Annotated in this window: 46 protein-coding genes and 3 tRNA genes (1 of these 49 cut by a window edge); 23 read left to right on the top strand and 26 right to left on the bottom strand. The window is 65.6% G+C overall.

Annotation, left to right across the window (positions count from 1 at the left end; all coding sequences use genetic code 11):
• The 3 genes in view from ygfZ to HAV22_RS21080 are tightly spaced (at most 5 nt apart) and all read left to right on the top strand, a layout consistent with a single transcriptional unit that may run on beyond the window.
• Window positions 1-817: the 3' portion of a CAF17-like 4Fe-4S cluster assembly/insertion protein YgfZ gene (ygfZ, locus tag HAV22_RS21090; RefSeq protein WP_166861727.1), read on the top strand. It extends 242 nt beyond the left edge of the window; 817 of the gene's 1059 nt are visible here — the last part of the coding sequence; the start codon falls outside the window, past its left edge; it ends in the stop codon at window positions 815-817.
• A gap of 5 nt (window positions 818-822) precedes the next feature.
• A complete protein-coding gene (locus HAV22_RS21085; RefSeq protein WP_208296297.1) occupies window positions 823-1101 on the top strand; it encodes a DUF4936 family protein in 279 nt (92 codons plus the stop codon).
• Window positions 1092-1850, top strand: a complete 759-nt coding sequence (locus HAV22_RS21080; RefSeq protein WP_166861726.1) for an NRDE family protein — start codon at window positions 1092-1094, stop codon at window positions 1848-1850. Before HAV22_RS21085 ends, HAV22_RS21080 begins: the two co-directional genes overlap by 10 nt.
• Window positions 1851-1859: 9 nt before the next feature.
• On the opposite strand, the gene HAV22_RS21075 is transcribed toward HAV22_RS21080, so the two are convergent.
• From HAV22_RS21075 to HAV22_RS21065, 3 genes are all read right to left on the bottom strand, one after another.
• Window positions 1860-2762 carry an SDR family oxidoreductase gene (locus HAV22_RS21075; RefSeq protein WP_166861725.1) on the bottom strand — a complete coding sequence of 301 codons (903 nt, stop codon included), beginning with the start codon at window positions 2760-2762 and terminating at the stop codon, window positions 1860-1862.
• A gap of 43 nt (window positions 2763-2805) precedes the next feature.
• Window positions 2806-3108 (bottom strand): Dabb family protein, encoded by a 303-nt coding sequence (locus HAV22_RS21070; RefSeq protein ID WP_166861724.1) that lies wholly within the window; start codon window positions 3106-3108, stop codon window positions 2806-2808.
• Between the two features lie 197 nt (window positions 3109-3305).
• Window positions 3306-3506, bottom strand: coding sequence for a DUF1737 domain-containing protein (locus HAV22_RS21065; RefSeq protein ID WP_166861723.1), 201 nt, complete (start codon window positions 3504-3506; stop codon window positions 3306-3308).
• A 157-nt stretch (window positions 3507-3663) separates the two neighbouring features.
• On the opposite strand from HAV22_RS21065, the gene HAV22_RS21060 reads away from it, so the two are divergent.
• From HAV22_RS21060 to HAV22_RS21050, 3 genes are all read left to right on the top strand, one after another.
• A complete protein-coding gene (locus HAV22_RS21060) occupies window positions 3664-4743 on the top strand; it encodes a site-specific integrase (RefSeq protein WP_166861722.1) in 1080 nt (359 codons plus the stop codon).
• A gap of 145 nt (window positions 4744-4888) precedes the next feature.
• The gene (locus HAV22_RS21055) at window positions 4889-6589 is read left to right on the top strand and encodes an MFS transporter (RefSeq protein ID WP_229421343.1); all 1701 of its coding nucleotides are present in this window, start codon (window positions 4889-4891) and stop codon (window positions 6587-6589) included.
• Window positions 6590-6733: 144 nt separating this feature from the next.
• Window positions 6734-7774, top strand: a complete 1041-nt coding sequence (locus HAV22_RS21050; protein ID WP_208296296.1) for a glycoside hydrolase family 5 protein — start codon at window positions 6734-6736, stop codon at window positions 7772-7774.
• Between the two features lie 4 nt (window positions 7775-7778).
• Here HAV22_RS21050 and HAV22_RS21045 read toward each other — a convergent pair whose 3' ends face one another.
• Genes HAV22_RS21045 through HAV22_RS21035 form a run of 3 tightly spaced genes read right to left on the bottom strand, consistent with a single transcriptional unit; the run spans window position 7779 to window position 10331 of the window.
• Complete coding sequence (locus HAV22_RS21045) at window positions 7779-8516, bottom strand: class I SAM-dependent methyltransferase (RefSeq protein ID WP_166861721.1); 738 nt, start codon at window positions 8514-8516, stop codon at window positions 7779-7781.
• A 20-nt stretch (window positions 8517-8536) separates the two neighbouring features.
• Window positions 8537-9748 carry an MFS transporter gene (locus tag HAV22_RS21040; protein ID WP_166861720.1) on the bottom strand — a complete coding sequence of 404 codons (1212 nt, stop codon included), beginning with the start codon at window positions 9746-9748 and terminating at the stop codon, window positions 8537-8539.
• Window positions 9749-9803: 55 nt separating this feature from the next.
• Window positions 9804-10331, bottom strand: a complete 528-nt coding sequence (locus tag HAV22_RS21035) for a TetR/AcrR family transcriptional regulator (RefSeq protein WP_166861719.1) — start codon at window positions 10329-10331, stop codon at window positions 9804-9806.
• A gap of 125 nt (window positions 10332-10456) precedes the next feature.
• Between HAV22_RS21035 and HAV22_RS21030 the strand changes: the two genes are divergently transcribed.
• Entirely contained in the window at window positions 10457-11152 is a 696-nt protein-coding gene (locus HAV22_RS21030; RefSeq protein WP_166861718.1) for a hypothetical protein, read from the top strand.
• Here the strand turns inward: HAV22_RS21030 and HAV22_RS21025 are convergent.
• Window positions 11142-13229, bottom strand: coding sequence for a 3-hydroxyacyl-CoA dehydrogenase NAD-binding domain-containing protein (locus HAV22_RS21025; protein ID WP_166861717.1), 2088 nt, complete (start codon window positions 13227-13229; stop codon window positions 11142-11144). The two genes, HAV22_RS21030 and HAV22_RS21025, sit on opposite strands and share 11 nt — an antisense overlap.
• Before the next feature lie 63 nt (window positions 13230-13292).
• Complete coding sequence (locus tag HAV22_RS21020; RefSeq protein ID WP_229421342.1) at window positions 13293-14951, bottom strand: 3-(methylthio)propionyl-CoA ligase; 1659 nt, start codon at window positions 14949-14951, stop codon at window positions 13293-13295.
• A 215-nt stretch (window positions 14952-15166) separates the two neighbouring features.
• On the opposite strand from HAV22_RS21020, the gene HAV22_RS21015 reads away from it, so the two are divergent.
• The 8 genes from HAV22_RS21015 (at window position 15167) to HAV22_RS20980 (ending at window position 21611) form a co-directional block, all read left to right on the top strand.
• The gene (locus HAV22_RS21015; RefSeq protein WP_443098492.1) at window positions 15167-16654 is read left to right on the top strand and encodes a protein adenylyltransferase SelO; all 1488 of its coding nucleotides are present in this window, start codon (window positions 15167-15169) and stop codon (window positions 16652-16654) included.
• A 19-nt stretch (window positions 16655-16673) separates the two neighbouring features.
• Window positions 16674-17069: a peptide-methionine (R)-S-oxide reductase MsrB gene (msrB, locus tag HAV22_RS21010; RefSeq protein WP_166861716.1), complete on the top strand. Its 396-nt coding sequence runs from the start codon at window positions 16674-16676 to the stop codon at window positions 17067-17069.
• A gap of 17 nt (window positions 17070-17086) precedes the next feature.
• Window positions 17087-17752: a septation protein A gene (locus HAV22_RS21005; RefSeq protein WP_166861715.1), complete on the top strand. Its 666-nt coding sequence runs from the start codon at window positions 17087-17089 to the stop codon at window positions 17750-17752.
• Entirely contained in the window at window positions 17752-18024 is a 273-nt protein-coding gene (locus HAV22_RS21000) for a BolA family protein (protein ID WP_166861714.1), read from the top strand. Before HAV22_RS21005 ends, HAV22_RS21000 begins: the two co-directional genes overlap by 1 nt.
• A 103-nt stretch (window positions 18025-18127) precedes the next feature.
• Window positions 18128-18919 carry a peptidylprolyl isomerase gene (locus HAV22_RS20995; RefSeq protein ID WP_075791202.1) on the top strand — a complete coding sequence of 264 codons (792 nt, stop codon included), beginning with the start codon at window positions 18128-18130 and terminating at the stop codon, window positions 18917-18919.
• 103 nt (window positions 18920-19022) lie between these two features.
• Window positions 19023-19802, top strand: a complete 780-nt coding sequence (locus HAV22_RS20990; protein ID WP_166861713.1) for a peptidylprolyl isomerase — start codon at window positions 19023-19025, stop codon at window positions 19800-19802.
• Between the two features lie 83 nt (window positions 19803-19885).
• Window positions 19886-21187, top strand: a complete 1302-nt coding sequence (locus HAV22_RS20985) for a GDSL-type esterase/lipase family protein (RefSeq protein ID WP_166861712.1) — start codon at window positions 19886-19888, stop codon at window positions 21185-21187.
• Between the two features lie 64 nt (window positions 21188-21251).
• Window positions 21252-21611 carry a DUF1304 domain-containing protein gene (locus tag HAV22_RS20980; RefSeq protein WP_166861711.1) on the top strand — a complete coding sequence of 120 codons (360 nt, stop codon included), beginning with the start codon at window positions 21252-21254 and terminating at the stop codon, window positions 21609-21611.
• A 100-nt stretch (window positions 21612-21711) separates the two neighbouring features.
• On the opposite strand, the gene HAV22_RS20975 is transcribed toward HAV22_RS20980, so the two are convergent.
• From HAV22_RS20975 to purL, 3 genes are all read right to left on the bottom strand, one after another.
• Window positions 21712-22758 (bottom strand): GmrSD restriction endonuclease domain-containing protein, encoded by a 1047-nt coding sequence (locus HAV22_RS20975; protein WP_229421350.1) that lies wholly within the window; start codon window positions 22756-22758, stop codon window positions 21712-21714.
• A 7-nt stretch (window positions 22759-22765) separates the two neighbouring features.
• Complete coding sequence (locus HAV22_RS20970) at window positions 22766-23533, bottom strand: FRG domain-containing protein (RefSeq protein ID WP_166861709.1); 768 nt, start codon at window positions 23531-23533, stop codon at window positions 22766-22768.
• 248 nt (window positions 23534-23781) lie between these two features.
• The gene (purL, locus tag HAV22_RS20965; protein WP_166861708.1) at window positions 23782-27822 is read right to left on the bottom strand and encodes a phosphoribosylformylglycinamidine synthase; all 4041 of its coding nucleotides are present in this window, start codon (window positions 27820-27822) and stop codon (window positions 23782-23784) included.
• Between the two features lie 181 nt (window positions 27823-28003).
• Here purL and HAV22_RS20960 point away from each other — a divergent pair, with 181 nt between their 5' ends.
• A complete protein-coding gene (locus tag HAV22_RS20960; protein ID WP_166861707.1) occupies window positions 28004-29704 on the top strand; it encodes a tetratricopeptide repeat-containing response regulator in 1701 nt (566 codons plus the stop codon).
• A gap of 7 nt (window positions 29705-29711) precedes the next feature.
• On the opposite strand, the gene HAV22_RS20955 is transcribed toward HAV22_RS20960, so the two are convergent.
• Window positions 29712-31844 (bottom strand): glycoside hydrolase family 30 protein, encoded by a 2133-nt coding sequence (locus HAV22_RS20955; protein ID WP_166861706.1) that lies wholly within the window; start codon window positions 31842-31844, stop codon window positions 29712-29714.
• A 113-nt stretch (window positions 31845-31957) separates the two neighbouring features.
• Window positions 31958-35557 (bottom strand): hydantoinase B/oxoprolinase family protein, encoded by a 3600-nt coding sequence (locus tag HAV22_RS20950; protein WP_166861705.1) that lies wholly within the window; start codon window positions 35555-35557, stop codon window positions 31958-31960.
• Between the two features lie 103 nt (window positions 35558-35660).
• On the opposite strand from HAV22_RS20950, the gene HAV22_RS20945 reads away from it, so the two are divergent.
• On the top strand, window positions 35661-37157 hold the full coding sequence (locus HAV22_RS20945) for an NAD(P)H-hydrate dehydratase (protein WP_166861704.1): 1497 nt from the start codon (window positions 35661-35663) through the stop codon (window positions 37155-37157).
• 128 nt (window positions 37158-37285) lie between these two features.
• Here the strand turns inward: HAV22_RS20945 and HAV22_RS20940 are convergent, their stop codons facing one another.
• Complete coding sequence (locus tag HAV22_RS20940) at window positions 37286-38005, bottom strand: ABC transporter ATP-binding protein (RefSeq protein ID WP_166861703.1); 720 nt, start codon at window positions 38003-38005, stop codon at window positions 37286-37288.
• On the opposite strand from HAV22_RS20940, the gene HAV22_RS20935 reads away from it, so the two are divergent.
• From HAV22_RS20935 to cynS, 3 genes are all read left to right on the top strand, one after another.
• On the top strand, window positions 38004-38636 hold the full coding sequence (locus tag HAV22_RS20935; protein ID WP_166861702.1) for an arylesterase: 633 nt from the start codon (window positions 38004-38006) through the stop codon (window positions 38634-38636). The two genes, HAV22_RS20940 and HAV22_RS20935, sit on opposite strands and share 2 nt — an antisense overlap.
• Window positions 38636-39688, top strand: coding sequence for a tRNA 2-selenouridine(34) synthase MnmH (gene mnmH, locus HAV22_RS20930; RefSeq protein WP_166861701.1), 1053 nt, complete (start codon window positions 38636-38638; stop codon window positions 39686-39688). The genes HAV22_RS20935 and mnmH overlap by 1 nt, the downstream gene beginning before the upstream one ends.
• Window positions 39689-39858: 170 nt before the next feature.
• Entirely contained in the window at window positions 39859-40302 is a 444-nt protein-coding gene (gene cynS, locus HAV22_RS20925) for a cyanase (RefSeq protein WP_166861700.1), read from the top strand.
• An 18-nt stretch (window positions 40303-40320) separates the two neighbouring features.
• On the opposite strand, the gene HAV22_RS20920 is transcribed toward cynS, so the two are convergent.
• From HAV22_RS20920 to HAV22_RS20865, 12 genes are all read right to left on the bottom strand, one after another.
• The gene (locus HAV22_RS20920; RefSeq protein ID WP_166861699.1) at window positions 40321-40752 is read right to left on the bottom strand and encodes a GNAT family N-acetyltransferase; all 432 of its coding nucleotides are present in this window, start codon (window positions 40750-40752) and stop codon (window positions 40321-40323) included.
• A 99-nt stretch (window positions 40753-40851) separates the two neighbouring features.
• Window positions 40852-42771: a SurA N-terminal domain-containing protein gene (locus HAV22_RS20915; RefSeq protein ID WP_166861698.1), complete on the bottom strand. Its 1920-nt coding sequence runs from the start codon at window positions 42769-42771 to the stop codon at window positions 40852-40854.
• Window positions 42772-42853: 82 nt separating this feature from the next.
• Window positions 42854-42930: transfer RNA gene (locus HAV22_RS20910), tRNA-Asp, on the bottom strand.
• A gap of 53 nt (window positions 42931-42983) precedes the next feature.
• Window positions 42984-43060 (bottom strand) — tRNA-Asp (locus tag HAV22_RS20905).
• Window positions 43061-43149: 89 nt separating this feature from the next.
• Window positions 43150-43422 carry an HU family DNA-binding protein gene (locus tag HAV22_RS20900; protein ID WP_166861697.1) on the bottom strand — a complete coding sequence of 91 codons (273 nt, stop codon included), beginning with the start codon at window positions 43420-43422 and terminating at the stop codon, window positions 43150-43152.
• 178 nt (window positions 43423-43600) lie between these two features.
• Window positions 43601-46009: an endopeptidase La gene (gene lon / locus HAV22_RS20895; protein ID WP_166861696.1), complete on the bottom strand. Its 2409-nt coding sequence runs from the start codon at window positions 46007-46009 to the stop codon at window positions 43601-43603.
• Window positions 46010-46276: 267 nt separating this feature from the next.
• Complete coding sequence (clpX, locus tag HAV22_RS20890; protein WP_166861695.1) at window positions 46277-47545, bottom strand: ATP-dependent Clp protease ATP-binding subunit ClpX; 1269 nt, start codon at window positions 47543-47545, stop codon at window positions 46277-46279.
• 178 nt (window positions 47546-47723) lie between these two features.
• A complete protein-coding gene (gene clpP / locus HAV22_RS20885; RefSeq protein WP_166861694.1) occupies window positions 47724-48341 on the bottom strand; it encodes an ATP-dependent Clp endopeptidase proteolytic subunit ClpP in 618 nt (205 codons plus the stop codon).
• Between the two features lie 183 nt (window positions 48342-48524).
• Window positions 48525-49865, bottom strand: a complete 1341-nt coding sequence (gene tig, locus HAV22_RS20880) for a trigger factor (protein ID WP_166861693.1) — start codon at window positions 49863-49865, stop codon at window positions 48525-48527.
• Between the two features lie 31 nt (window positions 49866-49896).
• Window positions 49897-49983 (bottom strand) — tRNA-Leu (locus HAV22_RS20875).
• Window positions 49984-50248: 265 nt separating this feature from the next.
• On the bottom strand, window positions 50249-53353 hold the full coding sequence (locus tag HAV22_RS20870) for an efflux RND transporter permease subunit (protein ID WP_166861692.1): 3105 nt from the start codon (window positions 53351-53353) through the stop codon (window positions 50249-50251).
• Window positions 53350-54519, bottom strand: coding sequence for an efflux RND transporter periplasmic adaptor subunit (locus HAV22_RS20865; RefSeq protein ID WP_229421341.1), 1170 nt, complete (start codon window positions 54517-54519; stop codon window positions 53350-53352). The genes HAV22_RS20870 and HAV22_RS20865 overlap by 4 nt, the downstream gene beginning before the upstream one ends.
• Window positions 54520-54640: 121 nt before the next feature.
• On the opposite strand from HAV22_RS20865, the gene hpnC reads away from it, so the two are divergent.
• The 3 genes from hpnC to hpnE are packed head-to-tail and all read left to right on the top strand — an operon-like array spanning window position 54641 to window position 57668.
• Window positions 54641-55450: a squalene synthase HpnC gene (gene hpnC / locus HAV22_RS20860; protein ID WP_166861691.1), complete on the top strand. Its 810-nt coding sequence runs from the start codon at window positions 54641-54643 to the stop codon at window positions 55448-55450.
• Between the two features lie 51 nt (window positions 55451-55501).
• Entirely contained in the window at window positions 55502-56335 is an 834-nt protein-coding gene (gene hpnD / locus HAV22_RS20855; protein WP_166861690.1) for a presqualene diphosphate synthase HpnD, read from the top strand.
• On the top strand, window positions 56322-57668 hold the full coding sequence (hpnE, locus tag HAV22_RS20850; protein WP_166861689.1) for a hydroxysqualene dehydroxylase HpnE: 1347 nt from the start codon (window positions 56322-56324) through the stop codon (window positions 57666-57668). Before hpnD ends, hpnE begins: the two co-directional genes overlap by 14 nt.
• The last annotated feature ends 3 nt before the right edge of the window (window positions 57669-57671 follow it).

Raw genomic sequence — 57671 nt, 5'->3', positions numbered from 1 at the left:
TTGCACCCCGAAAGGCCGCCTGCAAGCCACGTTCCTGATGTGGCGCGACGCCGAATCCATCTACCTGCAAGTGCCGCGCGCCATCCAGGCGCCGCTGCAGAAACGTCTGTCGATGTTCGTGCTGCGCGCGAAGGCGAAGCTGCGCGACGCCACGGACGATCACCGCTATGCCGCAGTGCTGGGCCTCGGCGGCGCGGCGGCGGGCGACGCATTGCGCACCCACGTCGGTGCGCTGCCAGCTGCGCCCTACGCCAAGATCGACGGCGACTGCGGCACCGTGATCCGCGTCGCGGACGCATTCGGCCACCCGCGCTACCTGTGGCTCACGTCGGCCGACGCCGCCATCGCCGCGCTGCCCGCACTGCGCGCGACGCTCGCGCTGGGCGGCAGCGCCGCATGGCAGCTCGCATCGATCCACGCCGGCGTGCCGCAGATCGGGCCCGGTACGCAGGAACAGTTCGTCCCGCAGATGGTCAACTACGAGCTGCTCGGCGGCGTCAATTTCAAGAAGGGCTGCTACCCGGGCCAGGAAATCGTCGCCCGCAGCCAGTACCTCGGCAAGCTGAAACGCCGCACGGCACTGGCCACGCTCGCCGACGCCGCCGCGCGTCCCGGCGACGAAGTCTATTCCGTGTCCGACCCCGACCAGCCGTCCGGCATGATCGTGAACGTCGCGCCGAACGGTGCCGGCGGCGCCGACGCGCTCGTCGAAATCAAGCTGGCCGCGCTGGACGACGACGTCCGGCATGCGTCCGCCGGCGGCACGCCGCTGACGTTCCTTCCGCTGCCGTACGCGCTCGACGCGCTGGACGTCTGACCGGCATGATCGACCTGTACGTCTACTACAAGGTGCGCGAGGCCGACGCGCCTTCGCTGGCCCCGCGCGTGCGCGCGTTGCAGGCGCGCGTCGGCGTGCCGGCGCAGCTGAAACGCCGGCCCGACGTGCGCGACGGCCTGCAGACGTGGATGGAAATCTATCCTGCCGTGGGCGACGGCTTTCCCGCCCGGCTCGACGCGGCGGTCCGCGAGGCCGGCCTCGAAGGTCTCATCGAGGGCGAGCGCCGCGCCGAAATTTTTACGGACCTGCCGACATGTGCCTGATCGTTTTTGCCTGGCGCGTGATCCCCGGCCTGCCGCTGGTCGCGTGTGCGAACCGCGACGAATTCTATGACCGTCCCGCCACCCCGGCGGGCCCGTGGCCGGACGCGCCGCACATCATCGCCGGCCGCGACCTGCGCGGTGGCGGCAGCTGGATGGGCGTGACGAAGACGGGGCCGAACGGCCCGAAATTCGCCGCGCTCACGAACATCCGCGCGCCGGACGAGCGGCGCACGGACGCGCCGACGCGCGGCGCCCTCGTCGCCGACTTCCTCAAGGGCGACCTCGATGCACCCGCCTACCTCGACCGCATCGCGCCGGATGCGCAAGAGTACAACGGCTTCAACCTGATCCTGGGCGACGCCGCCGGGATCCACTGGTTCTCGAACCGCGCCGGTGCCGACCCGCGCAACGGGCGCGCGCTGGAACCGGGCATCTACGGCGTCTCCAACGGCCTGCTGGACGCGCCGTGGCCCAAGGTCGTGCGCACGAAGGCCACGTTCGCGAGCCTGCTGCTGCAGGGCGCGCCGGAAGAAGCGTATTTCGAGATGCTCGCCGATACGACGCGCGCACCGGACATGCGCCTGCCCGACACGGGCGTGCCGCTCGACCTGGAACGGGAACTGTCCGCCGTCTGCATCGAGATCCCCGGCTACGGCACCCGCACGTCCACGGTCGTCAAGGTGTACGCCGACGCGGAGCCGGAACTGCACGAACGCGTGCTGAAGCCCTGCGACCAGGTCGCCGGGTGACGCGTCCCGTCAGCGCTTGACGGCCGCCTTCAGCCGCGCCGTGTAGTGCGGCGTCGCCGCATAGGGATCGGCCGGCGGCTTGCCGTGCACGATCGCGTCCATGCGGTCGGCCACGGCGGGCATCACGTGCGGGTGCGTGCAGATGTAGAAATCGCCGCGCCTGACGCCGTCGAACGTCATGCGCGCGATGTCCGCGGCAGACGGCTTGCCGGCCGCGACGGCCTGTTCGAGCAGCGCCTGGCTTGCCTGCTGACTCGGCGTCGGCGGGCCGTCGTGGCGGAGATCGTCGGGACGGTGGCGTTCGGCGTGCGCGATGTCCGTCGGGACGAAATACGGGCACAGCACGGATGCCTTGACGGGCGCGTCGACGAGCCGCAGGTCGTGGTACAGCGACTCCGACAACGCGACGACGGCGTGTTTCGACACGTTATAGGGCCCCATCACGGGCGGCACGAGCAGGCCGGCCATCGATGCCGTGTTGACGATGTGGCCCTCGTACGCCGGATCGTTCCGTGCTGACTCGAGCATCAACGGCGTGAACACGCGTACGCCGTGGATCACGCCCCACAGGTTCACGCCGAGCACCCATTCCCAGTCCGCCTCGCTGTGTTCCCAGATCAGTCCGGCCGTGCCGACACCCGCATTGTTGAACAGCAGATGCACGGCGTGGAACCGGATCGTCGCCGCATCCGCCAATTCTTCCACGTGGGCCGCCTTGCGCACGTCGCAGACCATCGCCAGCACGTCGGCGCCGGCCGCCTGCAGCGTGCTGCTGGCCTGTTCGAGGGCGTGTGCATCGATGTCGGCCAGCACCAGCTTCATGCCGAGCGTGGCCGCCAGGTTGGCGAACTCGCGTCCGAGTCCGCTGCCGGCGCCCGTGATGACGGCCACCCGTCCCGCAAAATTCTCCATGGCGACCTCCCTGTCGCGTGATACCGGGCCGCGCCCTCCTCGGTCAGACGATGTAGTCCATGCACTGGCGCCCTTCGCGGATCGCGCCGATGAACGGGATGACCGCCTGGTGCACCGGATGCTTGACATAGGCTTCCAGCGCGGCCTGGTCTTCGAATTCGGAATACAGCACGACGTCATACGTGGCTTCCAGTCCGGGCTGGGCGATAACGACCTCGAACGTGATCTGGCCCGGGACGATGTTGGCGCACTCGTCGAGGCGGCGCTTCATTTCGATGGCGTTGGCGGCGCGGTCGGCGCCTTCGGCGTGGTCTTTCAGTTTCCACATGACGATGTGCTTGAGCATGATGTCCTTGTTACGTTCGAGATTGAATGGTCGCGGCGTCGTGCTGGAGCGAAGCCGTCTTCTCATTATAAGAGCGATAATGCGCCGCGCCCAGGGCTGCTGGTGGCGGGTTTGGGCGGTTGCCGGCCGCGTGTCGGTTAGTTGCATAATTCTGAAACAACCGTAGCCGTGCCGCGGCGCCTGGTGCGAAGTTATTCCTACGAGATGGACGACCGGATACTCGGCCAGATGATCGCCTGCGCCACGATGACGGATTCGCCGTTGAACGTCGTGCTCGGCGAACCGTACAGCAGATAACCTTGCTCGAGCGCGGCGCTGACACGGCGGCAGAACGTGGCATCGTCAGGACCGGTCAGGACGCGGTAGGTGGGCAAGCCCTGGGGCGGGTGGTCGGACATGTGTGCTCCGGTACAGTGCGAGGTCGAATGATGACGGAGGGCTAGTATATTGTCGAACCGTCCACGTTGCTTGGCCCGCCCTGTTTCCTGTTTCGGCGCACGCTTGACGCGCTTGTCGGTTAGTTGCAGTATTACGAAAACCAACCCGTCGCCCACCATGAGCCAGCCCCCTTCCCTCGCCGAATGGGACGCGCGTCCCTTCGACGCATTCGCCGCCTTCGTCGTGACCCCGGAATTCGTGCTCACGTCCAGCCGCCAGCGCGACGTCCCGCTGCCCGTCTCGCAGGAATCCGCGACGGTCTACAAATTCATGTTCGGCAAGTTCGCCACATGGATGCTCGAGCGCGGGCTCAGGATGTCGACCGTGGACGCGGCCGACCTGCGCCGCTTCATCGATCTGTCGAAGGACGGCCACCGCGACCTCAACAGCAAGATCGCCTACCGCTACCTGCGCCTGCTGGAACGTTGCTTCGAATACCTGGGCCGCACGCCGAACCCGGCCCGGCAGGCGATCGCCGCCACGGACCGCGCCCACCTGGCCGAAGACGCGCCGATGATCGCGCTGGGCCAGGACGATCTGCAGCGCTTCCTGGCCGCCCTCCCGCCGGGCCGCGGCGACGACACGGAAGGTCATGCGGGCTGGAAGCGCCGGCGCGACCGCGCGATGCAGATCGTGATGGCGCTCGCCGGGCTGCGCGTGGCGGAAGCCATCGGCCTCCTCGTCGACGAAGTCGGACGCCAGCCCGACATCGAGGGCGCCCTCGAACTGAACATCACGCCCGAGGCGAAGCACCGCACGAGCTACGAACATACGGCCACGTTGCCGCGCGCGGGCGTCGCCGAGCTCACTGCATGGCTCGAGGAACGGGCCGAACTCAAGATCCCCGGCGACCTCGTCTTCCCCGCCAACCAGGCCGGCGAGCCGCTGCACAAGGCGACCGTGTATCGGCAGACGCGGGCGACGTTCGAACGGGCCGGCGTCAAAGTCCCGCGCGCGGGCGGGCGCACGTTGCGCAACAGTTTCGCCGTCCAGCAGCTGGAACAGGGCGTGGCGCGCAGCGAACTGACGACGGCGCTGGGCCTCGCGCTGGAGCGCTCGACGGAAGCGTACCGTTACGCGCGGCGCCATGACGGGCCTGAAGACGATGCCGCCGAGGGCGCGGACGCCGCAGCCGCGCCGGACGATCGGGACGACTCGGACAACGGTGCCGGTCAGGCCGCCCAACGCCCCCGCTGAACTGCCGCACCGCGCCCCACCACATCCCGCCTTCTGTAAGCCGCGCGTAAGTTTCGAGCAAGCATGCCGTAAGCTTCCCGGCGCACAGTCGGCGGGTAGCCCGCGCCATCGGGCTGCGCACACAATAATCAGACAGGAGACCACAATGGCAGTAACACCCGGCATGGCTGCGGGCGGCAAATCCATGCCGAAAGGCGTTGGACTGACGAAGGAAGAGCGCAAAGTCATCTTCGCGTCCTCGCTCGGCACCATTTTCGAATGGTACGACTTTTACCTGTACGGTTCGCTGGCGACGGTGATCGCAAAGCAGTTCTTCATCGGTGACCCGACCACGTCGTTCATCTTCGCCCTGCTGGCCTTCGCTGCCGGCTTCATCGTGCGCCCGTTCGGCGCGCTCGTGTTCGGGCGCCTGGGCGACATGATCGGCCGCAAGTACACATTCCTCATCACGATCCTGATCATGGGCGGCTCCACGTTCATCGTGGGCCTGCTGCCGGCCTACGCGTCGATCGGCATCGCCGCGCCCATTGTGCTCGTCACCCTGCGCATCCTGCAGGGCCTCGCGCTCGGCGGCGAATACGGCGGCGCCGCCACCTACGTCGCCGAACATGCGCCGCACGGCCGCCGCGGCTACTTCACGTCGTGGATCCAGACGACGGCCACGCTCGGGCTATTCCTGTCGCTGCTCGTCATCACGGGTGTGCGCGCGGGCATGGACACGGCCGCGTTCGATGCCTGGGGCTGGCGCATTCCGTTCCTCGTGTCCGTGCTGCTGCTCGCGGTGTCCGTGTGGATCCGCATGTCGATGAACGAGTCGCCCGCATTCGTCCGGATGAAGGCCGACGGCCGCACGTCGAAGGCGCCGCTGAGCGAGGCGTTCCTGACCTGGAACAACGGCAAAATCGCCCTGCTCGCGCTGCTGGGCGTCGTGATGGGCCAGGCCGTCGTCTGGTACACCGGGCAGTTCTATGCGCTGTTCTTCCTCACCAAGACGCTGAAGATCGACGACGCCACCGCGAACGTCCTCATCGCCATCGCGCTCGCCCTCGCGACGCCGTTCTTCATCGTATTCGGCTCCCTGTCCGACCGCATCGGCCGCAAGACGATCATCATGGCGGGCTGCCTGATCGCCGCGCTCACCTATATCCCCATCTTCAAGGGCCTCACGCACTACGGCAACCCGGCACTGGAGGCGGCGCTGGACAACTCGCCCGTCGTCGTCGTGGCCGATCCGGCGTCGTGCCACTTCCAGTTCAACGCGACGGGCACGAAGAAATTCCCGTCATCGTGCGACATCGCGACGGCGCAGCTGACGGCCGCCTCCGTCAGCTACACGCGCCAGGATGCGGCGAGCGGCACCATCGCCAGCGTCAAGGTCGGCGACAAGGTCTACCCGTCGTTCGACGCGACCATGACGCCGGATGGGCTGAACTTCGACCCGGCCAGCCGCGACCGCGAAGTGGCGCTGAAGAAGGGCCTGGGCGCCGCCCTGAAGGCCGCCGGCTATCCGCCGAAGGCCGATCCCACGCAGCTGAACAAGCCGATGCTCGTGCTGCTCCTGTTCGTGCTCGTGCTGTACGTGACGATGGTCTACGGCCCCATCGCCGCGATGCTCGTCGAGATGTTCCCCACGCGGATCCGCTACACGTCGATGTCGCTGCCCTACCATATCGGCAACGGCTGGTTCGGCGGCCTGCTGCCGACGACGGCGTTCGCCCTCGTCGCCGCCAACGGCAACATCTACTACGGCCTGTGGTATCCGATCGTCGTCGCCCTGGCCACCGTCGTCATCGGCATGCTGTTCGTGCGCGAGACGAAGGACACCGATATCTACGCGGGCGACTGAGCTTTCCCGCTTCCCGGGAAGCCGCCGCTACCCGCGGCTTTTTTCGTTCGCGTCACGATAATCCGGATGCGTCGACACGCTTGGCATCCCGCCCAGTTAGCGCTACCATCGACACGGCCCGATAACGATAACGATGGAGACCCCATGTTCAAGCTGCCGCACCTCGCCGCCGCCCTCACGTTCGCCACCCACGCGGCGCTCGCGGCCGACCCGCCGCCGAACCCGCCGCCCGCCACGTCGCAGTTCACGGAACTGTCCGCGCACGACCAGGTGCACCAGATGGGCCGCGGCGTGAACATCATCGGCTACGACCCGTTCTGGCGCGACGGCGCCCAGGGCAACTACAAGGACGAGCACTTCGCGAAGATCAAGGCGGCCGGCTTCTCGACGGTGCGCGCCGTGCTGTTCGCGTTCCGCGCGCTCGACGCGCAGAACCGGCTCGATCCGCGCTGGCTGAACCGCCTCGACTGGGTCGTCGCGACGGCGCGCAAGCATGGCCTGAACGTGATCATCGACGAACACGATTTCGACGAGTGCTCGAAAGACGTCCCCGCCTGCATGCCGAAGCTGAAAGCCGTCTGGGCCCAGCTCGCGGAGCGCTACCGCAACGAGCCGAACACCGTGATCTTCGAACTGCTGAACGAGCCGCACGGCCAGTTCGATGCGGCCACGTGGAACGCGAGCTTCCCGCAGGTGCTGGCCGTGATGCGCAAGACGAACCCCACGCGCAACGTGATCCTCGGCGGCGTGCAGTGGAACAGCCGCAGCACGTTGAAGGACTTGCAGCTGCCCGCCGACGACCGCCACCTCATCGCCACGTTCCACTACTACGACCCGTTCCCGTTCACGCACCAGGGCGCGTCGTGGGCCGACGAACCCATCCGCTCGACGACGGGCGTCCACTTCGGCACCGCGGCCGAGCGCGCTCGCATCGACACGGATTTCGCCGCCGTGAAGGCATGGAGCGACGCGAGCGGCCGCCCCGTCTTCCTCGGCGAATTCGGCGCCTACGACAAGGGGGCGATGGACGAGCGCGCACTGTGGACGGCCACCGTCGCCCGCACGGCAGAAAAATACCGCTTCGCGTGGGCGTACTGGCAGTTCTCCAGCGACTTCCTGCTGTACGACTTCAAGCGCGACGATTTCGTGCAGCCGATCCTGAAGGCGCTGGTGCCCGCGACGTAGCGACTCAGGCCGGCCGGCGGGCGGCCAGCAGCAGGAACGGCGGGCGGCGTTTCTCGTTCGCGAGATCCGGACGCGCCGCGAGGGCGGCCGGCGTCGGTCCGGGCTCGCCCACGTGCGTGAGCGCGAAACCCGCGGCCAGCAACGTGCCGACATAGGTCTCGACCGTGCGGTGGTATTTCACGACGCCGTCCACGAACCAGCGCGTCGCGCGCGGTCCCTCGTCGCGGTAGCGGTCGACGGGCCAGTGCAGCTTCGTGCCATCGGCATCTTTCACCCAGCCGACGGGATGCGCCGTGCACATCGGATGCTCGACGGAGAACATGAAGCACCCGCCTGGCGCCAGCGCATCGAACACGCGCCGTACGACACCAGCGTAATCCTCGACGTAGTGCAGCGCGAGCGACGACACCGCGAGGTCGAACATACGCGCGGGGCGATACGCTTCGATCGCGCCGTGTACGTAGACGATCGCCGGATCATGCGTGCGCAGAACGGCCTCGCGCAGCATCCGCGCAGAGACATCCACGCCCGTCACCGAGGCAGCTCCACGCTCCCGCGCGAAACGGGCGAAATCGCCGAAGCCGCAACCCAGGTCCAGCACGTGGGCACCGGCCAGGTCGGGCAGCAGCGCCTGCAGCGCGGGCATCTCGAGCACGCCGTTCAAGCCGCTGTCGTGCGTGCGCAGGTCGCGGTAGCCGGCAAAGAAGTCGGGGTCGTCGTAGATGTTCTGCGGCGTGCTCATGTCGTCTCCAAAAGTGCCGGTTACGCGGCCGGCGGCAGCCCGGCCACGGACGGACGGCCCCACGTGCGCATCCGGTTCGCGGCCCATGCCGTGAGGATCGCCCCCGCCAGCAGCACGAGGCGCGTGTCGACGAGCGTCAGCACGGCGCCCGCAGCCGCCATCAGGATGTTCGCGAGGCAGAACGTCGTCGACAACAGGCCCATGACGGCACCTTGCCCGTGGCCCGCGCCGAATCGGTCCGCGGCCCACGCCTGGACGACGGCATTGTAGAACGCATGCGGCAGCCCGAACGCCATGATGCCGACGAGCCCCACCCACAGGTGGCCCACGCCCAGCGAGCCGATCGCGAGCGCAACGCATGCGGCGAGCCAAGCCGCGCGGCGCATCGGTTCCGTACGGCTCGCACGCCCGGCGAACAGCGCGGAACACGTCATCAGGCCGCACATGCCGACATTGACGAGCGCGATCGCGCGGGTGTCGTAATGCCCCACCTCGACGAGCCACAGCGGATAGAACTCGTAGAACGCCGTGACGCCGCACGTGTACGCGAGCTGCACACCGAACAGCGCGCGCAGGCCGTCGTGACGCAGCAGGTTGAACGCGTGGCGTTCGCGCGCGACGCTCCACCACGACGGCCCGGCCGCGCGCGGCGCACGCTCCAGCGCCACGCCGACGAGGATGGCGCCCAGCAGCAGCGCTCCGGCCGCGATGTAGAACGGCACGGTGATGCCCCACGCGATCGTGAAGCCGGCCAGCAAGGGCCCGAACAACCACCCCAGGTGCAGCGCACCGTTCAGCCACGACAGCGCATGGTTGCGCAGCGGGCCTTGCAGCCGGTCGGCCAGCATCGCGCGGACGATCGCACTGTGGCCTTCGAGCAGGCCCGTGCCGAAACGGGCGGCGAGGAACAGCGGATACGAGCGGCTGGCCAGTGCCCACGCCGTGAGCACGTGGCCGACGGCGGCGCCGGCCGCCGTCACGAGCAGCAGCGGCCGGCGCCCGTAGCGGTCGGACAGCGAGCCGAGGACCGCGGTGCCCAGCAGCAGGCCGACGGGGTTCACCATCAGCGCGATCGCGAACAACAGTTTCGGCGGCAGGCCGAGGAAGTGCGTGAGGCTGTCCGGCGCGCCGTTCACGAACAGCGGCGGCAGGATGGGGTACGGCAGCGACGCGCCCGTCGTGGACAACAGTCCAAGGAGGCAGGCGGTCGCGATCAGGAGAGCGTTCTTCATGTGGACTCGTTCGTCGCGAGGCACCTAGCCTAGCACGACGGCCGCCACGTCGGCATCAGGGGCATTCCAGCCGCGCGGCGGCGAGGGACAGCCGCGCGAGTTCCTCTGCGAGCGCCGGCGCCGCGATGGTGCCGCCGCGCATCCACGCCGCGAGCGCGGCCAACTGGCCCTCCGCGCACGCGAGCGCGCGCACGTCCGCGCGCGCCGCGGGCACGCCCCGTGCGCGCAGGCCGGGGCTGCTTCTCGCCGCCAGCATGCGCGCGATGCGCGAGCGCAGTGGCTGTTCCAGCATGATGCGCACGGCGCCGGACCGTTCGCGCACGTGCTCGATCAGGCGCAGCAGCGCGGCCACGTCGGGCGGATCGGCCGCCAGCACGCCGAGCGGCCAGGCGAGCGATGCGTCCAGCAGGTCGTCCTTCGTGCGGAAGTGTTCGTACAACGTGGAACGGCCGAGGTCCGCCCGCTCGGCCACCGCCGTCATCGCGACCGCTTCATAGCCCTGCTCCATCAGCAATTCGATGAACGCCGCCACGGCCGCCTTGCGCGTGCGCTGCCGGCGCCTGTCCAGTACCGCCTCCACCATCCCGTCTCCCGTTCCGGACAGTGCGCGCCGAATGTCCGCTAGCGGATGCCGCGCCGAGGGGCGTCCGCCAACGGCGCGACCGCGCCTGGTCCAATGTCGTTTTTATCAGAAAGGATCACCATACCATGAGCCACCCCGCAGCCGACTCGTCGCCGACCGCACCGATCCGCGCCATCCCGCTCGCCGCCTGGGCGCTCGTCGTCGCCAGCGCGACGATGGTCGCCCTGCTCGCGCACCATCCCGTCATGGGACACGCCACGACCTACGCGGACAGGATGGCCGCGCTCGCACGCCTCGGCACGAGTGCGGCCCTCGTTCACGGCGCGCTGTTCGGCGTCGTGGCCGTGCTGCTGTACGGCGTCACCACGCTGGCGCTGGCACTCGATGCGCGCCGGCCGGCCGTGGCGTTCGGATCGATCTGCCACGCGCTCGGCTGCGGCGCCGTCGGCGGCGCGATGCTGCTGGACGGCTTCATCACTGCCCCGCTGGCCCAGACGGCGCTGGACCACGGCTGGCCGGCCGATGCCACGACGGTCACCTTCAACCTCGTGGCGATCTCCATCCAGATGCTGACGAAAGCGGGCCTCGTCGGGATGGGTGCCGGCATGTGCTGCCTGTCATGGTCGAACGCCCGCGCGACGCGGCTGCTCGCGGCGCTCGCGCTGCCGGCAGGCCTGGGCACCGCGTTCGCGGCCGCCAGCGGCCTGCGCATGCACACGCATTCGCTGGTGCTGCTCACAAGCCTGCAGGCGCTGTGGTACGCCGGTGCCGCGCTCACATTGTGGCGCATGCGCGGCATCGCCCCAGGCGTCAGCCGTTGAAGGTCCTGCCTTCCTGCGCGAGGCGCACGAGCAGCGGCGCCGGCGTCCACGCCTCGCCGTGGTAGCCGCGCGCATACTTTCCGATCGCGGCGAGCACGGTGGCCAGGCCGACGGTGTCCGCATAGAACATCGGGCCGCCGCGGAACAGCGGGAAGCCGTAGCCGGACAAATACACCATGTCGATGTCCGATGCGCGCAAAGCGATGCCCTCTTCCAGGATCTGCGCGCCCTCGTTCACCAGTGCATAGACGAGGCGCTCGACGATCTCCTCGTCCGCGATCGAGCGGCGCGCGATGCCGAGGTCCTGCGAATGCCTGACGATCATCTCGTCGACCCAGCTTGATGCCCGCGGCGTGCGGTCGCCGGCCTCGTAGTCGTACCAGCCGGCACCCGTCTTCTGGCCGAAACGGCCCGCCTCGCACAGCAGGTCGGCCGTCTGCGAATACTTCACGCCGGGCGACTCGATGGCACGGCGCTTGCGGATGTACCAGCCCACGTCGTTGCCCGCGAGGTCACCCATGCGGAACGGCCCCATGGCGAAGCCGAAGCGCTCGATCGCGGCGTCGACCTGCTGCGGCAGAGCGCCCTCGTCCAGCAGGAAGCCGGCCTGGCGGATGTACTGCTCGACCATGCGGTTGCCGATGAAGCCGTCGCACACGCCGGACACGACGCCCGTCTTCCTGATTTTCTTCGCCAGCGCCAGCGCCGTCGCCAGCACGTCCTTGCCCGTCGCGGCGCCGCGCACGATCTCCAGCAACTTCATCACGTTGGCGGGACTGAAGAAATGCAGGCCGATCACGTCCTGCGGGCGTGCCGTGAATGATGCGATGCGGTTCAGGTCCAAGGTGGACGTGTTCGACGCGAGGATCGCGCCCGGCTTCATCGTGGCGTCCAGCCGGCGGAACACGGTCTCCTTCACCTCCATGTCCTCGAACACGGCCTCGATGACGATGTCGGCCTGGGCAATGTGGGCGAAATCCAGCGTGCCGCCAATCAGCGCGATGCGCTGCTCCGCCTTTTCCGGCGCCAGCTTGCCCTTCCTGACCGTGTTCTCGTAATTCTTGCGGATCGTGGCGAGGCCCTTGTCCAGCGCGGCCTGCGTCGTCTCGACGATCGTCACGGGCAAGCCTGCATTCGCGAGCGCCATCGCGATGCCGCCGCCCATCGTGCCGGCGCCGACGACGGCCGCGCTGCGGATGTCGCGGACCAGCGTGTCGGCCGGGACGTCGGGCACCTTGCTGGCCGCGCGCTCGGCGAAGAATGCGTGGCGCAGCGCCTTCGATTCCGTCGTCTGCGTGAGGTGGATGAAGCGCTCGCGCTCGAATTTCAGGCCGTCCTCGAACGGTTTTTCGACCGAAGCCGCCACCGTCTCCACGCACTCGACGGGCGCCGGGAACGGCCCCGCCTCCGCCTTCACGCGCGCACGCGCGGCGGCGAGGAACGCCGCCGCATCCGGATGTTCGACCTGGCGCTCGCGCACCTTCGGCAGCGGCCGCACGCCGGCGACGCGGCGCGCGAACGCGACGGCGCCGGCCACGAGGCCAGACCCGGCCGGCAGCAGTTCGTCGAACAGTTTTGTTCCCGCGAGTTTTTCCGACAGCACGGGCGTCCCCGTCACGATCATGTTCAGTGCCGTTTCCAGCCCCAGCACGCGCGGCAGCCGCTGCGTGCCACCGGCGCCCGGCAGCAGGCCAAGCTTCACTTCCGGCAGCGCGATCTGCGCGCCGGGCAGCGCGACGCGGTAGTTGGCGCCCAGCGCCAGCTCCAGTCCGCCGCCCATGCACACGGTGTGGATGGCGGCAACCGTGGGCTTGGCGGAGTCCTCGACGGTGCGGATCAGCGTGTGCAGCGTGGGTTCCGTGAGCGCCTTCGGCGAATTGAATTCGCGGATGTCCGCGCCGCCCGAGAATGCCTTGCCGGCGCCCGTGATGACGATGGCCTTGACGGCCGGGTCCAGCGCGGCGCGCTGCAGGCCTTCCACGGCCGCGGTGCGCGTCGCCAGGCCGAGGCCATTGACGGGCGGGTTGTTCAGCGTGATGACGGCGACGTCGTCGATAACCTGGTAGTCGGCGCTCATGGGTCTCCTTCGATGCGTGTGATTGGCGGTGGCGACAATATAACCGTTAAAAGAACGGTCGTGTTATTTTTGATCCGTACCCGGCAGGCGATGGTCGCGGAACTGCTCGCGCAAGCGGTTCTTGAGGATCTTCCCCGTCGCGCCCATCGGCAAGGCGTCGACGAACACGACGTCGTCCGGCATCCAGAACTTCGCGACCTTCCCGTCGAAGAAGCGCAGCATCTCGTCGCGCGTGACGGTCGCCCCCGGCCGCGGCACGACGACGAGCAGCGGACGCTCGTCCCATTTCGGATGCCGCACGCCGATGCACGCGGCCTGCAGCACGGCCGGATGCGCCATCGCGATGTTCTCGATGTCGATCGACCCGATCCACTCGCCGCCGGACTTGATGACGTCCTTGCTGCGGTCGGTGATCTGCATGAAGCCGTCGGGGTCGATCGTCGCCACGTCGCCCGTCGGGAACCAGCCGTCCCGCAGCACGTCGCCGCCTTCGCCGCGGAAGTAATGCGCGACGATCCACGGGCCCTTCACGATTAGGTGGCCGAACGTGTGACCGTCCCACGGCAGCTCGTGGCCGTCGTCGTCGACGATCTTCATGTCGACGCCGAAGATGGCGTGGCCCTGTTTCTGCAGGATCGCGCGCTGGTCCGCCACAGGCAGATCGAGGTGCTTCACCAGCAGGCCGCCCGTCGTGCCGAGCGGCGACATCTCCGTCATGCCCCAGCCGTGGATCACCTGCACGTGCAGGCGGTCGATCAGCGTGTCCATCAGCGCGGGCGGACATGCCGCGCCGCCGACCACGGTGCGGCGGAACGTGGAGAACGCGAGCCCGTTCTGCAGCACGTAGTTGACGAGGCCCAGCCACACGGTCGGCACGCCGGCGGAAAAGGTCACCCGCTCCGCCTCGAACAACGCGTACAGCGACTTGCCGTCCAGCGCCGGCCCCGGCAGCACGAGCTTGGCGCCAGACAGCAGCGCCGAATACGGCAAGCCCCATGCATTCACATGGAACATCGGGACGATCGGAGACACGACGTCCGCCGCGCCCACGTTCAGCACGTTCGGCATCGCCGATGCGTACGCATGCAGCACAGTCGAACGGTGCGAGTACAGCGCGCCCTTCGGATTGCCGGTCGTGCCCGACGTGTAGCACAGCGCGGCGGCCGCGCGTTCGTCGAATTCCGGCCATGCGTAGTCGGCCGAGGCTGCATCGAGCAGATCCTCGTAGCACAGCAGGTTGGCGATGGACGTCTGCGCCGGCATGCGCGCGCGGTCGCTCATCAGCACGAACGCCTTCACGGTCGGGCAATGCGGCGCGATCGCCTCGACGAGCGGGAGGAACGTCAGGTCGAAGAACAGCAGCTGGTCTTCGGCATGGTTGACGATGTACGCGATCTGGTCCGCGTGCAGCCGCGGATTGATCGTGTGCAGCACGGCGCCGGAGCCGGACACGGCATAGTACAGCTCCAGGTGCCGGTAGCCGTTCCACGCGAGGGTGGCCACACGCTGGCTTGGCGCGATGCCTTGCGCGCCAAGCACATTCGCGAGCCGGCGCGCGCGTGCTTCACAGTCGCGCACGGTGTAACGGTGCACGTCGCCCTCGACGCGGCGCGACACGATCTCGCTGCCGCCGTAATGCCGGGCGGCGAAGCGGATGATGTTCGAAATGAGGAGGGGCTGGTCCATCATGCCGCCCATGAGCGGCGGCTGGTCGTTCGTCATCGTGGTCTCCGCTGGTTGCGAACGGCAGAGTTTCGAACGATCGTGCGGATAACGTCAATGGAAATCAATGCTGCGGCGCAGCAGCCATCGTCAACGAACATTGCCAGACGGTTACGGAATGTAACGCGGATAGGTCCGCACGCCGTGGGCTCATAGAATCCGCCCGTGTACGGTAAAATCCGGCCACGACCCGACATCCAAGCAAAGGAAGCGCCATCACCACCCGCACCGCCGACGACCTGCCGTTCGACAATGGCTTTGCCGAACTGCCGCCCGCGTTCTATACACGCCTGATGCCGACGCCCTTGCCCGCGCCGTACTTCGTCGCGGCCAGCACGCCGGCCGCGGGGCTCGTCGGACTGGATCCCGCCGACCTCGCGCGCGACGATTTCATCGCGGTCTTCACCGGCAACGAGGTACCCGCGCGCGCGCAGCCGCTGGCGGCCGTGTATTCGGGCCACCAGTTCGGGCACTGGGCCGGCCAGTTGGGCGACGGCCGCGCGATCCTGCTGGGCGACATCGACGGGCCGCAAGGCCGGATGGAACTGCAGCTGAAAGGCGCGGGCATGACGCCCTATTCGCGCATGGGCGACGGCCGCGCCGTGCTGCGCTCCTCGATCCGCGAATTCCTCTGCTCGGAAGCGATGGCCGCCCTCGGCGTGCCGACGACGCGCGCACTCGTCGTGACGGGCTCGAACAAGGGCATCATCCGCGAAACGATGGAGACGGCCGCCGTCGTCACGCGCATGGCCCCGAGCTTCGTGCGCTTCGGCTCGTTCGAGCACTGGCGCTACCGCGACAAGCCGGAAGAACTGCGCATCCTGGCCGACTACGTGATCAAGACGTTTTATCCGGAACTCGCGGGCGCGCCGAATCCGTATCTGGCCTTGCTGGAAGAAGTGACGCGCCGCACGGGCGTCCTCATCGCGCACTGGCAGGCCGTCGGCTTCATGCATGGCGTGATGAACACGGACAATATGTCGATCCTGGGCATCACCCTGGATTACGGCCCGTTCGGCTTCATGGAAGCGTTCGACGTCGACCACATCTGCAACCACACCGACCAGGGCGGCCGCTATTCGTACGCGAACCAGGTGCCGGTCGGGCACTGGAACTGCTATGCGCTCGCGAACGCCCTGCTGCCGCTGATCGACGACCAGGAAGCGGCGCAGGCCGCACTGGATGTCTACATCGACGCGTACGGCACCAGGTTCGACGAACTGCTGCACGCGAAGCTGGGTCTGACGACGACGCACGAGGACGACCGCGCGCTGGCCGACACGATGTTCCAGCTCATGCAGGACAACAAGGTCGATTTCACATTGTTCTTCCGCCGCCTGGGCGACCTCAGGCTGGACGTTGCGGATGCCGAGCGCGAAGCAAGCGATGCACCGCTGCGCGACCTGTTCCTCGACCGCCCCGCCTTCGACGCGTGGGCCGCGCAATACCGCGCGCGGCTGCGCCAGGAAGGCAGCGTCGATGCGGCGCGCCGGGTTGCGATGCACGCCGTCAACCCCAAATACATCCTGCGCAACTACCTGGCCCAGGTCGCCATCGAAAAGGCGCAGAATGGCGACTATTCGGAAGTAACGCGGCTGCTGTCGGTGCTGGAGCGTCCGTTCGACGAGCAGCCAGAACACGACGCCTACGCGGCGCTGCCGCCCGATTGGGCCGCCCACCTCGAAGTGAGCTGCTCCTCCTGACCTATCAACGAGAAGGATCATGACCGACAAAGTGACGAAGAGCGACGCCGAGTGGCGCGCCCAGCTGGACCCGATGGAATACCAGGTGACGCGCCACGCGGCCACCGAACGCGCCTTCACGGGCAAGTACTGGGACCACCACGAGCACGGCATCTACCGCTGCGTGTGCTGCGGCACGGCGCTGTTCGAATCGGATGCGAAGTTCGATTCCGGCTGCGGCTGGCCGAGCTATTTCCGCGCGCTCGATCCGGACAACGTGATCGAGAAGGTCGACCGCAGCCACGGCATGGTGCGCACGGAAATCATCTGCGCCGTCTGCGACGCCCACCTGGGCCACGTCTTCCCGGACGGCCCGCCGCCGACGGGCCTGCGCTATTGCATCAACTCGGCCGCGCTCACGTTCGAGCCGGCCTGAACGACACTGAACCGCTTATGAAATTCCTGTTCGACCTGTTCCCGGTCATCCTCTTCTTCCTCGTCTACAAGATCGCGGACGGCCACCAGGACGCGGCGCATGCGCTCGCCGTCCAGTACATGGGTGGCCTGATCTCGGGCGGCAACGTCGCGCCCGACCAGGCGCCAATCATGCTGGCGTCGGCCGTCGGCATCGTCGCCACGGTGCTGCAGATCCTGTACCTGCTCGCGCGCGGCCGCAAGGTGGACGGCATGCTGTGGCTGTCCCTCGGCGTCATCGTCGTGACGGGCGGCGCGACGATCTACTTCCACGACGAGAACTTCATCAAGTGGAAGCCGACGATCCTGTACTGGGCGTTCGCGCTGGCGCTGTTCGTCGCGCAGGTCGGGTTCCGCAACAACCTGATGCGCAAGGTGATGGAAGCGCAGATCAAGCTGCCGGACGCCGTCTGGGTCAAGGTCGGCTATGCGTGGATGACGTTCTTCGCCGCGATCGGCGTGCTGAACCTCATCATGGCGTTCATCGTCTTCAAGGGCAACACGGGCGCGTGGGTGAACTTCAAGCTGTTCGGCATCACGGCGATCTTCTTCGCGTTCATCGTCGCCCAGACCCTGATGCTGTCGAAGTACATCGAGATGGACGACCAGGAACAGCCGCAAGGCCACGGCAAGGGAGACGCGTGATGGACGACCGCGTGGAACGCATCCGCCAGCTGCTCGACGCCGCGCTGGCCCCATCCGAACTCGACGTCGGCGACGATTCGCACCTGCATGCGGGCCACCCCGGCGCCGCGTCCGGCGGCGGTCATTACCGAGTGAAAATCGTTTCGGAACGCTTCGAGGGACTGAGGCTGGTCATGCGTCATCGGCTGGTATATGATGCCGTGCACGGTATGATGCACACCGACATACATGCCCTGGCGATTACCGCCGTCGCACCGTCCGAGCAGTCGTGATGGCGCGCTTTCAGTGAGTCTTAAGTAAGCTGTCCCAGAATCTGCTACGCATTAGAAAAACTAAGCAAATCTTCGTCCAAGCAACCCCCTCACAGGAAACAAAATGACCTTTAAGCCAGCACGGCTGCTGTTAGCCCTGATCGCTATCGCCGCATCTTTCGCATACTCGCCTTCGTTCGCACAGAACCTTGCCGTGGTGAACGGCAAGGCTATCCCGTCCTCGCGCGCCGACGCCATCGTCAAGCAGGTCGTGGCACAGGGCCAGGGCACCGACAGCCCGCAACTGCGTGAGGCGATCAAGAAGGACCTGATCTCGCGCGAAGTGATGATGCAGGAAGCCATCAAGCAAGGCTACGACAAGAATCCGGAAGTCAAGGCAGCGCTGGAGAACGCGCGCCAGACCATCGTGATCAACGCCCTCGCGCGCGACTACATCACGAAGCACCCGGTGACGGACGCCGAAGTGAAAGCCGAATACGACCGCTTCGCGAAGCAGACGGGCGACAAGGAATACCACGTTCGCCATATCCTGTTCGCGACGGAAGACGAAGCGAAGGCAGCCATCGCCAAGCTGAAGGGCGGCGCCAAGTTCGAAGACCTGGCCAAGCAGTCGAAAGACACCGGCACCGCCAACAACGGTGGCGACCTGGATTGGGCGAGCCCGTCGTCCTTCCCGCCGGAATTTGCTGCCGGCTTCACCAACCTGCAAAAAGGCGCGATCACCGACACCCCGGTCAAGACCCAGGTGGGCTACCACGTGATCAAACTGGACGACGTCCGCCCGGCCAAGCTGCCGAGCCTGGACGAAGTCAAACCGCAGATTTCCGAAGCGCTGACCCAGCAAAAGCTGGCTGCGTACCAGGAAGAAATGGTCAAGAAGGCAAAGGTGCAGTAACATTGCAGCGCCGGCGGCACAGGCCGCCGGTTTTTCGTCGCCCCGGCGACTTTTCGTGTTGACCACCGGATTTCCACGACCGGTTTTAGATAGGATCGAATAAATGATTGTGAAGCCAGCCCGCCTGTTGTTAGCCATGACCGCGATGGTAGCCCTGCCGTCGTTCGCTCAGAACGTTGCGACCGTCAATGGCAAGCCCATCCCTGCGGCCAAGGTTGACCAGGTGGTCAAGCAGGTCGTCGCCCAAGGCAAGGCAACCGATTCCCCGCAACTGCGCGAGGCAATCAAGAAAGACCTGATCGGCCGCGAAGTCCTGATCCAGGAAGCCGACAAGCAAGGCGTCGGCACCCGACCGGACGTCAAGAACGCAATCGACAATGCCCGCCAGAGCATCATCATCAATGCGATGCTGGCCGATTACATCAAGAAGAACCCGGTCAAGGACGCGGACATCAAGGCCGAGTACGACAAGTACAAGGCCCAGGTCGGCGAAAAGGAATACCACGCCCGCCACATCCTCGTCGGCACGGAAGACGAAGCCAAGCAGATCATCGCCAAGCTGAAAGGCGGCGCCAAGTTCGAAGACCTGGCCAAGCAATCGAAGGATCCGGGTTCGGCAGCCAACGGCGGCGACCTGGACTGGGCAAGCCCGGCCTCGTTCGTGCCTGAGTTCTCGAAGGCCATGACTTCGCTGCAAAAAGGCCAGATCACGGAGACCCCGGTCAAGACGCAATACGGCTACCACGTGATCAAGCTGGAAGACGTCCGCGCGGCCAAGGTCCCGCCGATGGAAGAAGTGAAGCAGCAAATCGCGGAATCGCTGCAGCAGCGCAAGCTGGCGTCGTACCGCGACGAACTGATGAAGAAGGCCAAGATCCAGTAAGCTGGTTCGCCTGAAGAAAGCGCTCCTCGTGGGCGCTTTTTTTTGACCAATTTGTTCGACCAAACAACAAACCAGAGACACCGATGAAACTCCGCCATTCCGCCACCCTCCTCCTGTCCACACTGGCCGCCGCTGCCGCGACCGCGGCCACACCCGCACCCACGTTGCCGCTGTACGTGGGCCAGGCGCTTCCTGGCGCCAGCGTCAAGTTCGGCGACTTCGACGTCCAGCACACGCTGGAAGGCGACACCGGCCGCATGAACGACGACGCCAAGCAGCCGAACGCCCTCGTCGACGTCCACCGCACGAACAAGGACGGCACGGGCGACGCGCTGGGCTTCTCGTGGAAGAACGCATGGTTCTCGACGGTGCGCGTGGAGAGCGCCCCGCTCGACCTGCGTCCCTATCTGGCGAAAGGCACGGTGTCGTTCGACCTGAAGGTCAACGAGCTGGCGAAAGGTGGACTGAACTACCGCATCGACTGCGGCCAGGGTTGCGAGCGCAAGGTCACGGACGTGATCCCCGCGCGCGCCGCGCAGGGCAAGGGCTGGCGCCACCTGAGCTATGCGCTGTCGTGCTTCCATCACCAGGGCGACGACTTCAGCGCCGTGACGAAGCCGTTCGCGCTGGACGGCACGGGCGAGGGCGACGTCGAGATCGCCAACATCCGCATCGAGCAGAACGGCAAGCCGACCGAGACCTGCCCGGACTACCGCACGGCGAGCGTGACGCCGTCGCCTCTGAACGAATCGTGGTCGCTCGACTGGTGGATGCCGCGCCATGAAGAAAAACTGGCCGAGATCGCACGCCGCAAGGCTGCGGGCGAGCCGACGGAGCTCGTCTTCATCGGCGACTCCATCACGCACAACTGGGAGCAGCACAACAAGCCGCTGTGGGACGAGTTCTGGGGCAAGTACCACGCGCTGAACCTGGGCTACGGCGGCGACCGCACGGAAAACGTGCTGTGGCGCCTGCAGCATGGCGAGATCGACGGCATCGCGCCGAAGGTGGCCGTCATGATGATCGGCACGAACAACACGGGCTTCCGCATGGAAGAACCGAAGCTGCTCTACGCGGGCATCAAGCGCGACATCCAGGAAATCCAGAAACACCTGCCGCGCACGAAGATCCTGCTGCTCGCGATCTTCCCCCGCGCCGAGAAGGCGGACGACGCCCAGCGCATGAACAACGAGAAGGTCAACGCGCTGCTGCCGAAGCTGGCCGACGGCAAGCGCGTGTTCTTCCTCAACATCAATAAAGCGTTCCTCGCGCCGGACGGCACCCTGTCGAAGGACATCATGCCCGACCTGCTGCATCCGAACGGCGAAGGCTACAAGATCTGGCAGCGCGAGATGCAGCCCACGCTGGACAAACTGATGCATTGAGGCAGTACCGCGGATGGTGGCGGATGCGGTACAGTATGGACATCCTTACTTTTCGGAAATGTTCATGCTGCTGATCGCCACCGTCCTGACCGCCGTCGTCATCGCCATCCACGTCTACATCGTCCTCATCGAGACCGTGCTATTCCGCACGCGCGGCAGGAAGGTCTTCGGCATCAAGGAGGACCGCGTGGATGCGCTGGCGCCGCTGATGTCGAATCAGGGGTGCTACAACGGCTTTCTGGTGGCGGCGCTTGCGGTGGGGCTGCTACACCGGAATCCGGCGATCGGGCGCGCGTTCGTCGTGTTCGGGCTCGTCTGCGTGGTCGTCGCGGGCGCGTGGGGTGCGGCAACAGTGTCGCGCCGCTTCCTGGTAGTGCAGAGCGTACCCGCAACGCTAGCGCTCGTCGGATGGTTGACCGCCTAACCGTTCCATCCCGCGGTAAAACTACCTGTTGGGGAAGCCGGCCACTTTGCCAAACAAGTGGTCGACAGCGCTGCAACTCGGACTCCCTGGTGACGCGGTCCTAAGAGAGATTAGCAACCAAGTTATTCGGCAGAGAGTTCCCTGGCTCTAGCTTTAAGAACGCCTCAAGCACGGCATACCGGACCTTATAGCTAAGAAGGTCGTTCGTACTGCGGCTTGCCTTATTATATGCTGCTATAGGCGCAGTTGATGGGTTATCTTTTCTATACTCTTCAAATGCCTGCATTTCCCAACGCAAATCGACGTTAGGATAGTGCTTAGCAAGCCAATAATACAATGGGACAATGCCCGAAGACCGCAAAAGCGAGTCACCAGGTTCAAAAATCTCGCACATCGCGTCAAGGACCTCTAGCACGCGCTCAGCGCTGTTGTTAAATTCGGTTTCGGTAAGAGCCGCCTCCATCGCAAACCGATCAAGGTTTACCTTCTTCGTATCGACAAAGCCAGAACGATGCTCGATCAACAAAATCTTCGCAGCGACATTCTCGTCTTGTTTTCTCTTGGTATTAAACGAAACGTATTTCTTGAAAAAATCAGATTTTGCTATTTGCCTAATTAGTCGAGTCACCTCTCCAACCATTGCACTACGCACTTCCGCACCGGTTAATGGCTTACTCTTATTGAGACGAACAAACAAATCGTTAATTTTTTCTTCTTGATCGGTCAGGACCGACATTACGTTAATGTTGAAGTTCTCGATACGTTGAGCGATTTTCGGAAATTGCTCTTTGATCTCGTTAAACAATAGCCCCGCCAAACTGATCCGCTCTTCCCCGAGATATACCATATCGTTGTTTAAACGAAAACGGTTATCAAGAAAATCAAAAATCGCTTCAAAGCGCTGCCGACCATCAATCACGGCATAGGGGCGCCCTTTCAAGTTTAATGCACTGCTAACATAGCTAAAATCAGCGATATAGAACTTGGGAATATCATACCCATTAATTATCGAATCAATTAGGAAAGCTTTATCTGTATTTGACCAAACTCCAGAACTTCGTTGATAGGGTGGCGACAAATCAAGCTGATCGCGCTCGCCGTACCAATATGCCAACGTTGTGGCTTGAAATGGACGAACAACAAACATACTCACCTCAAAATCCGAAAGAAGTTTTAAGCTCGGTCCCTAACCCCGAAAGGTCCGGATAAATTACCGAATGCGTATAGCCAATAGAAAGAATTTTCTTGTGCAATTCAAGCCTTACAGATGGGTCAATCACGTAGCATTTCAGACATTTTTTTGCATACGGGATCTTCTCCATCGGCGTCGTACCTTGACCAAATATCGTAAACGTTCCTCTTTGGGCGACGACGCGGGCATTCGTGTAGTTTGCAAAGATAGCAATCGGATCGTTCCGCGGTGCCAATTGATCCGCCAAACTCTCCAGAAAACGAATTGCAGCATTATCAACAGGATCCGGGATCCTAGGCAACATTGGGTTATTCAGCGATTCTTTAGTCCATAACAAAGGGTCGAGCACCCATACGCAAGCCTGTTTGTCAGGCTTACTTGTAGACAACGCAAAATAGAGTGCAATGAACGGGTTCTCTGACCAATCCAAAAGACGTGTTGGAACCCCGTAGTGCTGGGCAACAAACATCTTATCAAACTCAGTTAGCGATCCATTGAGAGTTAAAAATGGAGGGCTAACCTGAGCAAATCTAGCGTTTACTCGGGCCTCGAGATCAAGAGCCCGAATTTTCCCGTTCTTTACTTCGGGATGGCGTAGCAGCGACGGTAAAAGCTCGTGCTCGAAGTCGCCAGAACCGCGAAACCACCTCGGCCCATCGGCGGCCTCCAATGAAATTTCGATATGTCTCAACAGCTCATGAAGCTTTGTAACTTCTTCAACCTGAATCATCAACAAACCTTTTCAACAGAAGAACGCCAATGACGTTCATGTAAGATATATCTTACAAGCATAGTAGCCGAACGGGCACCTGAAGAAACTCTCAAATTGTCACTTTTATGATGCAACCGCCACACACGCTTGGCTGAACGGTTTCAGGTCAGTTATACAGCGATTGATTAAACACCGCCACGACCTGCTGACACTAGTTGGCATATCAAATAAAAAGCGCTCCGACTCGGAGCGCTCTTAAAGGTTAATTACCCCACCCACTTCCTCGCATTCTGGAACATGCGCGCCCACGGCGAATCCTCACCCCAGCCATCCGGATGCCACGACATGGTAACGGTCCGCGCCACGCGCTCCGCGTGCGGCATCATGACGGTGAAACGACCATCCGGTGTCGTGACGGCCGTGAGGCCTTCCGGCGAGCCGTTCGGGTTGAACGGATACACCTCGGTCGCAGCGCCGCGGTTGTCGATGTAGCGCAGCGCCTTCACGACCTTGCTGACGTCGCCCGTCTGCGAGAAGTCCGCGTAGCCTTCGCCGTGCGCGATCGCCAGCGGCGCGTGCGTGCCTGCCAGGTCCTGGAAGAAGATCGACGGCGAATCCATCACCTCGACCATGCCGAAGCGCGCCTCGAACTGTTCCGACTTGTTGCGGGTGAACTTCGGCCATGCGTCCGCGCCCGGGATGATGGACTTCAGGTTGCTCATCATCTGGCAGCCGTTGCAGACACCCAGGCCGAACGTGTCGCCGCGGCCGAAGAAGGCAGCGAATGCAGCCTTCAGCTCCGGGTTGAACAGGATCGTCTTGGCCCAGCCTTCGCCCGCGCCCAGCACGTCACCGTACGAGAAACCGCCCACGGCGATCAGGCCTTTGAAATCGTCCAGCTTCGCGCGGCCGGCGATCAGGTCGCTCATGTGCACGTCGACGGCGTTGAAGCCCGCCTGGTGCATCGCCCATGCCGTCTCGATGTGCGAGTTGACGCCCTGCTCGCGCAAGATCGCCACGGTGGGACGCGCGCCCGTCGCGATGAACGGGGCCGCGATGTTCACGGTCGTGTCGTGCACGAGCTTCGGCGTGAAGCCCGGGTCCTGCTCGTCCAGCAGGCGGTCGTATTCCTGGTCGACGCACGCCGGGTTGTCGCGCAGGCGCGCGATGCGCCAGCTCGTCTCGCTCCACAGGCGGTGCAGTTCGCTGCGGCGCTTGTTGTAGATGACCTTCGTGTCGCGCGTGAATTCCACGACGCCGCGGTCGTTCACCTTGCCGATGATGTGGCTGCATGCGCCCAGGTCGAACGAACGCAGCACGTTCATCACATCCGACTTCTCGGACGTCTTGACTTGCACGACGGCGCCCAGCTCTTCGTTGAACAGCGCGCGCAGCGTCAGGTCGTTGCGGCGCTCGCCCACTTGCGACGCCCAGTTCTTGGCATCGCCGTGGTCGGACGCGTGCTCGCCTTCCATCGTCAGGATGTCCAGGTTGACGGAGACGCCGGCACGGCCCGCGAACGCCATCTCGCACAACGTGGCGTACAAGCCGCCGTCCGAACGGTCGTGGTAGGCGAGCAGCTTGCCGTCGTTGTTCAGTTGCTGGATCGCGGCGAAGAATGCCTTCAGGTCGGCCGGGTTGTCGACGTCCGGCGTGTCGTTGCCCAGCTGCTGCGTCACTTGCGCCAGTACCGAGGCGCCCAGGCGGTTCTTGCCGCGGCCCAGGTCGATGAGGATCAGCGACGTCTCGCCGAGGTCCGTGCGCAATTGCGGCGTCAGGGTTTTACGGACGTCCGTGACGGGCGCAAAGCTCGAGACGATCAGCGACACGGGCGATACCACCGCCTTGTTCTCGCCGTCCTCGCTCCACGTGGTACGCATCGACAGGGAGTCCTTGCCGACCGGGATCGACACGCCCAGCGCCGGGCACAGCTCCATGCCCACGGCTTTCACCGTGTCGAACAGTGCGGCATCCTGGCCCGGCTGGCCGCATGCGGCCATCCAGTTCGCGGACAGTTTGATCTGCGAGATATCCGCGATCGGCGCGGCGGCGATGTTCGTGATGGCCTCGCCGACGGCCATGCGGCCCGACGCGGCGGCGTCGATGACGGCGACAGGGGTACGCTCGCCCATCGCCATCGCCTCGCCCTTGTAGCCTTCGAAGCTCAACGTGGTAACAGCGCAGTCAGCGACCGGCACCTGCCACGGACCGACCATCTGGTCGCGCACGCTCATGCCGCCGACGGTCCTGTCGCCGATCGTGATGAGGAACGATTTGTCGGCGACGGTCGGCAGCAGCAGCACGCGGCGCGCGACTTCTTCCAGGTCCAGGCCCGTCACGTCGACCGGTTTGAACTGGTCCTTCACGTGTTCGACGTTGCGGTGCATCTTCGGCGGCTTGCCGAGCAGGACGTCCATCGGCATGTCGACCGGGGAGGTGTTCGTGATCGGGTCGATGAGGCGCAGCTGGCGCTCTTCCGTCGCGACGCCGACCGCCGCGAACGGGCAGCGCTCGCGTTCGCAGATGGCGGCGAAGCGCGGCAGATCGTCCGGCGAGATCGCTAGCACATAGCGCTCCTGCGATTCGTTGCTCCAGATTTCCTTCGGCGACATGCCGCTTTCTTCCAGCGGCACCTTGCGCAGGTCGAACGTGGCGCCGCGCTTGGCGTCGTTCGTGATTTCCGGGAACGCGTTCGAGATGCCGCCCGCGCCCACGTCGTGGATCGAGATGATCGGGTTCTCGGCGCCCAGCTGCCAGCAGCTGTTGATGACTTCCTGCGCGCGGCGTTCCATCTCCGGGTTGCCGCGCTGGACCGAGTCGAAGTCCAGGTCCGCCGTGTTCGTACCCGTCGCCATCGACGATGCCGCGGCGCCGGCCATGCCGATGCGCATGCCCGGGCCACCCAGTTGCAGCAGCAGGCTGCCGACGGGGATGTCGTTCTTGTGCGTGTGGTCGGCCGAGATGTTGCCGATGCCGCCCGCGATCATGATCGGCTTGTGGTAGCCGTACACAGTGTTCGCGCCGATGGCAGTCGCACCGACGTTCTGTTCGTAGACGCGGAAGTAGCCGCCCAGGTTCGGACGACCGAATTCATTGTTGAAGGCGGCGCCGCCGAGCGGGCCGTCGACCATGATCTGCAGCGGCGACGCGATGCGTTCCGGCTTGCCGTAGACTTTATCGCTGCCTCCCTTGTCGGCCGAGTTCACGTTCGCCGCGTTTTCCCACGGCTGCACGGCATCCGGCAGGTACAGGTTCGACACCGTGAAGCCCGTCAGGCCGGCCTTCGGCTTGGCGCCGCGGCCCGTCGCGCCCTCGTCGCGGATCTCGCCGCCCGCGCCCGTCGAGGCGCCCGGGAACGGGGAGATCGCCGTCGGGTGGTTGTGCGTCTCGACCTTCATCAGCGTATGCGTCAGCTGCGTGACGGGCGCGTACGCCTGGCTGCCGGCCTGCGGGAAGAAGCGCAATGCCTCGGCGCCTTCCATGATCGCCGAGTTGTCGCTGTACGCGACGATCGTGCCCTTCGGCTGCAGCTGGTGCGTATTCTTGATCATCTGGAACAGGCTCTTGTCCTGCTTGACGCCGTCGATGGTCCACTCGGCGTTGAAGATCTTGTGGCGGCAGTGCTCGGAGTTCGCCTGCGCGAACATCATCAGCTCGACGTCCGTCGGGTTACGCTGCACGCGGGAGAACGCGTCGAACAGGTAGTCGATCTCGTCCTCCGCCAGCGCCAGGCCCATCGTGGCGTTCGCCTCGACGAGCGCCGCGCGGCCTTGGCCCAGCACGTCGATCTGCTCGAGCGGACGGCTTTCCAGGTCCGTGAACAGGGCTTTGGCCTGGTCGGCGCTGCGCAGCACCGTCTCCGTCATGCGGTCGTGCAGCAGCGCGGCGATGGCCTGGATCTCGTTCTCCGCCAGCTTCTTCGGCGCGCCGAAGCCCGTGCCGAGGATGCCGCTCTTCAGCACGACGGTGAACGCGACGCCGCGCTCGACGCGGTGAATGTGGGCCATGCCGCAGTTGTGCGCGATGTCGGTGGCCTTCGACGCCCACGGCGAGATCGTGCCGAGGCGCGGAATCACGAAGAATTCCTCGGTGACGCCCTCGTACTGCGTTTCCGGCACAGGCTCGCCATAGGTGAGCATGGCACTCAAGCGCGCGGTGTCCTCCGTGGACAGGGGCGCGCTTGCATCGATGAAATGGTAGTAGCGTGCGGACACGTCTGCAATCGTCGGGGCGACGGCTTGCAGTTGCGCGAGGAGGCGTTGGCTACGGAAGGCAGAGAGGGCGTTGGAACCCGGCAGAATCAACATGGCTTGGAAGTCGGTTGATGCAGCGTGGCTGCGGGTGAAAGAAGCCCGCTATTATACAGCGTCGGCCCCCTCCCCGTCGGCCAGAGGCGACGGTTGGCGAGCGAAAAGTTGCCGACGTGGCAGCTTACCGGTATCGTAGTGTGAAAAAACCCTTCGCGCGGCCCGACGGATAACGATAAGCATGCCAGAAAACAGCCCATCCAGCCCGACCGGTACCCCGGGCGCGGCGCCTGCCAACCTGCCGGCGGCCCCGCTGAACGCCCAGTTGAGTGTCCTCATCGTCGACCCGAACCCGGGCCTGCGCGCGAACCTGCAGAACATGCTCAACCAGTCGGGCGTGACGCGCATCGAATCCGCCGTGAACGCGAGCACCGCGATCAAGGCGCTCGGCCGCAAGTCGTTCGACGTGATCCTGTGCGAGTACGAACTCGGCAGCGGCACGACGAGCAATGAAGGCCAGGACGGCCAGCAGCTGCTGGAAGACCTGCGCCACCACCGCATCATCGCACCGTGGGCCATCTTCGTCATGCTGACGGCGGAAGGCGCGTACGGCAAGGTCGTCAGCGCGGCCGAGCTCACGCCCACCGACTACATCCTCAAGCCATTCACGGCGCAGGTACTGCATGAGCGCATCCAGAAGGCCGTGACGCGCCGCACCGCCCTGCTGCCGGTCTACCAGCTGATTGCCCAGGGCCGCGCGCGCGAAGCGATCGACGCGGCGATCGAGTCCGCGCGCACGCGCCCCGCGTACGCGCTCGACTTCGCCCGGCTGCGCGCCGAACTGCACACGTCGCTGAAGGAGCACGATCTGGCGGAGACGGTGTACGGCGACGTCCTCGCCATCAAGCCCGTAGGCTGGGCGCGGCTGGGCCTCGCGCGCGCCGTCGCGGCCCAGGGCCGCACGCTCGACGCCATTCCGCTGCTGGAGCAGCTCGTCGCCGACAACCCGCGCCTGATGGCCGCGTACGACCTGCTCGCGCGCTGCCAGCAGGAGCGCGGCGACGCCGCCCTCGCGAAGAAGACGCTGGAGGACGCCGTCGCCATCTCGCCGTACGTCGTGCGCCGGCTGCGCAAGCTGGGCGAGGTCGCGCTGGAGGCGGGCGACACGGACGGCGCCGAGAAATCGTTCCGCCAGGTCGTCACCCGCTCGCGCTTCTCGGAATTCCGCAACCCCGAGGATCACGTGAACCTCGTGCGTGCGCTCGTCGGCAAGGGCGATCCGGCCGGTGCGTCGACCGTCATCCGCGACCTCGAACGATCGCTGCGCGGCACGCCGGCGGCCGACACGTGCAAGGCGATCTCCGTCGCGCTCGTGCACGACGCGGCCGGCAATGCCGCCGCCGCCGTCAAGGAACTGAAAACGGCCGTGGACGCCGTGCGCGCGGGCGACCCGCTGTCGCCGAACATGCGCGTGGGCCTGGCGCAGAGCTGCCTCGCGCACCGCATGGACGACGAGGCGTCGGAAATGATGCTGGGCGCGCTGAACGCCGGCGACGATGCGCTGTCCGCACAGCAGGCGCTGAACGTGTTCGTCAAGGCGGGCCGGCCGGACCTCGCTGACGGCATGAGCCGGCAACTCCGCGCGCAGGCGCAGATCCTGCTCGGCGTGGCGGACGAAAAGCGCAATATGGGCGACGTGCGCGGTGCCGTCCAGACGCTGCTGGAAGCGCTGCACATGGCGCCGAACAACCTGCAGGTGATGATCGCGGTCGTCGGCGGCGTCCTCCGCCAGGTCATGGAGATGGGCTGGGACCACCCGCTCGCGGCGCTCGCACAGGAGCAGCTGGAACACATCCGCGCCCTCGATGCCGCGCACCCGCGCCTCGCCGCCCTCGACGCGGAGATGGCGGCGGCGAAGCGCAAGTACGGCATCTCGTCCTGATCCTCGCTCAGCGCGTGTGCGTGTACAGCGGCGCCTGGCCCGGCAACGGCGCCGTCGGTGCCGGCAGCGCGCCGTCGACGCGGTTCACGACGACGTCCCGGTAATAGGGCATGCTGAGGCCCGATTGCGCCGGCCCGGCCAGCAGGCCCGCCATGCCTTTGCCGTACAGGGCGTCCGTCGCCTCCACGACGGGCTTGCCGTCGACGTAGCCGCGGATGTTCGCGCCGCTGAACCGCAGCTTCAGCGTATGCCAGCCGTCGGCCGTTGATCCGAGCGCGGCCCGCGCCAGCACTTTCTCCCCGCCCTCCGCCGCGTCGTTCGCGGCCTTGATCAGGGCTTGCTGTTCGGCGTCGCCGACGAGGGCCTTCTTGTCCACCTTGCCGCGCACGACGACGAGGCGCACCTCGCCCTTGCCGTCCAGTTCCAGATAGTAGCCCTTCGGGATCGCGCCATAGCCGCTGCCGACGTCGTTGATCCGTCCCATCACGGCCGCCGATTCGCCCGCGCCCATCCTCACGTCCGCGCTGACCTCGTAATCGGTCCAGCCGTCGTCGCCGAGGATCGTGTACGGCTTCCAGTCGGGCGCCCACGAATGTGGCCGCACCGGCACGGTCTGGCGCAAGCACGTGCGACCGGCGTCCGGACAGGGCGCCAGCTCGAACGCGCCCTCGATGTCGGCGAAGTAGCGCGGCAGATAGCCCCATGCGCGGCCGTCGCCGTAGCGCTCGAACGTCTCGCGGAACGGGAACGGGAATGCCCGCGGCGCCGGCACGTTGGCGAAGCTGCCCTTCTGCTGGCCGCGCGTCGTCGTCAGCGAATAGATCGCGTCCGGGTCGACGGTCAGCGCCACGGCACCGCCCTTCGGATGCAGGTCCGCGACGTGCACGAACTGCGCGTGCGCATCGCTGCGCCACACGGCCACGTCGCCCTTCGCGAGTCCGGCACCGACGGCCACGCGCAGCGTCTGCGGCGCGCTTGCATGGCGTGTCTCGACGATCACGCTGTAGTCACGGCCCGGCGACTTCAGCGACACGTAGCTTCCGCCGGCCGGCAGGGCGCCGCTGCCGTGCGGCAGATACGTCCACCCGGCCGCCGTGAACTGGCCGTAGTGCGCATAGGCCCACAACTGCGGATTGATCTCGTAATGGCCGCTCCACGGCCAGTTCGCGCGGATGGCCGCCTCTTTCACGCCCGAGTAAGGTTCGAGCGTGTACAGGCCCGCGATGCCGTACCAGTTGACGATCTTCGTCACGCCGCTGTCGATCCAGTTGCGGTTGAACGCCTGGACGATGCCCAGCGCGCCGTCGAAGCCGGCCACGTACACGTGCTGCTCGGTGTTCCAGATCGGCTTGCCCATGCCGGCCGCCGCCTCGCGCACCCACGTGGGAACGACGGATTCCGGCGCGTTCACGTGGGCGCTGATGATGTCGATAGCCTTGCGCAAGTCGGCATCCTTCGGCATGTCCTTCACGAAATCGAATTTCGTGTCGTCGGGCCAGTTGTCGAAGCTGTGCAATTTGACCTTCGCGAAGCCGCCGGCATCGAGGCGCGCGCGCAGCGTCTTCGCGAAATCGTAGCTGACGCCCCGCTCGTTGCGGCTGCCGATCGCGTCGAGTTCGAGTCCGTACACGTCGCGCAAGCCTTTCAGCCAGCTGACGTAATAGTCGGCGCCGTCGGGCGAAAAGAAGTCGTGGTTGCCGCCGCTGTCACCGATCCAGCCGGGCGCGCTCCACGCGGCGGCGTCCAGCGTCAGCGCCGGATTGCGCCGCTTCGCTTCGCGCAGCACCCACCACGTGTAGCCGCGGCCGTAGTTCGCGTCCGCGCGCGTGTGGCGATGGCTGGGCATCGACCCCTGCGTCGAATTGCCGTCCCCGGGGATCTCGACGATCAGGGCGCTGACGGACGCACCGAAGCGCGGCTTGTACATCAGGTCGAGGATCTGGCTGCGCTGCGGCTCCGGATAATCCTTCAGCAGCACGGACGTGGCGCCGCCGCCGTCCACGACGCCGATGCCGTCGAAGCGCGTGCCCGGCGTGCGGGCGTCCAGCGTGATGGTTTGCACGTCGCCGGGCGCAGCGGCGAACGCGGGCAGCGCTGTGAACAGCGCCAAGGAAAGCAACAGGTGTTTTGGTGTGGTCATGAGCGAATCCCTCGCCGGCACGCGCCGGCACGAGAGTATCGGACGCGGCTCACGAACGGAGAACTTCCGATTTCATATACCCGCCGGCGAAAAACGTATAGCGGGCCGGCGCCTCACACCGCGCCGTACCCGCCGCCGCCCGGCGTCTCGATCACGAACTGGTCATCGACGCCCATCTCGGCCTTGCCGATGTGGCCCAGTTCCTCGACGCGCCCGTCGGCCCGCACGACGAGGTTGCGCCCACGCGCGCCCGGCGCGCCGCCCGCCATGCCGAACGGCGCGTGGACGCGGTTGTTCGACAGGATCGCGGCCGTCATCGGCTCGAGAAAGCGGATGCGCCGCACGCCGCCATTGCCGCCGTGCCAGCGGCCGGCGCCACCCGAACCTTCCCGGATCGCGTAGCTTTCCAGCCGCACGGGGAAGCGGAATTCGAGGATCTCCGGGTCGGTGAGGCGCGAGTTCGTCATGTTCGTCTGCACGACGTCCGTACCGTCGAAGCCCGGTCCCGCGCCGGAGCCCCCGGAGATGGTCTCGTAATACTGGTAACGTGCGTTCCCGAACGTGAAGTTGTTCATCGTGCCCTGCGCGGCCGCCATCGCCTGCAATGCGCCGTACAGCGCATTCGTGATGCACGTGGACGTCTCGACGTTCCCCGACACGACCGCGGCCGGGTAATGCGGATTGAGCATGGAGCCCGGCGGAATGATCACCTTCAGCGGTTTCAGGCAGCCCGCGTTCAGCGGGATGGCGTCGTCGACGAGCGTGCGGAACACGTACAGCACGGCAGCCATGCACACGGAGGACGGCGCATTGAAATTATTCGGCAGCTGGCTCGACGTGCCAGTAAAGTCGATCTCCGCGCTGCGAGCGTCCCGGTCGACCTTGATCGCGACTTCGATGCGCGCGCCGTTATCGAGGTCGTTCACGAAATGCCCGTCGGACAGCGCCGTGATGACGCGGCGCACGGCTTCCTCCGCATTGTCCTGCACGTGCCCCATGTACGCGCGCACGACGTCCAGCCCGAAATGCGCGACCATCTTGCGCAGCTCGTCGACGCCCTTCTGGTTCGCGGCGACCTGCGCCCGCAAGTCCGCCATGTTCTGGTCCGGGTTGCGCGCCGGCCAGCGCGCGCCCGCGAGCAGCGCGCGCATCTCCGCTTCGCGCAGGACGCCGTCGGCGCCGTCGACCAGCTTGACGTTGTCGATCAGGACGCCCTCTTCGTCGATATGCGCGGAATCCGGCGGCATCGAGCCCGGCGTCGTGCCACCAATGTCCGCGTGGTGGCCGCGCGAGCCCACATAGAACAGGATCGTTTCGCCCGCCTCATCGAACACGGGCGAGATCACGGTGACGTCGGGCAGATGCGTGCCGCCGTTGTACGGGTCGTTCAGCACGTACACGTCGCCCGCCTTCATCGTCCCGGCATTGCGGCGCATGACGGTCTTGATGCTTTCGCCCATCGAGCCGAGGTGCACGGGCATGTGCGGCGCGTTCGCGACGAGGTTGCCGCTTGCATCGAAGATCGCGCAACTGAAATCCAGGCGCTCCTTGATGTTGACGGAGTACGCCGTATTCTGCAGGCGCAGGCCCATCTGCTCCGCGATCGACATGAACAGGTTGTTGAAGATCTCCAGCATCACGGGGTCGACCGTCGTGCCGATCGCATGGGCGCGCGCAAGCGCCTGCACGCGGCGCAGCACGAGGTGGCCGTACGCCGTGACTTCAGCGCGCCAGCCCGCCTCGACGACGGTCGTCGCATTCGCCTCGGCGATGATGGCGGGGCCGTCGATCACGTCGCCCGGACCGATGTCGTCACGGCGGTACAGGCCCGTGTCGCGCCACGCACCGTCCGCGTACATCGTCACCGTCTCGAACACGGGCGGCGCGCCGTCGCGCGGGACGACCGCCACCGGCTGCTCCGGCGGCACGTCGGACGCGCCCAGCGCTTCCACCGACACGGCTTCCACGACCAGCGCCCTGCCCGGCATGAGGAACGAGAAGCGGCGGCGATAGGCCGCTTCGAACTGCGCCTGCAGCGCCGCGCGCTCGCCGTCCATCACGACGATGGCGGAATCCGTTCCTTCGTAGCGCAGGTGCACGCGGCGCAGCACGGCGATGCGGTCGTCCGCGACGCCCTGCGCCAGCAAGTCGGCGCGCGCGGCAACCGCCAGCGCATCGAGCTCGGCCGCGAGGACGTCGGGGCCGATATCGTCCAGCCGGCGCTCGACGGCGCGCTCGCGCAGCGCGCCCTGGTCCGCGAGGCCCATGCCGTACGCGGACAGCACGCCCGCGAGCGCGTGGATGAACACGGTCTTCATGCCCAGCGCGTCCGCGACGAGGCAGGCGTGCTGGCCGCCCGCGCCGCCGAAGCTCGTCAGCGCGTAGTCCGTCACATCGTGGCCCCGCTGCACGGAAATCTGCTTGATCGCGTTCGCCATATTGCCGACGGCGATGCGGATGAAACCTTCGGCCACCGCTTCCGGCGCGGGCCGCGTGCCGGTCGCGCGCTCGACGTCGTCGGCCATGTCCGAAAAACGCGCGCGCACGGCGTCGGCGTCGAGCGGCGCGTTGCCGTCCGGGCCGAACAGGTGCGGGAAGTGCCTGGGCTGGATCTTGCCGAGCATGACATTGCAGTCGGTGACCGCGAGCGGCCCGCCGCACCGATAGCTGGCCGGCCCCGGATTCGCGCCCGCGCTGTCGGGCCCCACGCGATAACGGCTGCCGTCGAAGTGGAGGATCGAGCCGCCGCCCGCCGCCACCGTGTGGATGCTCATCATCGGCGCCCGCATGCGCACACCGGCCACCTGCGTCTCGAACACGCGCTCGAATTCGCCCGCGTAGTGCGACACGTCCGTCGACGTCCCGCCCATGTCGAAGCCGATGACCCGATCGAATCCGGCGAGGCGGCTCGCGCGCACCATGCCGACGATGCCGCCAGCGGGGCCGGACAGGATGCTGTCCTTGCCCTGGAACGCGCGCGCGTCCGTCAGGCCGCCGCTGGACTGCATGAACTGCAGGTTCACACCGGGCAGTTCGTGCGCCACCTGGTCGACGTAGCGGCGCAGGATCGGCGACAGATAGGCATCCACGACCGTCGTGTCGCCGCGCGCCACGAGCTTCATCAGCGGGCTGACGGCGTGGGACACGGACACCTGCGTAAAACCGATGGCGCGGGCGATGCGCGCGACGGCGTCCTCGTGCGCGCGGTAACGGTAGCCATGCATCAACACGATGGCCAATGCACGGATGCCGGCGTCATAGGCGGCCTGCAGGTCGCGCGTGGCGGCCGCCTCGTCGAGCGGCACGACGACGTCGCCGTGCGCACCGATGCGCTCGTCGATCTCGACGACACGGCCATACAGCAGCTCGGGCAACACGATGTGGCGGTCGAACAGGCGTGGCCGGTTCTGATAGGCGATGCGCAAGGCGTCACGGAAACCTTTGGTGATGGCGAGCACGGTCGGCGCGCCCTTGCGCTCGAGCAGCGCGTTGGTGGCCACCGTCGTACCCATCTTGACGGCCTCGACCTGTCCCGCCGGAACGGGGGCGCCCGGCGCAAGGCCAAGGAGATGCCGGATGCCGGCGACGGCGGCGTCCCGGTACTGTTCCGGATTGTCCGACAGCAGCTTGTGGGTGACGAGGGCGCCGTCGGGCCGGCGTCCCACGATGTCCGTGAAGGTACCGCCGCGGTCGATCCAGAACTGCCAATCCATCGTAAATCCTCGTCGTGTCAAGCCAGCGGCTATTGTAGTCGCGCGCTCCGCGGATTTTGGCGAAAATGCATGCTTGCGCACTTCCGTGCTATTTGGAGCCACCATGGACAATCCGCTCTACAGCGTCGCACAGATCCGCGCCATCGAACAGGCTGCCCAAGCGCAACTGCCGCCCGGCACCTTGATGCAGCGCGCGGGCGAAGCCGCGTCGACCTACGCACTCGAAGTGCTGGGCGGCCTGCCGAACGGCCGCATCCTCGTGCTGGCCGGCCCCGGCAACAACGGCGGCGACGCGCTCGAAGTCGCCGCGAATCTCGCCAACTTCGGCGCCAACGTCGACGTCGTCCACCTGGCGGGCGCGGCGCCATCGCCGGAGACGCAGCACGCCTTCGCTCGCGCGCAAGCGAGCCGTGCGCGCTTCATCGATGGCGTGGAGGCCGGCGATGGCGCCTGCCTCGTCGTCGACGGCCTGTTCGGCATCGGCCTGTCGCGCCCGCTGGATGGCCGCGCCCGCGAACTCGTGGAGCGCGTGGGCACCATGACGTGCCCCGTGCTCGCGCTGGACGTGCCCAGCGGCCTCGATGCGGACACGGGCGCGATCATCGGCCCGGACGGCGTGGCCGTGCGCGCCACGCACACGATCACGTTCCTCGGCAACAAGCCGGGCCTGTACACGGGCGACGGCTGCGACCACGCGGGACGCGTCCACGTAAACCGCCTCGGCACGGCGTCGATGCACGGCGAGCATGCCCGCGCGCGCCTGAACCGACCGGCACTGTTCGCAGGCCTGCTGGCGCCGCGCATGCGCAATTCGCACAAGGGCACATTCGGCGACGTCGCCGTGCTGGGCGGTGCGCGGGGGATGGCCGGCGCCGGCATCCTCGCGGCGCGCGCCGCGCTGTATGCGGGCGCGGGACGCGTGTTCGTCGCGGCCGTCGACACGGCTCCGGCCTACGACCCGCCGCAGCCGGAAATCATGTTCCGCGACGCCGCCGGCTTCGCGTTCGAGGGCCGCACCGTCGTCGCCGGACCCGGCCTCGGCGACTCCGCCGGCGCCACGCATCTGCTGGGCAAGGTCATCGACGGCACGGGCCCGCTGCTCGTGGATGCCGACGCGCTGAACCTGTGCGCGGCCAGTCCCGACCTCGCGACGCGCCTCGCCGCGCACGAGGGCCCCACCGTGTTGACGCCGCACCCGCTGGAGGCGGCGCGCCTGCTGGGCGTGACGGCCGCCATCGTGCAGGCCGACCGCCTCGAGCATGCGCGCGAGCTGGCGCAGCGCACGGACGCCGTCGTCGTGCTGAAGGGCGCCGGCAGCATCGTGGCGCGGCCGGACGGCGAAGTGGCGCTCAATGCGACGGGAAATCCCGGCCTCGCGACGGGCGGCACGGGTGACGTGCTGGCGGGCCTCATCGGCACGTTGCTGAGCCAGGGCTGGCCCGCGTGGGAGGCCGCATTGGCGGCCGTGTGGCTGCACGGCGCGGCGGCCGACCGGCTGGTGGCGGGCGGCGTCGGCCCCATCGGCCTGACGGCGGGCGAGCTGCCGCGGGCGATCCGGGCGGAGCTCAATGCGCTCGTGTCGGACGCCGAGCAAACCTGAACACCTTCATATGGTCGACCCCGCCAATACGCAACACGCGGCTGAAGATCTTCGTAGGGTGGGCACCCCCGTGCCCACGCGGACGTTCGCGTTACGCACACGTTACGCGTGGGCACGGGGTGCCCACCCTACTGAACGAGCCGACCGGCCGCGATGGTGAGCGTCCGGCCGCAGCGCGCCGCCATCGCAGGGTCGTGCGTGACGAGGACGAGCGTCGAGCCCCGTTCGCGGTTCAGCTCGAACATCAGGCGGATGACGGCATCGCCGGTCGCGGCATCGAGGCTGCCCGTCGGCTCGTCCGCGAACAGCAGCGGCGGTTCCGTCACGAAGGCACGGGCGAGCGCCACGCGCTGCTGCTCGCCGCCGGACAGGTATTTCGGGTAGTGGCGCAGGCGGCTTGCCAGGCCCACGCGGCCCAGCATCGTCTCGGCCTTCGCGCGCGCGTCGGCATCGCCCCGCAGTTCCAGCGGCAGCATCACGTTTTCCACCGCGTTCAAGTGGGCGAGCAGCTGGAATGACTGGAACACGAAGCCCAGCCGCGCCTTGCGGAACGCGGCGCGGCCATCCTCGTCGAGCGCGAAGATGTCGGTCCCGTCGAGCACGACCTGGCCCGACGACGGCGTGTCGAGGCCCGCCAGGAGGCCCAGCAAGGTGGACTTGCCGGAGCCGGAGGCGCCAACGAGGGCAAGCGTCTCGGCCGGTTGCACGGTAAAATCGACGTCGTGCAGGATCGTGAGCTCGCCGCTGGCGTCGCGCACGCGCTTCGACAGCGCGCGCACGGCGATCGCGGGCCGCCCGTTGCCCTCCTGTCCTGCACCTCTATTTGACGCCTCGGGAATATCACGCATGCTTGCTCTGCTGAAGAATTGGACGATGGTCGCCGTCGCGGCGCTGGCATGGGCCGCGTCGGGGAGCGCCTATTCTGCCCCAAAAACCGTACTCGTGGTGGGCGACAGCCTGTCGGCCGAATATGGCCTCGCGCGCGGCGCGGGCTGGGTCGCGCTGCTGGAGCAGCGCATGAAACGCGAGAAGATCGATGCGCACGTCGTCAACGCCAGCATCAGCGGCGAGACGACGAGCGGCGGCCGCACGCGCCTGCCCGCGCTGCTGCAGCAGCACAAGCCGGACGTCGTCGTGCTGGAACTGGGCGCGAACGACGGCCTGCGCGGCCTGCCGGTGCCGGCTGCGGAAGACAATCTGCGCACGATGATCCAGCTGGCGCAGCAGAACAAGGCGAAGGTCCTGCTCGTCGGCATGCGCATGCCGCCGAACTACGGCCGCGCCTACACGGAACGCTTCGCGGGCATGTACAAGAACCTTGCCGGTACCTACAAGGTGCCGCTCGTGCCGTTCATGCTGGACGGCGTCGCGCAAGACCCGGCGAACTTCCAGGCCGACCGCATGCACCCGCTCGCGACGGCCCATCCTACCATCCTCAACAACATCTGGCCGCAATTCGCGCCCCTCGTGAAACGATAATGAAATACCCCGCAGTCCTCGGCGTCGACGACGTCCTGCCCATGCTCGACCAGTTCGACACCATCATCGACGCGCGCAGCGAGTCGGAATTCGCGCTCGACCGCATCCCCGGCGCCATCAATTGCCCGACCCTGGACGACGCGCAGCGCGTCCTCGTCGGCACCACGTACAAGCAGGTGGGCGCGTTCGAAGCGAAGAAGATCGGGGCGCCGCTCGTCGCGAAGAACATCGCACACTATGTCGAGACGCTGTTCGCCGCCAAACCGAAGGACTGGAAACCTCTCGTGTATTGCTGGCGCGGCGGCAATCGCAGCGGCTCGATGGCGCTGATCTTCGCGAAGATCGGCTGGCCCGTCGTGCAGCTCGACGGCGGCTACAAGGCGTATCGCGCGTATGTCGCGGCCGCGCTGGAGAATCCGCCACCGCTCGATTTCCGCGTCGTCTGCGGCACGACCGGGAGCGGCAAGAGCCGCCTGCTGGAAACGCTGGACGCCATCGGCGCGCAAGTGCTCGACCTGGAGCGGCTGGCGGCGCACCGCGGCTCCGTCCTCGGCCACCTGCCCGGCGAGCCGCAGCCGAGCCAGAAGATGTTCGAGACGCGCATCTGGGACAAGCTGCGCCGCTTCGATCCGGCCAGGCCCGTGTTCGTGGAATCGGAAAGCAAGAAGGTGGGCAATCTGCGCGTGCCGGACGCGGTCATGGAACGCATGCGCGCCGCGCCCTGCATCGCGCTGCAGCTGGACCGTCCGCTCCGCGTGCAACTGCTGATGGAAGACTATCACCACTTCTGCGCCGACCCGGCCACGCTCAACGCGCAATTGGCCCACCTCGTGCAACTGCACGGCCGCGCGCGCATCGAGGCGTGGCACGACCTCGCCAACACGGGCCGCATGCCGGAGCTCGTCGACCAGCTGCTCGTCGAGCACTACGACCCCGCCTACCTCCGGTCGATCGACCGGAATTTCGTGCGGTATCCGCAAGCGGACATCCTCACGCTGCCGGGCATCTCGAAGGACGATTTCCTCGCGGCGGCGCGGCACCTCCACGGGTAACTGAGGGCACGCTGGCACGTGCCTTGCTGCTACGCGGGATGGAACGAGCAATGTCCACGGCATGCACGGTGACGGCGCGGCAACGCACCGGTGACGTACATCGCATCCGGCCGCGTGCACCGGCGTACATTGGCTCTTCCTTTCCCCAACCCGCAAAAAGAGGCAGGCTTATGAACCGCATGGATGTCACCGAAAGAATCATCAGCGCCAAGGTTGCCAACGGCATCAAATGGGAAGACGTGGCGCAGAAAATCGGCCAGTCGAAGGAGTGGACGACGGCGCTGTGCCTGGGCCAGATGACCGCGTCCGCGGAACAGGCCGGCATCCTCGGCGACCTGTTCGGCCTCACCGACGAAGAGCGCAAATGGCTGCAGGTCGTGCCGTACAAGGGCTCGCTGCCGACCGCCGTCCCGACCGACCCGCTGATCTACCGCTGGTACGAGATCGTCAACGTCTACGGCACGACGATCAAGGAATTGATCCACGAAGAGTTCGGCGACGGCATCATGAGCGCCATCGACTTCAAGATGGACATCCAGCGCGAACCCGATCCGAAAGGCGACCGTGTCAATGTCGTATTGTCCGGCAAGTTCCTGCCGTACAAGCAGTATTGAACGCGGGCGCGGGCCGGTTCACTCCCGCGCCAGATAACCGCGCGCCATCGCGCCTTCCTGGTCCTGGAAGATGGCCATCGCCGTCGTCATGCGGCGGAAGCCGTGGCGCGCATAAAACCCTTCCCTGCCCGGCACGGCGTACAGGATGATCTTCGCGTGCCCGCGCGACAGCTCGACGAGCTGGTCGATGAGGGCCCGGCCCAGCCCGCGGCCCTGGTGGCTGGGCAGGATCGCGATGTCGCAGATGTACGAGCAATCGGCGCCATCCGCCAATGCGCGGCCCGCCGCCACGAGCACGCCGTCCTCGTAGGCGAAGCGGCGGAACATGCTGTTCGAGAAGACCATCTTCAACCGCTCCGGCGGCTTGTCGCCCAGCGGCGCCTTGCGATACAGGTCGGACAGTTCGTTCCAGTCGATGGTGTCGAGGGTGTCGGTCCAGGTGATGGTCATGTGGGGGGCACGTGATTGATCGGACCCCGATTGTAGCCGCCACGGAAATAAAAAACCCGGCCGCGCGAGCGGGCCGGGTTGTCGTGTGACGCGTCCGGTTTATTCGGACTTGTTGGCGCCCAGGTCCGCCGCCTTGACGTTGACCTTCGCCTTCGCCTTGTGCTTCAACGCTTCGACGAAGCCATACGTCTCGCCGTTGCCGATGGCCCGGCCGATCTGTTCCGCTTCCTGCTTGCGGCGCGCCACGTCCGGCTGCGCCGGCTGGCTGACCTTGACGATGCGGTACACGCCATAGCCCTGGCCCGGGATGTCGACGCCCACATACGCCGGCAGCTTGCTCACGTCGGCCTTCAGCACGGCGACGGCGGCCGTGTCTTTGAACGGCGGCTGCTTCGTGCGCGACACCGTCTTCGCGTCGCCGAAACCGGCCGCGTCTCCGGACGCCTTCGCGGCCGCCAGCTTCGCTTCGCCGGCCTGGCGTGCGAGGCGCGCCGCTTCTTCCTGCGTGACGCGCTGGCGGATCACGGTGTCCACTTCGGCCAGCGGACGCTGCGCCGCGGGCTTGAACTCGACGACGCGGCCCGCCACGAGCGTGCTCGGCGCCACTTCGACGGCTTCCGTGTTGCGCTTGTTCTTCACGGCGTCGTCGGAGAAGATCGCGTTCAGGAATTTCTCGTTATTGACGGGCGACGCACCCAGCGCCGGGTTCGGCTTGCGGGTCAGGCCTTCGACGGTCTGGATGGTCAGGCCGAGCTTGTCGGCGACCGGCTTCAGGCTGTCCGCTTGTTCGTACACGGTGTTCGTGAACGTCTCGGCCATTTCCGAATACTTGGCCGACAGCTTGGCCTTCTTCAGCTCGGCGACGATCTCCGGCTTCGCTTCTTCCAGCGTCTTCTGGGTTTCCGGCACGACCTTCGTGACCTTGACGATGTGGTAGCCGAACGACGACCGCACGAGGCCGCTCAGTTCGCCTTCCTTCAGGCCGTAGATCGCATCTTCGACGGGCTTGTCGAACAGGCCCTTCTGCACGACGCCGAGGTCGCCGCCCAGCTCGGCCGAGCCCGGGTCTTGCGACTGCTGCTTGGCGATTTTCGCGAAATCGGCCGGGTTCTTGCGCACTTCATCGAGCACGACCTGCGCCTTCGCTTTCGCGGCGGCATCCTCGGCGGCCGGCGCGTCCTTCTTCACGGCGATCAGGATGTGGCTGGCGGTACGTTTTTCCGGCGTGGAGAAGCGCGCCTTGTTCTTGTTGTAGGCGTCGGCGACCTCCGCATCGGACACGGTCACCTGCTTTTCCACGACGGACGGATCGAACACGACGTACTCGGCCTTCACGGTCGCCGGCACCTGGAACAGCGCCGCGTTCTTATCGTAGAACGCCTTCACCATCTCGTCCGTGACCTTGACCTGCGTGACGTAGTTCGCGATCGGGAACAGCTGTTCCTGCACTTCGCGTTCCTCGTCGTTGATGTCCGACAGGCGGTTTGCGACCGTACGCGGCGCGAACGCCGTCTGCTGGACGGAGCCCACGAGCTGCTGCACCGTCATGTCATGGCGCATGCGGGCGTCGAACGACTCCGGCGTCATGCCCTGCGCGGCCAGCGCCGCCTTGTAGCGGTCCATGTCGAACGTGCCGTCTTCCTTGCGGAACGCCTGGATTTCCAGGATCGCCTTCTGCAGCGCGGCGTTGTCGACGGTCAGGTGGCTGCGCACGATCTCGGCGTTCAGCGCGCGCTCGGCGACCAGCTGGTCGAGCACGGCCTGCTTCGCTTCCGGCGTCTCGAAGAGTTTCGCATCGAACTGCGCGCCCATCATCTGGCGGGCCTGGTCGAGCTGGCGGCGCTGCGCAGCTTCCCACTCCTGCTGGGTGATCTTTTTCCCGTCCACGGTCGCCACGCCATCATCGGCGCCGCCGCGCGAGTTGTAGCTGCTGACACCGACGAGCACGAACGACGGCAGGATCAGCAACAACAGCAGGAACTGCATCAGGCGCTGGTGAGTACGGATAAATTCAAACATGGTCAGCCAATCAAGGTTGAAAATGCGTTATCGAAAACTTAAAAAAAAAGGCGAACAAACGTTCGCCTCTTTTTCGTCAACTTGGCGGAGCGGACGGGGCTCGAACCCGCGACCCCCGGCGTGACAGGCCGGTATTCTAACCAACTGAACTACCGCTCCAAATTCGTGTATCTCGCAACCACTGCAGCTCAACCGGCAAGGTCGAGATTTCGTGGCGGAGCGGACGGGGCTCGAACCCGCGACCCCCGGCGTGACAGGCCGGTATTCTAACCAACTGAACTACCGCTCCACGAAATACTGGGTACTACGCATATGGCGCAATGCGAAAGAGGCATCGCCACCAGATGCTTCCTGCTGCGTGTCAGCGCAGCGGAGGCATTAGTTTACTGCATCTTTCAGTGCTTTACCAGCCTTAAATTTCGGGACCTTGGCTGCCTTGATCTTGATGGCTTCCTTCGTGCGCGGATCGCGGCCCGTGCGCGCAGCGCGCTCGCCCACCGTGAACGTGCCGAAGCCCACCAAGGTCACGCTGTCGTTGTTCTTCAAGGTCGTCGTCACAGCAATGATCATCGCGTCGAGGGCGCGCGCCGCAGAAGCTTTGGTCAGGTCCGCGGACTTCGCGATTTCTTCGATCAGTTCAGTTTTATTCACTTTCTTCCCTCGTTATACGTTCGGACGCGGCGCCGCGCCCCGGCCGGTTTGGCCTTCGGCAAAAAACCGCAAGGGCGTATTAAACAAGCCGACAATGCCTTGTGTCAAGTAACGCGCGAGCAACGACAGGGCAAAAAAAACGGCACCCGAAGGTGCCGCTTTCGACGCATCGCCAGGCTCAGTGCTTGACGACTTCGCTCTGGCTGTCCGCAGCCGTCGGGGTCACCGAGGACGCCACGGCGGGCACGTCGACGATGGCTTGCGGCTGGCGCTCCAGCGCCACTTCAAGCACCTTCTCGATCCAGCGCACCGGCACGATCTCGAGCTTGTTCTTGACGTTGTCGGGAATCTCAGCGAGATCCTTCACGTTCTGCTCGGGGATCAGCACGGTCTTGATGCCGCCGCGTTGCGCCGCCAGCAGTTTTTCCTTCAGGCCGCCGATCGGCAGGACTTCGCCACGCAAGGTGATCTCGCCCGTCATCGCCACGTCGGCGCGGACAGGGATACCCGTGAACACCGAGACGAGCGCCGTCGTCAGGCCGATACCGGCGGACGGGCCGTCCTTCGGCGTCGCGCCTTCCGGCAGGTGGACGTGGATGTCGGTCTTCTCGAACACCTCGTTCTTGATGCCCAGGCGCGCCGCACGGCTGCGCACGACGGTGCGGGCGGCTTCGATCGATTCCTTCATCACGTCGCCCAGCGTACCGGTGCGGATGACGGCACCCTTGCCCGGCACCTGCACGGCTTCGATGGTGAGCAGGTCGCCGCCGACTTCCGTCCACGCGAGGCCCGCCACCTGGCCGACCTGGTTTTCCTTCTCGGCCACGCCGAAGTCGTAGCGGCGGACGCCCAGGAATTTATCCAGGTTCTTCGACGACACGATGACGCGCTTGTTGTCCTTCTTGAGCAGCAGCATCTTGACGACCTTGCGGCAGATCTTCGAGATTTCGCGCTCGACCGAACGCACACCGGCTTCGCGGGTGTAGTAGCGGATGATGTCGCGGATCGCGGCTTCGTCGACCTTGATCTCGTCGTCCTTCAGGCCGTTCGCCTTGATCTGCTTCGGCAGCAGGTAGCGCTGCGCGATGCTCGTCTTCTCGTCTTCCGTGTAGCCCGACAGGCGGATCACTTCCATCCGGTCCAGCAGCGCCGGCGGGATGTTGAACGAGTTCGACGTCGCCACGAACATCACGTCCGACAGGTCGAAGTCCACTTCCACGTAGTGGTCCGAGAACGTGTGGTTCTGCGCGGGATCGAGCACCTCGAGCAGCGCCGACGACGGGTCGCCGCGGAAGTCCGCACCCATCTTGTCGATTTCGTCCAGCAGGAACAGCGGGTTGCGCACGCCGACCTTCGCCAGCGATTGCAGCACCTTGCCCGGCATCGAACCGATGTAGGTACGACGGTGCCCGCGGATCTCGGCCTCGTCGCGCACGCCGCCCAGCGCCATGCGGACATACTTGCGGTTCGTCGCACGGGCGATCGACTCGCCCAGCGACGTCTTACCCACGCCCGGAGGACCGACGAAGCACAGGATCGGGGCTTTCAGCTTGTCGACACGCTGTTGCACCGCGAGGTATTCCAGGATGCGTTCCTTGATCTTGTCGAGGCCATAGTGGTCGGCCTCCAGCACTTCCTGGGCCTTTTCCAGGTCGATCGTGACCTTGGATTTCTTTTTCCACGGCAGCGACACGAGGGTGTCGATGTAGTTGCGCACGACGGTGGCTTCGGCCGACATCGGCGACATCAGCTTGAGCTTCTTGATCTCGGCCTGGGCCTTCTCAAGGGCTTCCTTCGGCATCTTGGCGGCAATCACCTTCTTCTCGAGTTCCTCGATGTCGGCGCCCTCTTCGCCTTCGCCCAATTCCTTCTGGATGGCCTTGACCTGCTCGTTCAGGTAGTACTCGCGCTGCGATTTCTCCATCTGGCGCTTGACGCGGCCGCGGATGCGCTTCTCGACCTGCAGGATGTCGAGTTCGCCTTCCAGCTGGCCGAGCAGGTGCTCCAGGCGCTTGGCGACGTTGAAGATCTCCAGGATGACCTGTTTCTGCTCGAGTTTCAGCGGCAGGTGGGCGGCGACGGTGTCGGCCAGGCGGCCGGCGTCGTCGATACCGGCCAGCGAGGCCAGGATCTCGGGCGGGATCTTCTTGTTCAGTTTGACGTACTGGTCGAACTGCTGGACGATCGCGCGGCGCATCGCCTCGACTTCGGAGTCGTCGCCGATTTCCGAATTGATCGGAGTCAGGTCGGCGATGAAATGGCTCGGCGCGTCGTTGATGTGGTTGATGCGTGCACGCTGCGCGCCTTCGACCAGCACCTTCACGGTGCCGTCGGGCAGCTTCAGCATTTGCAGAATATTGGCCACGCAGCCGATCTCGTAGATGTCCGCGGCGGAAGGTTCGTCCTTGGCAGCGGCCTTTTGGGCTGCGAGCATGATGCTCTTACCCTGTTCCATGGCAGCCTCGAGCGCCTTGATGGATTTCGGGCGGCCAACGAACAGCGGTATCACCATATGCGGGAACACCACCACGTCGCGCAGGGGCAGCAGGGGCAGCGTCATTTGCTCGGTCAATTTGGAAGTTGTCATGGCATACCTTATAGAAAGCGTGTAGACGATGTGGGAGCACACTGTCGAAACACAATACCGGCCCGGAAATATTTTCTACAAGTAAAAAATCTTAACTTGATACGAATACTAGCCGTTTCTACAAAAACCGAATATTCAAATAAAAAAGCCACTACACAGCATCGGCCGCGAGTGGCTTTTCGATTGAAGCCGTCTTTTGTTGAGATTAATTGTACCGCCTCAACTCAGCGATTCAATACCTTTGTTGTGTTTGCGCCCGGAAATTTTTCAGTTTTCGCCCGCGGCCTTCGGCGATTCACTGTAAATCAGTAAAGGTTTCGCGCCATTCGTGATCGTATTTTCATCGATGACGACTTTCACGACGTTTTGCTGGCTCGGCAATTCATACATCACGTCGAGCAGCGCATGCTCCAGGATGGAACGCAGGCCGCGTGCACCCGTCTTGCGCGCCAATGCCTTCTTGGCAATCGCGTGCAAGGCCGCCGGGCGGATTTCCAATTCGGCGCCTTCCATTTCCAGCAGTTTCGAGTATTGCTTGATCAGCGCATTCTTCGGCTCGACGAGGATCTGGATCAGCGCATCTTCCGTGAGCTCGGACAAGGTCGCCACGACGGGCAGGCGGCCAACGAGTTCCGGGATCAGGCCGAACTTGATCAGGTCTTCCGGTTCCGCTTCCATCAGGATGTCGCTGACGGAACGCTGGGACTGGCTCTTGACGCTCGCGGCGAAGCCGATGCCGCTCTTTTCCGAACGGTTCTGGATGATCTTGTCCAGGCCGTCGAACGCGCCCCCGCAGATGAACATGATGTTCGTCGTGTCGATCTGCACGAAATCCTGGTTCGGATGCTTGCGGCCGCCCTGCGGGGGCACCGAAGCCATCGTACCTTCGATCAGCTTCAGCAGCGCCTGCTGCACGCCCTCGCCCGACACGTCGCGGGTGATGGACGGGTTGTCGGACTTGCGCGAGATCTTGTCGATTTCGTCGATGTAGACGATGCCGCGCTGGGCTTTTTCGACTTCGTAGTTGCAGCTCTGCAGCAGCTTCTGGATGATGTTCTCGACGTCTTCGCCGACGTAGCCGGCTTCCGTCAGCGTGGTCGCATCGGCGATCACGAACGGGACGTTCAGCATGCGCGCGAGCGTCTGTGCGAGCAGGGTCTTGCCGGAACCGGTGGGACCCACGAGCAGGATATTGCTCTTGGCCAGTTCGACGTCATCCTTCTTGCCCAGGTGCTTCAGGCGCTTGTAATGGTTGTAGACCGCCACCGACAGGATGCGTTTCGCCGTCAGCTGGCCGATGACATATTGATCGAGCAGTTCGGCGATCTCGTGCGGCGTCGGCAGGTCGGACTTGGCGCCCGCCACCGATTCGACGTTCGAGGTCTCGTCGCGGATGATGTCATTGCACAGGTCGATGCACTCGTCGCAGATGAAGACCGAAGGTCCAGCGATGAGCTTCTTCACCTCGTGCTGGCTCTTGCCGCAGAACGAGCAGTACAGGAGTTTTTCGCCGCTAGAGGATTTTTTGTCTGACATGGGGCAGGTTTCAGTTGAATTGCTATGAATATAACGCTAATACGAGTACGCAACAAGGGCGTACATCGTCATGCTACCCGATTTGAAAACAAAACGCCCGAAGCGCTGTCGCGTCCGGGCGTATTTGAGCAACAGTTGTCCGGTAGCCCGCGCGATGTTAAACACCGCGCGGAAAACCTCAGCCGCGGTTCGTGAGAACCTTGTCGATGAGGCCATATTCCACGGCCTCTTCGCTCGACATGAAACGGTCGCGATCGGTATCCTTGTGGATCTGTTCGATCGTCTGGCCGGTATTGTCCGCCATGATGCGGGCCAGGCGCTCGCGCAGGTACAGGATTTCCTTGGCCTGGATCTCGATGTCCGACGCCATGCCCTGCGAACCGCCGGACGGCTGGTGGATCATCACGCGCGAGTTCGGCAGCGAGAAACGCTTGCCCTTGGCGCCTGCCGCCAGCAGGAAGGCACCCATCGAGGCGGCCAGACCCGTGCACAGCGTGGACACGTCGGGCTTGATGAAGTTCATCGTGTCGAAGATCGCGAGACCTGCCGACACGGAACCACCCGGCGAGTTGATGTACAGCGAGATGTCCTTGTCCGGATTCTCGCTTTCCAGGAACAGCAGCTGGGCCACGATGAGGTTGGCCATCTGGTCGTTGACAGGACCGACCAGGAAAATCACGCGCTCCTTCAGCAGGCGCGAGTAGATGTCGTAGGCGCGCTCGCCGCGGCCGCTCTGCTCGATCACCATCGGCACGAGGCCGAGGGCTTGGGTATCCAATGCCGGATTACGATTCATACCTGTCAATTCCTTTTCGAGAAGTTAAGGGGGCGCGATAAACCTACTACGCGTCGGATTTTTGGCCTCCGATGCTCGCCGTACGTCTGTACGGCTGCGCTTCTCTGCCAAAACTCCTTCCGCTCGCTACGGTTTCTCGAGCCCCCTGCGGGGCCACGAGAAACTGTGGCCCCATCAAGGAAGTTATGCCTGAGCGACGCTTCCCATCAGTTCGTCAAAGGCGATGTCCTTGGTCGTCACCTTTGCCTTGCCGAGCACATAGTTAACGACGTTTTCTTCCAATACAAGAGCTTCCACTTCGCCCAGGCGGCGACGGTCGCTGTAGTAGTACTTCAGGACTTCCTTCGGATCTTCGTAGCTCTGCGAGAAGTCTTCGATCTGGGCCTTCACCTGCTCTTGCGTGGCCTGCAGGTTGTTCTCCTGGACGAGTTGCGACAGGATCAGGCCCAGGCGCACGCGGCGCTCGGCCTTCGTGGCGAACAGGTCGGCCGGGAACGGCAGGCTCTTGACGTCCATGCCGCGTTGGGCCATGTCCTGGCGGGTCTGCTCGGCCAGGCGCTCCGAATCCTGCTCGATCATGACCTTCGGCACGTCCATCTCGGTGTGCTTGACGAGGGCGTCCATCACGGCTTCCTTGTTGCGGGCCTTGATGCGGGCGTTGACTTCACGCTCCAGGTTGACCTTGATGTCTTCGCGCATCTTCTCGATGCTGCCGTCTTCGATGCCCAGCGACTTGGCGAACTCGGCGTCGACTTCCGGCAGGTGCGCCCATTCCAGCTTCTTCAGCGTAATGGTGAACTCGGCGGTTTTACCGGCCACGTCCTTGCCATGGTAGTCTTCCGGGAAGGCCAGCGGGAAGGTCTTCGCTTCGCCCACTTTCAGGCCCACGGTCGCCGCTTCGAATTCCGGCAGCATGCGGCCTTCGCCCAGCACGAAGGCGTAGTCTTCGGCCTTACCGCCCGGGAACTCGACGCCGTCGATGACGCCGACGAAGTCGACCGTCACGCGGTCGCCGTTCGCCGCGACCGGCTCGCCGCCGTCGCCATGCTCACCGGCTTCGCCCTTGGTGTGGTAGTGGACGCGCTGCTTGCGCAGGATGTCGATGGTCTTGTCGATCTCGGCATCGGTGACTTCGGTCTTGACCGTTTCGATCTCGACGTTGGCCAGTTCCGGCAGCGACACTTCCGGATAGACTTCGAAGGTCGCGTCGAAGGCCAGCATGCCTTCCGGTGCGTCCTGTTTCGGTTCGATTTTCGGCATGCCGGCAACGCGCAGCTGGGCTTCGGAAGCGGCGTTGCTGAACGCCTGACCAACCTTGTCGTTCAGCACGTCGGATTCGATCTGGTAGCCGTACTGGGCCGCCACCATCTTCATCGGCACCTTACCCGGACGGAAGCCCGGCGCACGTGCGGTCTTGGCCTGCCTCTTGAGGCGCTTTTCAACTTCCGTACGTACGTCGCTCAGCGGAAAAGAGAGAGTCAAGCGACGCTCGAGTTTACCCAGGTTTTCGACTGCAGTTGCCATTGTAAAAATCGTCCAAAAAAATAATTGTTCGTGGTGCGAGGAAGGGGACTCGAACCCCTACACCATTGCTGGCGTCAGGACCTAAACCTGGTGCGTCTACCAATTTCGCCATCCTCGCGCAGGATTGCTGATCTTGCCACAAAAACAAAGGGCGCCCGACAATGAAACCGGCCGCCCTGAATCCAATGTCTAGGGGCTACAACTTCAACCCGATATTTTACTGGATTTTCTGACACCATTGGGCACATTTTAATTCACGTGTGCCACGGTTAATTTCACCAAGAATTTCAGCCGTTTACGCAGGGTGGGCTCCCCGAGCCCACGCGTAACGCATGGGTGACGCAACCGTTCGCGTGGGCACAGGGTGCCCACCCTACCGCAATTCAAACGTTGGCGACGGTGGAGGCTTTGACCGGCGGCCGTTTGACGCGGAACCACGCCGCATACAGCGCCGGCAAAAACAGCAGGGTGAGCGCCGTCGCCACGACCAGGCCGCCCATGATCGCGACGGCCATCGGGCCCCAGAACACGGAGCGCGACAACGGGATCATCGCCAGCGCGGCCGCGGCCGCCGTCAGCAGGATCGGCCGGCAGCGCCGCACGGCGCTCTCGACGATCGCCTCCCACGCCGGATGCCCGGCCTCGATGTCCTTCTCGATCTGGTCGACGAGGATCACGGAATTGCGCACCACCATGCCGAACAGCGCAATCACGCCGAGGTTCGCGACGAAGCCGAACGGCTCGTGCGACACGAGCAACGCCATCGCCGCCCCCGCGATGCCCAGCGGGCCCGTGAGGAACACCATCACGGAACGCGAGAAGCTGTGCAATTGCAGCATCAGCAACGTGAACACGATGAACAGCACGAGCGGCACGTTCGCGGAAATCGACTCCTCCGCCGTCGAGCTGTTCGCGGCGGCGCCTTCGAGCTTGATGCGGTAGCCGGCCGGCAGCTTCGCCCGCACCGCCTCCAGCTTCGCGTTGACCTGGTCGGACACGGTCGGCCCCTGCACGCCCTCCACCACGTCGGACTGGACCATGATGGCCCACTCTCGGCCGTAGCGCTGCACGACGCCGGGCTCCCACACGAATTCGATGCGCGCCAGCTGCGACAGCGGCACCGCCTTGCCGGACGGCGTCGCCACGTTCGTGTTCGCGAGCACGGACATGCTCGAGCGCTCGTCCAGCGGCTGGCGCACGACGATGTCGATCAGCCGGTTACTCTCGCGGAACTGGCCGACCGTCGTCCCGGACAGCACGGTGGCGACCGTGCGGCGCACCGCCTGCGACGTGACGCCCAGCGCGCGCAGCTTGTCCTGGTCGAGGTCGAGGCGCAGCACCTTCACGGACTCGTTCCAGTTGTCGTTCACGCCCACCGTGTTCGGGTTGGCGATCATGATCTCCTTCACCTGGTCGGCGACCTTGCGCACGACGCCGATGTCCGGGCCCATCACCTGGAACTGCACCGGGTACGGCACCGGCGGCCCGTTCGGCAGCAGCTTGACCCTGCCCCGCACCTCGGGAAAATCGTTCCTGAACAGGGTCTCGATCTTGCGTTTCAACGCGTCGCGCTGGTGCACGTTCTTCGGCAGCACGACGAACTGCGACACGTTCGACGCGGGGAATATCTGGTCCAGCGGCAGGTAGAAACGGGGGCTGCCGGTGCCGATGTACGACGTCACGCTGTCCGTCTCCGGCTGCGCGCGCGCGAACGCCTCGAACTTCTTCGCGAGCGTCTCGTTGACGGCGAAGCTCGTGCCTTCCGGCGTCCACATCTCGACCATCAACTCCGGGCGGCTGGAGTCCGGGAAGAACTGCTTCTCGATGAACTTGAAGCCGAATACGCCGAGGAAGAACACGGCCAGCGACAGCGCGATGGTCGTCTTGCGCCACTCCACGCAACGGTCGACGAGCCGGCGGAAACGCTGGTACATCGGGGTATCGAACACGTCGTGATGGCCGCTGCCGTGCGGCTGCACACGCAGCAAAATGAATCCGATGTACGGCGTGAACGTGACGGCGACGACCCACGACACGATCAGCGCGATCGCGTTCACGGAAAACATCGCGAACGTATATTCGCCGGCCGCCGATTTCGCGAGGCCGATCGGCAGGAAGCCGGCCGCCGTGATCAGCGTGCCCGTCAGCATGGGGAACGCGGTCGATGTGTACGCGAACGTGGCGGCGTCCAGGCGCGACATGCCCTCCTCCATCTTCCGCACCATCATCTCGACGGCGATGATGGCGTCGTCGACGAGCAGGCCCAGCGCGATGATCAGCGCACCGAGCGAGATCTTGTGCAGCGAGATGTCGAAAATCCGCATGAACAGGAAGGTGATCGCCAGCACGAGGGGAATCGTCAGCGCGACCACGAGGCCGGGACGCACGTCCAGCCGCAATTTCGGCTTGCTGTGCAGTCCGAGCGCGACGAACGACACGCCCAGCACGATGACGATGGCCTCGATCAGGCTGTGCATGAACTCGCCGACGGATGCCGTGACGGCCGCGGGCTGGTTCGACACGCGCTGGAGTTCGATGCCGACGGGGAGCTGGCTCCTGATGCGGTCGACCGTCTTTTCAAGGCCCTTGCCCAGCTCGATGATATTGCCACCCTTCTCCATCGACACGCCAAGGCCGATGACGTCCTTGCCGTTGAAGCGCATCTTGTCGTGCGGCGGATCCTCGTACGCGCGCTGGACGGTGGCGAAGTCGCCGAGCCGGAACGTCGTGTTCCCCGCGCGCAGGCTCAGGTCTTCCAGCTGCTTGATCGATTTGAGGCCGCCCGTCACGCGCACCTGCAGGTTTTCCAGCGGCGTGACGAGGACACCGGCCGATTCGATGCCGTTCTGCGTGGCGATCTGGTTCACGATCTGCTCGAACGGCACCCCCAGCTGGGCGAACTTCTGCTGCGAGAACAGGATGTTGATCTTTTCCTGCTGCACGCCGAACTGCTCGACCTTGGAGACGAGCGGCACGGCGAGCAGCTGCTGGCGCACGAAGTCGGCGTAGTCGCGCATCTCGGCATAGGTGAAACCGTCGCCGGACAGCGCGAAGATGGAGCCGTACGTGTCGCCGAATTCGTCGTTGAAGAACGGCCCGATCACGCCCTGCGGCAGCGTGCCCGCGATGTCGCCGACCTTCTTGCGCACCTGGTACCAGACGCCCGGCACGTCCTTCGGCGGCGCCGATTCGCGCAGCTCGAGGATGAACGTGGTCTCGCCCGGCTTGGAAAAGCTGCGCAGCTTGTCGACGTACGGCGTCTCCTGCAGCTTCTGTTCGAGCTTGTCGGCGACCTGCTGCGCCATCTGGACGGCGGTGGCGCCGGGCCAGTAGGCGGTGATGACCATCGCGCGGAAGGTGAACGGCGGGTCCTCGTCCTGGCCCAGTTTGCCGTAGCTGACGATGCCGCCGATGAGCAGCGCGGCGATCAGGTAGCGGGTCAGCGGGATGTGTTCCAGCGCCCAGCGCGACAGGTTGAAGCCCTTCATTTGGCCGCCCCGCCGGCCGGGGCCGTTCTACCACTCGCTTCCGCTTCCGCGTCGCCGCGGCGCGCCACGTCGGCCGCGAGGATCTTCACTTTCTGGCCGGGCTTGAGCAGGTTCACGCCGGCCGTGACGATGGCCTGGCCCGGCTTCACGCCGCCGCCCAGCAGCACGTCGTTGCCGGCAACGCCCGCGACCTGCACGGGCACGAGTCTTACGGCGCCGTTCTCGATCACCCAGACGGACGTGGCGCCCTTGTTCTGGTACAGCGCGGACAGCGGCACCTTGATCCCGGCCGCGCCGGCGGCATGCACCAGCTGGACGACAGCCGTCATCCCGAGGCGCACGTCGTCCTGCGCGGGAATCGAGACCTTCACCGTGTACGTGCGCGTGGCCGGGTCGGCGACGGGCGACACTTCGCGGATCTTGCCCGCGATGCTGCGGTTCGGGTCCGCCCATAGCTTGACCTTCACGTCGCTCACGTTGCGCAGCTGGTCGACCTGGTCTTCCGGCACGCCGATCACGACCTCTTTCTCGTCCGTCCGGGCCACGCGCACGACGGGCGTCCCGGCCTGCACGACCTGCCCCACCTCGGCATCGATGCCGGTGACGACGCCGTCCGTGTCGGATTCGAGGCTCGCATAGCCGGTCTGGTTCGACTGCTCGCGCGCGGCCGCGCGCGCCGCCTCCATGCTGGCCTGCGCCGAATGCGCGGCCGCCACTTTCTGGTCGAGCACGGCCTGGCTGACGAAATTCTGGCTGCGCAGGTCCTGGTAGCGCTTCATGTCTGCCCGCGCGAGCTCGTAGTTCGTCTGCGCCGCCCGCAAGTTCGCCTGGGCCTGGGCCTGGCCGAGGCGCAGGTCCTGCGGGTCGAGCTGCATCAGCACCTGGCCGCGCTTGACGACGGTGCCCACGTCGACCTTGCGCGCGCTGATCTTGCCGCCGACGCGAAAGCCCAGGCGCGACTCGTAGCGGGGCCGCACGTCGCCGGAGAATGCCGTCGTCGACCCGACCGCGCCCGTCGCCAGGGTCAAGGCCCGCACGGGACGGACGTCCTCGGGCGGCGTCTCGGTGCGGGAACAGCCTGCCAGCAGCGCCGCGGCGAGTGTCAGGGGAAGAACGAACGGGGCGGCGCCGCGCGGGCGCAGGGACATCGAGAGAAAAGCAGGCATTGGTTTCCTCATGCTGGCCGCGGCCGGGATGGCGCGGCACTGTCGTGGATTTAACCTACCAATTATAATCATGCAATTATCGCCAGTAAATGACTTTAGAGTCAGCAATCTATCCCGTCGCATGGCCGTCGACCATTACGAAAACTTTCCTGTCGCGTCGCTCCTGCTGCCGCGCCGCCTCGTGCCCGCGGTGGAGGCGATCTATGCGTTCGCGCGCAGCGCCGACGACCTGGCCGACGAAGGCGACGCGGCGCCGGCCGAGCGCCTCGCGGCCCTGAATGCGTACGAGGCGGCACTGGACGCCATCGCGGCGGGCGCACCGCCGCGCGACCCCATGTTCCAGCGCCTGGCGGCCGTGCTGGCCGAGTACGGCCTGCCGCAACGGCCGCTGCGCGACCTTCTGTCCGCGTTCAAGCAGGACGTCGTCACGCGCCGCTATCCCGATTTCGCCCGCCTGCAGGATTATTGCCGACGCTCCGCCGACCCGGTCGGACGGTTGATGCTGGCGTTGTACGGCGTGAACGACGCGGCGAGCCTGCGCGCGTCCGACGCGATCTGCACGGCGCTGCAGCTCATCAACTTCTGGCAGGACGTCGCGATCGACATCGCCAAAGGCCGCATCTACCTGCCGCAGGACGACATGGCCCGCTTCGGCGTGACGGTCGACGCCATCGAACAGGGGCGCCTGGACCCCGCCTGGCGGGCGCTGATGCGCTTCGAGGTGGAGCGGGCACGGGCGCTGATGCTGGAAGGCGCGCCGCTGGCGACGACGCTCGCGGGCCGCATCGGCTGGGAATTGCGCATGGTCGTCCAGGGCGGCCTGCGCATCCTGGAAGCGATCGAGCGCGCGGACTACGACGTGTTCCGGCGCCGCCCGCGCCTGAAACGCCTGGACTGGCTCGTCGTGGGCTGGCGCGCCATACGGATGTAACGCCTCATCGGCTAAGATAGCGGACCTGGTCCGCCCAATAACAACTTACACATGTCCCCCGACGACTACTGCCAACAAAAGACCGCACAAAGCGGCTCCAGCTTCTACTACAGCTTCCTGTTCCTGCCCCCGGAGCGCCGGCGCGCGATCACGGCGCTGTACGCGTTCTGCCGCGAAGTCGACGACACCGTCGACGAGACCACCGACCAATCCGTCGCGCGCATCAAGCTTGCATGGTGGCGCGGCGAGGTCGCGCAGATGTACGACGGCACGCCGACGCACCCCGTGATGCTTGCGCTGCAGCCGCACTTGCAGCCGTACGACCTGAAACAGGAACACCTGCAGGCCATCATCGACGGCATGGAGATGGACCTCGACCAGTCGCGCTACCTCGACTACCCGAACCTGAAAAAATATTGCTGGCACGTGGCCGGCGTCGTCGGCATCCTGTCCGCGAGCATCTTCGGCGTGACGAACCCGCAGACGCTGAAGTACGCGGAGACGCTGGGCCTCGCGTTCCAGCTCACGAACATCATCCGCGACGTGGGCGAGGATGCTCGCAAGGGCCGCATCTACCTCCCGATCAGCGAGCTGCAGCAGTTCAACGTGACGGCCGCCGACCTGCTGAACGCGCGCCACAGCGAGAAGTTCGAGGCGCTGATGGCGTTCCAGGCCAGGCGCGCGCAAGCGCTGTACGACGAAGCGTACGCGCTGCTGCCGCAGGAAGACCGGCGCGCGCAGCGTCCCGGCCTCATGATGGCCGCCATCTACCGCACCCTGCTCGACGAGATCGAGCACGACGGGTTCCACGTCCTCACGCAAAAGATCTCCCTCACGCCGCTGCGCAAGCTGTGGCTCGCGTGGAAGACGTATGTCCGCGGCTAAGGCGCAGCGCCGCGTCGCCGTCGTCGGCGGCGGCTGGGCCGGTTGCGCGGCGGCCGTCGCGCTGCTGGACGCCGGTTGCGGCGTCACCTTGTTCGAGGCGGCGCGCACGCTAGGCGGCCGCGCCCGCGCGATCGAGACGGACGGCCGCCTGCTCGACAACGGCCAGCACATCATGCTCGGCGCCTATGCCGCCACCCTGAAACTGATGCGGCGCGTGGGCGTCGACCCGCGCCGCGCGATGCTGCGCCTGCCGCTGCAGATGCGCTATCCGGCGCTTGATGCCGGCATGGACTTCGTCGCGCCGCGCCTCCCGGCGCCGCTGCACGTATTCGTCGCGCTGCTGCGTGCGCGCGGCCTGGACCGCGCCGACAAGCTGGCGCTGGCCCGCTTCACGACGAGCGCCCGCTGGATGGACTGGCAGCTGCACAACGACTGCACGGTCGCCGAACTGCTGGAGCGCTTCGACCAGACGCCGCGCCTCGTCCAGCTGATGTGGAGACCACTCTGCCTCGCGGCACTGAACACGCCGCCGGAACGGGCATCGGCCCAGGTCTTCCTCGCCGTGCTGCGCGACAGCCTGGGCGCGCGCCGCGCGGCATCCGACATGCTGCTGCCGCGCGTACTGCTGGATGCCCTGTTTCCCGACGCGGCGCGGCGCCACCTGGAACACCGCGGTGCCGCCGTGCGCACCGGAGAACGCATCACGGCGCTTGCCCCCGACGGCGGCGCATGGCGCCTGCACGCGGGCACCGACGTCCAACCGTTCGACGCCGTCGTCCTCGCCACCGCGCCGTGGCAGGCGGCCGCGCTACTGCGCCCCCTGGACGGCGCCGCGGACACCGTCGCCCGCATCGACGCCCTCGCCTACGAACCCATCGCCACGATCTACCTGCAATACGAGGCCGGCACGCGCCTGCCGCTGCCGTTCTGCGCGCTGGCCGATGCGCCCGACGACGGCCGCTGGGGCCAGTTCGTGTTCGACCGCGGCCAGCTCGACCCCGGCCAGGACGGCCTGCTGGCCGTCGTCGTCAGCGGCGCGGACCCGGCCGGCGAGATCGGCCACGAGGCCCTCGCCGCCGCCGTCGCCGTGCAGCTGGCCGCTGCGTTCGCGCTGCCGGCGCTCGCCACCCCGCTGTGGTCGCGCACGATCACGGAAAAGCGGGCGACGTTCGCCTGCGCGCCGGGCCTGGACCGTCCCGCCAACGCGACCGGCCTGCCGGGCCTCGTCCTCGCAGGCGACTACACGGCCGGCGAATACCCCGCGACCCTGGAGGCGGCCGTGCGCAGCGGCGTGGCCGCGGCGGGCGTCATGACAGGCAAGGCGACGCCATGACGG

Source organism: Telluria antibiotica, from assembly GCF_011682055.1.
In the GTDB taxonomy this organism is placed as follows: domain Bacteria; phylum Pseudomonadota; class Gammaproteobacteria; order Burkholderiales; family Burkholderiaceae_D; genus Telluria; species Telluria antibiotica.
This window is presented reverse-complemented; position numbering and strand designations above follow the sequence as displayed.

What these genes read in the sequence shown, in the direction of transcription:
- HAV22_RS21085 (WP_208296297.1), top strand. Translation starts at nt 823, where the DNA reads ATGATCGACCTGTACGTCTACTACAAGGTGCGCGAGGCCGACGCGCCT.
- HAV22_RS21080 (WP_166861726.1), top strand. Translation starts at nt 1,092, where the DNA reads ATGTGCCTGATCGTTTTTGCCTGGCGCGTGATCCCCGGCCTGCCGCTG.
- HAV22_RS21075 (WP_166861725.1), bottom strand. Translation starts at nt 2,762, where the DNA reads ATGGAGAATTTTGCGGGACGGGTGGCCGTCATCACGGGCGCCGGCAGC.
- HAV22_RS21070 (WP_166861724.1), bottom strand. Translation starts at nt 3,108, where the DNA reads ATGCTCAAGCACATCGTCATGTGGAAACTGAAAGACCACGCCGAAGGC.
- HAV22_RS21065 (WP_166861723.1), bottom strand. Translation starts at nt 3,506, where the DNA reads ATGTCCGACCACCCGCCCCAGGGCTTGCCCACCTACCGCGTCCTGACC.
- HAV22_RS21060 (WP_166861722.1), top strand. Translation starts at nt 3,664, where the DNA reads ATGAGCCAGCCCCCTTCCCTCGCCGAATGGGACGCGCGTCCCTTCGAC.
- HAV22_RS21055 (WP_229421343.1), top strand. Translation starts at nt 4,889, where the DNA reads ATGGCAGTAACACCCGGCATGGCTGCGGGCGGCAAATCCATGCCGAAA.
- HAV22_RS21050 (WP_208296296.1), top strand. Translation starts at nt 6,734, where the DNA reads ATGTTCAAGCTGCCGCACCTCGCCGCCGCCCTCACGTTCGCCACCCAC.
- HAV22_RS21045 (WP_166861721.1), bottom strand. Translation starts at nt 8,516, where the DNA reads ATGAGCACGCCGCAGAACATCTACGACGACCCCGACTTCTTTGCCGGC.
- HAV22_RS21040 (WP_166861720.1), bottom strand. Translation starts at nt 9,748, where the DNA reads ATGAAGAACGCTCTCCTGATCGCGACCGCCTGCCTCCTTGGACTGTTG.
- HAV22_RS21035 (WP_166861719.1), bottom strand. Translation starts at nt 10,331, where the DNA reads ATGGTGGAGGCGGTACTGGACAGGCGCCGGCAGCGCACGCGCAAGGCG.
- HAV22_RS21030 (WP_166861718.1), top strand. Translation starts at nt 10,457, where the DNA reads ATGAGCCACCCCGCAGCCGACTCGTCGCCGACCGCACCGATCCGCGCC.
- HAV22_RS21025 (WP_166861717.1), bottom strand. Translation starts at nt 13,229, where the DNA reads ATGAGCGCCGACTACCAGGTTATCGACGACGTCGCCGTCATCACGCTG.
- HAV22_RS21020 (WP_229421342.1), bottom strand. Translation starts at nt 14,951, where the DNA reads ATGACGAACGACCAGCCGCCGCTCATGGGCGGCATGATGGACCAGCCC.
- msrB (WP_166861716.1), top strand. Translation starts at nt 16,674, where the DNA reads ATGACCGACAAAGTGACGAAGAGCGACGCCGAGTGGCGCGCCCAGCTG.
- HAV22_RS21005 (WP_166861715.1), top strand. Translation starts at nt 17,087, where the DNA reads ATGAAATTCCTGTTCGACCTGTTCCCGGTCATCCTCTTCTTCCTCGTC.
- HAV22_RS21000 (WP_166861714.1), top strand. Translation starts at nt 17,752, where the DNA reads ATGGACGACCGCGTGGAACGCATCCGCCAGCTGCTCGACGCCGCGCTG.
- HAV22_RS20995 (WP_075791202.1), top strand. Translation starts at nt 18,128, where the DNA reads ATGACCTTTAAGCCAGCACGGCTGCTGTTAGCCCTGATCGCTATCGCC.
- HAV22_RS20990 (WP_166861713.1), top strand. Translation starts at nt 19,023, where the DNA reads ATGATTGTGAAGCCAGCCCGCCTGTTGTTAGCCATGACCGCGATGGTA.
- HAV22_RS20985 (WP_166861712.1), top strand. Translation starts at nt 19,886, where the DNA reads ATGAAACTCCGCCATTCCGCCACCCTCCTCCTGTCCACACTGGCCGCC.
- HAV22_RS20980 (WP_166861711.1), top strand. Translation starts at nt 21,252, where the DNA reads ATGCTGCTGATCGCCACCGTCCTGACCGCCGTCGTCATCGCCATCCAC.
- HAV22_RS20975 (WP_229421350.1), bottom strand. Translation starts at nt 22,758, where the DNA reads ATGTTTGTTGTTCGTCCATTTCAAGCCACAACGTTGGCATATTGGTAC.
- HAV22_RS20970 (WP_166861709.1), bottom strand. Translation starts at nt 23,533, where the DNA reads ATGATTCAGGTTGAAGAAGTTACAAAGCTTCATGAGCTGTTGAGACAT.
- purL (WP_166861708.1), bottom strand. Translation starts at nt 27,822, where the DNA reads ATGTTGATTCTGCCGGGTTCCAACGCCCTCTCTGCCTTCCGTAGCCAA.
- HAV22_RS20960 (WP_166861707.1), top strand. Translation starts at nt 28,004, where the DNA reads ATGCCAGAAAACAGCCCATCCAGCCCGACCGGTACCCCGGGCGCGGCG.
- HAV22_RS20955 (WP_166861706.1), bottom strand. Translation starts at nt 31,844, where the DNA reads ATGACCACACCAAAACACCTGTTGCTTTCCTTGGCGCTGTTCACAGCG.
- HAV22_RS20950 (WP_166861705.1), bottom strand. Translation starts at nt 35,557, where the DNA reads ATGGATTGGCAGTTCTGGATCGACCGCGGCGGTACCTTCACGGACATC.
- HAV22_RS20945 (WP_166861704.1), top strand. Translation starts at nt 35,661, where the DNA reads ATGGACAATCCGCTCTACAGCGTCGCACAGATCCGCGCCATCGAACAG.
- HAV22_RS20935 (WP_166861702.1), top strand. Translation starts at nt 38,004, where the DNA reads ATGCTTGCTCTGCTGAAGAATTGGACGATGGTCGCCGTCGCGGCGCTG.
- HAV22_RS20940 (WP_166861703.1), bottom strand. Translation starts at nt 38,005, where the DNA reads ATGCGTGATATTCCCGAGGCGTCAAATAGAGGTGCAGGACAGGAGGGC.
- mnmH (WP_166861701.1), top strand. Translation starts at nt 38,636, where the DNA reads ATGAAATACCCCGCAGTCCTCGGCGTCGACGACGTCCTGCCCATGCTC.
- cynS (WP_166861700.1), top strand. Translation starts at nt 39,859, where the DNA reads ATGAACCGCATGGATGTCACCGAAAGAATCATCAGCGCCAAGGTTGCC.
- HAV22_RS20920 (WP_166861699.1), bottom strand. Translation starts at nt 40,752, where the DNA reads ATGACCATCACCTGGACCGACACCCTCGACACCATCGACTGGAACGAA.
- HAV22_RS20915 (WP_166861698.1), bottom strand. Translation starts at nt 42,771, where the DNA reads ATGTTTGAATTTATCCGTACTCACCAGCGCCTGATGCAGTTCCTGCTG.
- lon (WP_166861696.1), bottom strand. Translation starts at nt 46,009, where the DNA reads ATGACAACTTCCAAATTGACCGAGCAAATGACGCTGCCCCTGCTGCCC.
- clpX (WP_166861695.1), bottom strand. Translation starts at nt 47,545, where the DNA reads ATGTCAGACAAAAAATCCTCTAGCGGCGAAAAACTCCTGTACTGCTCG.
- clpP (WP_166861694.1), bottom strand. Translation starts at nt 48,341, where the DNA reads ATGAATCGTAATCCGGCATTGGATACCCAAGCCCTCGGCCTCGTGCCG.
- tig (WP_166861693.1), bottom strand. Translation starts at nt 49,865, where the DNA reads ATGGCAACTGCAGTCGAAAACCTGGGTAAACTCGAGCGTCGCTTGACT.
- HAV22_RS20870 (WP_166861692.1), bottom strand. Translation starts at nt 53,353, where the DNA reads ATGAAGGGCTTCAACCTGTCGCGCTGGGCGCTGGAACACATCCCGCTG.
- HAV22_RS20865 (WP_229421341.1), bottom strand. Translation starts at nt 54,519, where the DNA reads ATGCCTGCTTTTCTCTCGATGTCCCTGCGCCCGCGCGGCGCCGCCCCG.
- hpnC (WP_166861691.1), top strand. Translation starts at nt 54,641, where the DNA reads ATGGCCGTCGACCATTACGAAAACTTTCCTGTCGCGTCGCTCCTGCTG.
- hpnD (WP_166861690.1), top strand. Translation starts at nt 55,502, where the DNA reads ATGTCCCCCGACGACTACTGCCAACAAAAGACCGCACAAAGCGGCTCC.
- hpnE (WP_166861689.1), top strand. Translation starts at nt 56,322, where the DNA reads ATGTCCGCGGCTAAGGCGCAGCGCCGCGTCGCCGTCGTCGGCGGCGGC.